General features: G+C 62.7%; 46 protein-coding genes (1 of these 46 only partly in view). 28 read left to right on the top strand and 18 right to left on the bottom strand.

The annotated features are described in order from the left end of the window. Window positions 1–102: 102 nt before the first annotated feature. The 5 genes from paaN (at window position 103) to paaK (ending at window position 5,958) form a co-directional block, all read left to right on the top strand. Window positions 103–1,797, top strand: coding sequence for a phenylacetic acid degradation protein PaaN (gene paaN, locus PBR20603_RS20585; RefSeq protein ID WP_150561304.1), 1,695 nt, complete (start codon window positions 103–105; stop codon window positions 1,795–1,797). Window positions 1,798–1,942: 145 nt separating this feature from the next. After that, window positions 1,943–3,145: a 3-oxoadipyl-CoA thiolase gene (gene pcaF / locus PBR20603_RS20580; protein ID WP_150561303.1), complete on the top strand. Its 1,203-nt coding sequence runs from the start codon at window positions 1,943–1,945 to the stop codon at window positions 3,143–3,145. Window positions 3,146–3,196: 51 nt separating this feature from the next. Further along, window positions 3,197–3,979, top strand: coding sequence for a 2-(1,2-epoxy-1,2-dihydrophenyl)acetyl-CoA isomerase PaaG (paaG, locus tag PBR20603_RS20575; protein WP_150561302.1), 783 nt, complete (start codon window positions 3,197–3,199; stop codon window positions 3,977–3,979). 138 nt (window positions 3,980–4,117) lie between these two features. Further along, on the top strand, window positions 4,118–4,576 hold the full coding sequence (gene paaI, locus PBR20603_RS20570; RefSeq protein WP_246174886.1) for a hydroxyphenylacetyl-CoA thioesterase PaaI: 459 nt from the start codon (window positions 4,118–4,120) through the stop codon (window positions 4,574–4,576). A gap of 86 nt (window positions 4,577–4,662) precedes the next feature. Then, entirely contained in the window at window positions 4,663–5,958 is a 1,296-nt protein-coding gene (paaK, locus tag PBR20603_RS20565; RefSeq protein ID WP_150561301.1) for a phenylacetate--CoA ligase PaaK, read from the top strand. A 113-nt stretch (window positions 5,959–6,071) separates the two neighbouring features. On the opposite strand, the gene mltA is transcribed toward paaK, so the two are convergent. Beyond that, window positions 6,072–7,214 carry a murein transglycosylase A gene (mltA, locus tag PBR20603_RS20560; protein WP_150561300.1) on the bottom strand — a complete coding sequence of 381 codons (1,143 nt, stop codon included), beginning with the start codon at window positions 7,212–7,214 and terminating at the stop codon, window positions 6,072–6,074. Here mltA and PBR20603_RS20555 point away from each other — a divergent pair. Further along, window positions 7,213–7,464, top strand: coding sequence for a hypothetical protein (locus PBR20603_RS20555; protein ID WP_150561299.1), 252 nt, complete (start codon window positions 7,213–7,215; stop codon window positions 7,462–7,464). The genes mltA and PBR20603_RS20555 overlap by 2 nt on opposite strands. Window positions 7,465–7,491: 27 nt before the next feature. On the opposite strand, the gene apaG is transcribed toward PBR20603_RS20555, so the two are convergent. Further along, window positions 7,492–7,866, bottom strand: a complete 375-nt coding sequence (gene apaG, locus PBR20603_RS20550; RefSeq protein ID WP_010808648.1) for a Co2+/Mg2+ efflux protein ApaG — start codon at window positions 7,864–7,866, stop codon at window positions 7,492–7,494. A gap of 286 nt (window positions 7,867–8,152) precedes the next feature. On the opposite strand from apaG, the gene rpe reads away from it, so the two are divergent. From rpe to PBR20603_RS20510, 8 genes are all read left to right on the top strand, one after another. Continuing rightward, complete coding sequence (gene rpe, locus PBR20603_RS20545; RefSeq protein WP_150561298.1) at window positions 8,153–8,833, top strand: ribulose-phosphate 3-epimerase; 681 nt, start codon at window positions 8,153–8,155, stop codon at window positions 8,831–8,833. Continuing rightward, the gene (locus PBR20603_RS20540; protein WP_150561297.1) at window positions 8,830–9,546 is read left to right on the top strand and encodes a phosphoglycolate phosphatase; all 717 of its coding nucleotides are present in this window, start codon (window positions 8,830–8,832) and stop codon (window positions 9,544–9,546) included. The genes rpe and PBR20603_RS20540 overlap by 4 nt, the downstream gene beginning before the upstream one ends. Window positions 9,547–9,932: 386 nt before the next feature. Further along, window positions 9,933–11,438 carry an anthranilate synthase component I gene (gene trpE, locus PBR20603_RS20535; RefSeq protein WP_150561296.1) on the top strand — a complete coding sequence of 502 codons (1,506 nt, stop codon included), beginning with the start codon at window positions 9,933–9,935 and terminating at the stop codon, window positions 11,436–11,438. A 268-nt stretch (window positions 11,439–11,706) separates the two neighbouring features. Beyond that, a complete protein-coding gene (locus tag PBR20603_RS20530) occupies window positions 11,707–13,269 on the top strand; it encodes an efflux transporter outer membrane subunit (RefSeq protein WP_150561295.1) in 1,563 nt (520 codons plus the stop codon). A 19-nt stretch (window positions 13,270–13,288) separates the two neighbouring features. Then, the gene (locus PBR20603_RS20525) at window positions 13,289–14,362 is read left to right on the top strand and encodes an HlyD family secretion protein (RefSeq protein ID WP_150561294.1); all 1,074 of its coding nucleotides are present in this window, start codon (window positions 13,289–13,291) and stop codon (window positions 14,360–14,362) included. 10 nt (window positions 14,363–14,372) lie between these two features. Continuing rightward, window positions 14,373–17,150, top strand: a complete 2,778-nt coding sequence (rbbA, locus tag PBR20603_RS20520; protein ID WP_150561293.1) for a ribosome-associated ATPase/putative transporter RbbA — start codon at window positions 14,373–14,375, stop codon at window positions 17,148–17,150. Beyond that, window positions 17,150–18,364, top strand: a complete 1,215-nt coding sequence (locus tag PBR20603_RS20515; RefSeq protein WP_246174884.1) for an ABC transporter permease — start codon at window positions 17,150–17,152, stop codon at window positions 18,362–18,364. The genes rbbA and PBR20603_RS20515 overlap by 1 nt, the downstream gene beginning before the upstream one ends. Before the next feature lie 68 nt (window positions 18,365–18,432). Further along, window positions 18,433–20,862 (top strand): DUF3141 domain-containing protein, encoded by a 2,430-nt coding sequence (locus PBR20603_RS20510; protein ID WP_150561292.1) that lies wholly within the window; start codon window positions 18,433–18,435, stop codon window positions 20,860–20,862. A gap of 35 nt (window positions 20,863–20,897) precedes the next feature. On the opposite strand, the gene PBR20603_RS20505 is transcribed toward PBR20603_RS20510, so the two are convergent. Both PBR20603_RS20505 and PBR20603_RS20500 read right to left on the bottom strand, forming a co-directional pair. After that, window positions 20,898–22,310 carry an ATP-binding protein gene (locus tag PBR20603_RS20505; protein ID WP_150561291.1) on the bottom strand — a complete coding sequence of 471 codons (1,413 nt, stop codon included), beginning with the start codon at window positions 22,308–22,310 and terminating at the stop codon, window positions 20,898–20,900. Further along, window positions 22,307–22,972: a response regulator gene (locus PBR20603_RS20500; RefSeq protein ID WP_150561290.1), complete on the bottom strand. Its 666-nt coding sequence runs from the start codon at window positions 22,970–22,972 to the stop codon at window positions 22,307–22,309. Before PBR20603_RS20500 ends, PBR20603_RS20505 begins: the two co-directional genes overlap by 4 nt. A 172-nt stretch (window positions 22,973–23,144) precedes the next feature. Here PBR20603_RS20500 and dsbD point away from each other — a divergent pair, with 172 nt between their 5' ends. The 9 genes from dsbD to PBR20603_RS20455 all read left to right on the top strand — a co-directional run bounded on the left by dsbD (window position 23,145) and on the right by PBR20603_RS20455 (window position 34,011). Continuing rightward, on the top strand, window positions 23,145–24,953 hold the full coding sequence (dsbD, locus tag PBR20603_RS20495; RefSeq protein WP_281356078.1) for a protein-disulfide reductase DsbD: 1,809 nt from the start codon (window positions 23,145–23,147) through the stop codon (window positions 24,951–24,953). Continuing rightward, window positions 24,950–25,780, top strand: coding sequence for a TlpA disulfide reductase family protein (locus PBR20603_RS20490; RefSeq protein ID WP_150561289.1), 831 nt, complete (start codon window positions 24,950–24,952; stop codon window positions 25,778–25,780). The genes dsbD and PBR20603_RS20490 overlap by 4 nt, the downstream gene beginning before the upstream one ends. A gap of 9 nt (window positions 25,781–25,789) precedes the next feature. Further along, window positions 25,790–26,596, top strand: a complete 807-nt coding sequence (gene dsbG / locus PBR20603_RS20485) for a thiol:disulfide interchange protein DsbG (RefSeq protein ID WP_150561288.1) — start codon at window positions 25,790–25,792, stop codon at window positions 26,594–26,596. Window positions 26,597–26,989: 393 nt separating this feature from the next. Then, window positions 26,990–27,577 (top strand): anthranilate synthase component II, encoded by a 588-nt coding sequence (locus PBR20603_RS20480; RefSeq protein WP_150561287.1) that lies wholly within the window; start codon window positions 26,990–26,992, stop codon window positions 27,575–27,577. 36 nt (window positions 27,578–27,613) lie between these two features. Then, window positions 27,614–28,642 carry an anthranilate phosphoribosyltransferase gene (gene trpD / locus PBR20603_RS20475; protein ID WP_150561286.1) on the top strand — a complete coding sequence of 343 codons (1,029 nt, stop codon included), beginning with the start codon at window positions 27,614–27,616 and terminating at the stop codon, window positions 28,640–28,642. 111 nt (window positions 28,643–28,753) lie between these two features. Next, window positions 28,754–29,566 carry an indole-3-glycerol phosphate synthase TrpC gene (trpC, locus tag PBR20603_RS20470; protein ID WP_150561285.1) on the top strand — a complete coding sequence of 271 codons (813 nt, stop codon included), beginning with the start codon at window positions 28,754–28,756 and terminating at the stop codon, window positions 29,564–29,566. A gap of 141 nt (window positions 29,567–29,707) precedes the next feature. Beyond that, window positions 29,708–30,403 carry a CYTH domain-containing protein gene (locus tag PBR20603_RS20465; RefSeq protein WP_150561284.1) on the top strand — a complete coding sequence of 232 codons (696 nt, stop codon included), beginning with the start codon at window positions 29,708–29,710 and terminating at the stop codon, window positions 30,401–30,403. An 82-nt stretch (window positions 30,404–30,485) separates the two neighbouring features. Beyond that, window positions 30,486–31,454, top strand: coding sequence for a uracil-DNA glycosylase (locus PBR20603_RS20460; protein WP_150561283.1), 969 nt, complete (start codon window positions 30,486–30,488; stop codon window positions 31,452–31,454). Window positions 31,455–31,728: 274 nt separating this feature from the next. Next, a complete protein-coding gene (locus PBR20603_RS20455) occupies window positions 31,729–34,011 on the top strand; it encodes a TonB-dependent receptor (protein WP_150561282.1) in 2,283 nt (760 codons plus the stop codon). Between the two features lie 120 nt (window positions 34,012–34,131). Here PBR20603_RS20455 and PBR20603_RS20450 read toward each other — a convergent pair whose 3' ends face one another. Both PBR20603_RS20450 and PBR20603_RS20445 read right to left on the bottom strand, forming a co-directional pair. Further along, complete coding sequence (locus PBR20603_RS20450; RefSeq protein ID WP_150561281.1) at window positions 34,132–35,031, bottom strand: pirin-like C-terminal cupin domain-containing protein; 900 nt, start codon at window positions 35,029–35,031, stop codon at window positions 34,132–34,134. 56 nt (window positions 35,032–35,087) lie between these two features. Next, a complete protein-coding gene (locus PBR20603_RS20445) occupies window positions 35,088–35,687 on the bottom strand; it encodes an FMN-dependent NADH-azoreductase (RefSeq protein ID WP_150561280.1) in 600 nt (199 codons plus the stop codon). Window positions 35,688–35,918: 231 nt separating this feature from the next. On the opposite strand from PBR20603_RS20445, the gene PBR20603_RS20440 reads away from it, so the two are divergent. Then, the gene (locus PBR20603_RS20440; protein WP_150561279.1) at window positions 35,919–36,857 is read left to right on the top strand and encodes a LysR family transcriptional regulator; all 939 of its coding nucleotides are present in this window, start codon (window positions 35,919–35,921) and stop codon (window positions 36,855–36,857) included. Window positions 36,858–36,900: 43 nt separating this feature from the next. On the opposite strand, the gene PBR20603_RS20435 is transcribed toward PBR20603_RS20440, so the two are convergent. The 3 genes from PBR20603_RS20435 to PBR20603_RS20425 all read right to left on the bottom strand — a co-directional run bounded on the left by PBR20603_RS20435 (window position 36,901) and on the right by PBR20603_RS20425 (window position 40,803). Next, window positions 36,901–38,697: a M61 family metallopeptidase gene (locus PBR20603_RS20435; protein ID WP_150561320.1), complete on the bottom strand. Its 1,797-nt coding sequence runs from the start codon at window positions 38,695–38,697 to the stop codon at window positions 36,901–36,903. Between the two features lie 66 nt (window positions 38,698–38,763). Beyond that, window positions 38,764–39,528, bottom strand: coding sequence for a DsbC family protein (locus PBR20603_RS20430; RefSeq protein ID WP_150561278.1), 765 nt, complete (start codon window positions 39,526–39,528; stop codon window positions 38,764–38,766). 87 nt (window positions 39,529–39,615) lie between these two features. After that, on the bottom strand, window positions 39,616–40,803 hold the full coding sequence (locus PBR20603_RS20425; RefSeq protein ID WP_150561277.1) for a UbiH/UbiF family hydroxylase: 1,188 nt from the start codon (window positions 40,801–40,803) through the stop codon (window positions 39,616–39,618). A 187-nt stretch (window positions 40,804–40,990) separates the two neighbouring features. On the opposite strand from PBR20603_RS20425, the gene ypfJ reads away from it, so the two are divergent. From ypfJ to PBR20603_RS24405, 4 genes are all read left to right on the top strand, one after another. After that, on the top strand, window positions 40,991–41,860 hold the full coding sequence (ypfJ, locus tag PBR20603_RS20420) for a KPN_02809 family neutral zinc metallopeptidase (RefSeq protein WP_150561276.1): 870 nt from the start codon (window positions 40,991–40,993) through the stop codon (window positions 41,858–41,860). 144 nt (window positions 41,861–42,004) lie between these two features. Then, window positions 42,005–43,099: a redox-regulated ATPase YchF gene (gene ychF / locus PBR20603_RS20415; protein ID WP_150561275.1), complete on the top strand. Its 1,095-nt coding sequence runs from the start codon at window positions 42,005–42,007 to the stop codon at window positions 43,097–43,099. Window positions 43,100–43,317: 218 nt separating this feature from the next. Continuing rightward, window positions 43,318–43,806: a tyrosine-type recombinase/integrase gene (locus tag PBR20603_RS24410; protein ID WP_246174881.1), complete on the top strand. Its 489-nt coding sequence runs from the start codon at window positions 43,318–43,320 to the stop codon at window positions 43,804–43,806. 12 nt (window positions 43,807–43,818) lie between these two features. Continuing rightward, window positions 43,819–44,502 carry a tyrosine-type recombinase/integrase gene (locus PBR20603_RS24405; RefSeq protein WP_246174880.1) on the top strand — a complete coding sequence of 228 codons (684 nt, stop codon included), beginning with the start codon at window positions 43,819–43,821 and terminating at the stop codon, window positions 44,500–44,502. Window positions 44,503–44,527: 25 nt separating this feature from the next. Here the strand turns inward: PBR20603_RS24405 and PBR20603_RS20405 are convergent, their stop codons facing one another. From PBR20603_RS20405 to PBR20603_RS20365, 9 genes are all read right to left on the bottom strand, one after another. Continuing rightward, complete coding sequence (locus PBR20603_RS20405) at window positions 44,528–45,637, bottom strand: hypothetical protein (RefSeq protein ID WP_150561274.1); 1,110 nt, start codon at window positions 45,635–45,637, stop codon at window positions 44,528–44,530. Window positions 45,638–45,706: 69 nt separating this feature from the next. Then, a complete protein-coding gene (gene qatD / locus PBR20603_RS20400) occupies window positions 45,707–46,456 on the bottom strand; it encodes a Qat anti-phage system TatD family nuclease QatD (protein WP_150561273.1) in 750 nt (249 codons plus the stop codon). A 16-nt stretch (window positions 46,457–46,472) separates the two neighbouring features. Further along, window positions 46,473–47,840, bottom strand: a complete 1,368-nt coding sequence (gene qatC / locus PBR20603_RS20395) for a Qat anti-phage system QueC-like protein QatC (protein WP_150561272.1) — start codon at window positions 47,838–47,840, stop codon at window positions 46,473–46,475. After that, a complete protein-coding gene (qatB, locus tag PBR20603_RS24515; protein WP_150561319.1) occupies window positions 47,837–48,721 on the bottom strand; it encodes a Qat anti-phage system associated protein QatB in 885 nt (294 codons plus the stop codon). Before qatB ends, qatC begins: the two co-directional genes overlap by 4 nt. Further along, window positions 48,721–50,655, bottom strand: coding sequence for a Qat anti-phage system ATPase QatA (gene qatA, locus PBR20603_RS20385; protein ID WP_150561271.1), 1,935 nt, complete (start codon window positions 50,653–50,655; stop codon window positions 48,721–48,723). Before qatA ends, qatB begins: the two co-directional genes overlap by 1 nt. A gap of 45 nt (window positions 50,656–50,700) precedes the next feature. Then, window positions 50,701–53,904: a type I restriction endonuclease subunit R gene (locus PBR20603_RS20380; RefSeq protein WP_150561270.1), complete on the bottom strand. Its 3,204-nt coding sequence runs from the start codon at window positions 53,902–53,904 to the stop codon at window positions 50,701–50,703. A 34-nt stretch (window positions 53,905–53,938) separates the two neighbouring features. Beyond that, on the bottom strand, window positions 53,939–54,985 hold the full coding sequence (locus PBR20603_RS20375; protein WP_150561269.1) for a hypothetical protein: 1,047 nt from the start codon (window positions 54,983–54,985) through the stop codon (window positions 53,939–53,941). Between the two features lie 4 nt (window positions 54,986–54,989). Further along, complete coding sequence (locus PBR20603_RS20370; protein ID WP_150561268.1) at window positions 54,990–56,390, bottom strand: restriction endonuclease subunit S; 1,401 nt, start codon at window positions 56,388–56,390, stop codon at window positions 54,990–54,992. After that, window positions 56,380–57,671, bottom strand: partial view of a class I SAM-dependent DNA methyltransferase gene (locus PBR20603_RS20365; RefSeq protein WP_150561267.1) — the 3' portion only. Its footprint extends 277 nt past the window's final position; 1,292 of the gene's 1,569 nt are visible here — the last part of the coding sequence; its start codon lies beyond the right edge, outside the window; its stop codon occupies window positions 56,380–56,382. Before PBR20603_RS20365 ends, PBR20603_RS20370 begins: the two co-directional genes overlap by 11 nt.

The following is a 57,671-nucleotide window of genomic DNA, read 5'->3' as shown; positions in this document are numbered from 1 at the left end:
CCGGTGCCGTTCCCTGCGTCTTGCCGCGCGCCTTGCACGAACGTGCCTGCCGGCAGACAGCGAATCCGCCAGCCGCATCCCGACACGGACAGATCCACAACCATGACTCATCCCCTCTTCGCCAAACACCAAGAGACCCTCGAGCGCGCCCTTCAGGCCATCGCCACACGTGGTTACTGGAGCCCGTTCACGGAAATGCCGAGCCCGCGGGCTTATGGCGAGACGGCCGCCGCCGACGGCGAAGCCGCCTTCAAGCAATACCTGAATGCCGCATTCCCGCTGGAGCAACGTGGCAGCACGGGCAGCGCCGGTCAGGAGGTCTCGCCCTTCGGCTTCGCACTCGGCACCACCTATCCCGGTTTCGAGATCGACACCCTGCTCGCTCGCGTGAGTGACGCTCACAAATCGTGGCGCGCCGCGACCCCGGACGCCTGGGTCGGCGTGTCGCTGGAAATTCTCAAGCGCCTGAACGCGCGCAGCTTCGAAATGGCCAATGCCGTGATGCACACGACGGGGCAAGCGTTCATGATGGCCTTCCAAGCCGGCGGCCCGCACGCTCAGGATCGCGGCCTCGAAGCTGTGGCCTATGCCTGGGACGAACTGCGCCGCATCCCGGCGAACGCCTATTGGGAGAAGCCGCAAGGCAAGAACCCGCCGTTGGCGATGGAAAAGCGCTACACCGTCGTGCCGCGTGGCGTGGCACTGGTGCTCGGTTGCTGCACGTTCCCGACGTGGAACGGCTACCCGGGCCTGTTCGCCAGCCTGGCCACCGGCAATGCCGTGATCGTCAAGCCGCATCCGGGCGCGATCCTGCCGCTCGCCATCACCGTAAAGATCGCGCGCGACGTCCTCAAAGAAGCCGGTTTCGATCCCGATGTCGTGACGCTCGCGGCCACCAACCCGAACGACGGCGCCATCGTCCAGCAACTGGCCAAGCGCAATGAAGTGCGCGTGATCGACTTCACCGGCAGCACCGCCAACGGCGACTGGCTGGAGACCAACGCCCGTCAGGCGCAGGTCTACACCGAGAAGGCCGGCGTGAACCAGATCGTGATCGATTCGACCGACGACCTGAAGGGCATGGCCCGCAACATCGGCTTCTCGCTGGCGCTGTACTCGGGTCAGATGTGCACCGCACCGCAGAACATCTACATTCCGCGCGACGGCATCCAGACGCCGGACGGCAAAGTGTCGTTCGACGAAGTCGTCGCGGCCATCGCGGGCAGCGTGCAAAAGACGTGCAGCGACCCGGCCAAGGCCGTCGAACTGCTCGGCGCAATCCAGAACGAAGGCGTGCTCGCCCGCATCGACGAAGCCCGCAAGGTCGGCCGCGTCGTGCTCGACAGCCAGACGCTCCAGCACCCGGCCTTCGCCGATGCCCGCGTGCGCACGCCGCTGATCGTCGCGCTCGACGTGGCCGACGAAGCGATCTACACCCGCGAGTGGTTCGGCCCGATCGCCTTCGTGATCGCTGTCGACAACAGCGCACAAGCCTTCTCGCTGGCCGGCCGCACCGCCGCCGAACATGGTGCGCTCACGCTGTCGGCATACACGACGACCGCCGAAGGCGAAGCCCAGGCGCTCGACGCCGCTATCGAAGGCCGCGTTGCCCTGTCGCTCAACCTGACGGGTGGCGTGTTCGTGAACCAGTCCGCCGCCTACTCGGATTACCACGGCACGGGCGGCAACCCGGCCGCCAACGCGAGCCTCGCCGACGCCGCCTTCGTCGCGAATCGCTTCCGCGTCGTGCAGAGCCGCCGCCACGTGCCGGCCAAGTCCGACGCCGGCGCCGCCTGAGCACCACCCCATATCTATATAGAGAGAGGGGACGGCAAGCACCTCACGGCATAGGCCAGCGCGACGGTTAGCCACTACCATAGGCACTCACCGTCGCGCGGCCGACGCCGCGCCCCGCCCCACGAAAAGACAGGAACGAGACATCATGACCGAAGCCTTCATCTGCGACGCCATCCGTACGCCCATCGGCCGCTACGGCGGCGCCCTGAAGGATGTTCGCGCCGACAACCTCGGTGCGATTCCCCTCAAGGCGCTCATGGCGCGCAACCCGAACGTCGACTGGACGCTGATCGACGACGTCATCTACGGCTGCGCCAATCAGGCGGGCGAAGACAACCGCAACGTGGCCCGCATGGGCTCGCTGCTCGCCGAACTGCCGATCGACGTGCCGGGCGCCACGCTCAACCGCCTGTGCGGCTCGGGCATGGATGCCATCGGCAGCGCCGCGCGCGCCATCAAGGCAGGCGAAGCCGGGCTGATGATTGCAGGCGGCGTCGAGTCGATGACCCGCGCACCGTTCGTGATGGGCAAGGCCGATAGCGCGTTCGCCCGTCAGGCCGCCATTTTCGACACGACCATCGGCTGGCGCTTCATCAACCCGTTGATGAAGGCGCAATACGGCGTGGACTCGATGCCGGAGACGGCCGAGAACGTGGCCGACGACTTCAAGATCAACCGCGAAGATCAGGACCGCTTCGCGCTGCGCAGCCAGGAAAAGGCCGCGCGCGCTCAGGCCGACGGCACGCTCGCACAGGAAATCACTCCGGTCGCTATCGCACAGAAGAAGGGCGATCCGATCGTCGTCGACCGTGACGAACATCCGCGCGCAACGAGCCTCGAATCGCTGGCCAAGCTCAAGGGCGTGGTTCGCCCGGACGGCACCGTTACCGCAGGCAATGCCTCGGGAGTGAACGACGGCTCGTGTGCGCTGCTGCTCGCCAGCGAAAGCGCGGCCAAGCTGCATGGCCTCACGCCGCGTGCGCGCGTGCTCGGCATGGCCACCGCCGGTGTGGCGCCGCGCATCATGGGCATCGGCCCGGCCCCGGCCACGCTCAAGCTGCTCAAGCAATTGAACATGACGCTGGATCAGTTCGACGTGATCGAGCTGAACGAAGCCTTCGCGAGCCAGGGTCTGGCAGTGCTGCGCCAGCTCGGCATTGCCGACGACGACGCCCGCGTGAACCCGAACGGCGGCGCGATTGCGCTGGGCCATCCGCTGGGTGCCTCGGGCGCGCGGCTGGTGACTACCGCGATGTACCAGTTGCACCGGACCGGCGGACGCTACGCGCTGTGCACGATGTGCATTGGCGTGGGTCAGGGCATTGCGATCGCCATCGAGCGCGTCTGATCGCTCGCCTCGCCCCCCCGTAATCACAAGACACCCCGGAGGAAGACACCGATGACCGCCACGGTTCAACTGACGCTGCAAGCCAACGTCGCGACGATCACGCTCAACCGCCCCGAGAAGCTCAACAGCTTCACGCGGCAGATGCATGCGGAGTTGCGCGACGCCCTCGATACCGCGCAGGCACAGGGGGCGCGAGCCATTGTGCTGACCGGTGCAGGACGCGGCTTCTGCGCCGGTCAGGATCTGGCGGATCTGGACTTCACGCCGGGTGCCTCGACCGATCTCGGGGCGCTGATCGACGAGAACTTCAACCCGCTCGTGCGCAAGTTGCGCGCGATGCCGCTGCCGGTGATTGCGGCCGTAAACGGCATCGCCGCGGGGGCAGGCGCCAATCTGGCGCTCGCCTGCGACATCGTGCTCGCGGGGGCGTCGGTCAACTTCCTTCAGGCCTTCGTGAAGATCGGTCTGCTGCCCGATACCGGCGGCACCTGGTTTCTGCCCCAGCGCATTGGTATGGCCCGCGCGATGGGCCTTGCGATGCTCGGCGACAAGCTGTCGGCCGAACAAGCCGAACAGTGGGGACTGATCTGGCGCTGTGTCGACGACGACGCCCTCCAGTCCGAAGCGCAGAAGCTTGCTGCACAACTGGCGACGCAACCGACCAAGGCCCTCGCGACCATCAAGGAAGCGCTGTACGCGTCGGCCACCAACACGCTCGACCAGCAGCTCGATCTCGAGCGCGACGGACAGCGCGCGCTCGGAGCGTCATACGACTATGCCGAAGGCGTGAACGCGTTCCTCGAGAAGCGCGCGCCGAAGTTCGAAGGACGCTGATTTCCGACACTGCGCGCCCCCAGGAAAGACCGAGACAAGCACAGCAGCGACGCCGAAGCACGCCAGAACGCAAGAACCGCCAAAGCCCCACGCGCCGCGCGAGAGACCGACAGATAACAAGACAAGACGAGAGACACGATGAGCCTGACCTCCTCCGCCACCAAGGCAACCAGTGAGATGACACCGGAAGAACTCGCCCGCGCCACGGGTGAGGCCATGTACCGCAGCGACCGTGCGAGCCAATGGCTGGGTATGGAGTTGCAGGAAGTGCGCCCGGGCTACGCGCGCATGACGATGCGCATTCGCGACGAATTCCTCAACGGTCACGCCATCTGCCACGGCGGCCTGATGTTCACCCTGGCCGACTCGACCTTTGCGTTCGCGTGCAACAGCTACAACATCAACACGGTGGCGGCCGGGTGCAGCATCGAGTTCCTGAAGCCGGTCTCGGGCGGCGACACGCTCACGGCCGAGGCCCAGGAGCAACTGCTCTCGGGGCGTCATGGCATCTACGACATTCGCCTGACGAACTCGGCAGGCGACGTGGTCGCGATGTTTCGCGGCAAGTCCGCACAGATCAAGGGCAACGTCGTCTGACGCGACCCGGAAATACGCGAGTCCGGGCACCGGTTCGCGAGACACATGCGTAACAGTAAGCAGTAGCAAGTCCCAAGGAGACAGTCATGACCACCGCCCTGCCGCTCGAGCCGATCGAGAAAGCGAGCCTCGACGAACTGCGCAGCCTTCAGCTCGAACGTCTGAAGACGACGTTGCGGCATGCCTATGAGAATTCGCCGGTGTATCGCCGGAAATTCGATGAGGCCGGCGTCCATCCGGACGACCTGACCTCGCTGGCCGATCTGGCCAAGTTCCCGTTCACGACGAAGCAGGATCTGCGCGACAGCTATCCGTTCGGCATGTTCGCAGTGCCGATGGAACAGGTCTCGCGCGTGCATGCGTCGTCTGGCACGACAGGCAAGCCGACGGTCGTGGGCTACACGGCCAACGACATCAGCACGTGGGCCGATCTGGTCGCACGCTCGATCCGCGCTGCCGGTGCGCGTCGTGGCGACAAGGTGCACATCAGCTACGGCTACGGTCTGTTCACGGGCGGTCTGGGTGCTCACTACGGCGCCGAGCGCGCCGGTCTGACGGTGATCCCGTTCGGCGGCGGCCAGACCGAGAAGCAGGTGCAACTGATTCAGGACTTCAAGCCTGACATCATCATGGTCACGCCGAGCTACATGCTCGCGATTGCCGACGAACTCGAGCGTCAGGGCATGGTGGCGGCCGACGCGTCGCTGCGCATCGGTATCTTCGGCGCGGAGCCGTGGACGAACGACATGCGCTCGGCCATCGAGAAACGCATGGGCATCGATGCGGTCGACATCTACGGTCTGTCGGAAGTGATGGGGCCGGGCGTGGCTTGCGAATGTGCCGAGACGAAAGACGGCCCGACGATCTGGGAAGATCACTTCTTCCCGGAAATCATCGATCCGGAGACGGGCGAAGTGCTGCCCGACGGCGAGTTCGGCGAACTGGTGTTCACCTCGCTCACCAAGGAAGCGCTGCCGATCATCCGCTACCGCACGCGCGATCTCACGCGTCTGTTGCCGGGCACGGCGCGCACGATGCGCCGCATGGAGAAGATCACCGGCCGCTCGGACGACATGATGATCATTCGCGGCGTGAACGTCTTCCCGTCGCAAATCGAGGAGCTGCTGCTGCGTCAGCCGGTGCTCTCACCGCACTATCTGATCATTCTGGACAAGGAAGGTCCGATGGACACGATGGCGGTGGAAGTCGAAGCGGCTGTCGGCTGCCATGACGACGCTGCGCTGCAATCGGCCGGCGGCGAGCTCAAGCGCGACATCAAGACGCTCATCGGCGTGTCGTGCGCCGTGCGCGTGAAGCCGGTCGGCGGCATCGAGCGCTCGGTGGGCAAGGCACGCCGGGTACTGGACAAGCGTCCGCGTTGATTCCGCTTCGGTTTCGCTGCGGTTTCGCGTCAGTTTCGCGTTAAGCGCAGCCAGCGTCCGTCAGCATGAAAAAAGCCCGCGAAATTCGCGGGCTTTTTCATTGGCACCTGACCTTACTGATTGGGCAGGAACACCCACATCCGGCCACTCTGGCGCATGCGCCCCGCCAGATCGCCCGCGTCGTCGCCCAGCCCCCAGAAGAAGTCGGCACGCACCCCGCCCTTGATCGCGCTACCCGTGTCCTGCGCAAACATCAGCCGATTGATCGGGGCGTTCGCCTGTGCGCCGAAGGGCGGACGCGTCGTCGCGAGAAACACCGGGCTGCCCAGCGGAATCGATGCCGGATCGACGGCAATCGAGCGCTCGGCCGTGAGCGGCACGCCCAGCGCGCCAATCGGTCCTTCAATACCACCCACCCCGTGGTTCGGCATTTCGCGGAAGAAGACGAAGCGCGGGTTCACGTCGAGCAAGGCGTCGACACGCGACGGATTGGCGCGTGCCCAGGCGCGAATGCCCTGCATCGTCGCCTGCGCCGCCGTAATCTCGCCGCGATCGATCAGCCAGCGTCCAATCGACTTGTACGGTTGGTCGTTGTTGCCGCCGTAGCCCACGCGCATGATCGAGCCGTCGTCGAGCAACACCTGGCCGGAGCCTTGCACTTGCAGGAAGAACGCCTCGATGGGGTCGTCCACATACACCAGCTCGTAACCACGCAACATGCCGCTGCGCATGAGTTCGGCGCGCGCGGGCAGCGAGCCGGCCTTGCGACCGGCGGGCCATTTGTAGAGCGGCGTCTGATAAACGCCGCCACGCACGCGCGAGCCGTGCAGCAGCGGCTCGTAGTACCCCGTGATCAGGCCCGTCTGCGTGCCGTCGGAGTTCGCGATACGAAACGGCGTAAAGTACTGCTCGAAGAACTGCCGGACCGCAGCAGGGTCCAGATCGTCGAGATGCTCGGCCGCGCGGCAGGCGGGTTGCCAGGTGCTCTGACGCCCGAGTTTCACGCAGGTCTGAGCGAGCGCGAGACGCGTGCCGATGAGCGAATCGTCCTGCCAGCCCTCGACCTGCGACCACGACACGGGCTGCATGCGGCCCGCCCCTGAAGGCGGCGTCGCGACCGTCGAGGGCGGTGTGCCTGGACGATAGGTGCCGGAAGGAGGCACACTCGAGCAACCGTAGAGCAATGCGGCAAACGCGGCAAGCGCCAGGCCCCGGCCGGCGCGCCACCGCCCGAACATATTCAGGAAGAGCGTCATGGGTAATCTGTTCGATGAATATCCGGCCTTGCTGGTCTTGCCGGAGGTGTTGCTGGCGATCGTGATCGTCGCCGCTATTGTGGTGATGCGCCGCAAGCCGTCGCCCAAACGCAGGGTTCGCCAGACGCGCGCGATCCGGCCGATGCCAAGCGACACCGTAGACCCGATCGATCCGCTGAACCCTGACCCGGCCGCACGCGCTGCCGACGATCCGCTCAAGCGGGAAGACTGGTCCGACGACCGCCGCTGACGTCCGAACACCGCGCGCCTCCCCGGTTCAGTGCAGGGTGCGCGGCATGGTGAGCGCGAACTCGGCGATGGGCGCTTCGAAACGCGTGCCGTCTTCCGCCACGCAGAAGTACTCGCCGCGCATCGTGCCCACCGGCGTGGCGACCATCGCCCAGCTCGTGTACTCGAATTGTTCGCCGGGTTGCAGAAACGGCTGATGGCCGATCACGCCCAGACCGTTGACTTCCTGCACATGGTTGTCGCCATCGGTGATCACCCAATGGCGCGAGATCAATTGCGCCGGCACCTCTCCGCTGTTCCGAATCGTAATCGTGTAAGCGAAGGCGAATTGCCGACGATCCGGTTCCGATTGTTCCGGGAGATATTGCGGGCGCACCGTGACGGTAAATTCGTACTGGCTCATCGGGTGTTCCTGTTGCGCATGATGCTCTCTGATGGCGTTCTGGTCTGACAGCGCTCGCTGCCTGTGTGTGACGACTGCCGTTACCGGCATCGTGACGGACGTGCGGCACATGCGCCATCCCGTTTTGCAAGGCATTCTGCGGCAAGTCGTCGCGGGTCGCAACCGGCAAACACGCCGCCAAGGCGCCCGTTCGGGGCTCGTCCGCGCCCGTCCATTCGGTTCACTGCGGGCAGGTGTCATGCGAAAGCTTTAAAATACCGCTTTTGACGCTATTTCCGGTCCCGCCATGACGCAATTCTGTATCGCCCCCAGCATCCTGTCCGCCGACTTTGCCCGGCTGGGCGAAGAAGTCCGTAACGTCGTGGCGGCCGGCGCCGACTGGATTCACTTCGACGTGATGGACAACCATTACGTTCCCAACCTGACGATCGGGCCGATGGTGTGCGAGGCGATCCGCCCGCACGTGGACGTGCCCATCGACGTACACCTGATGGTACGCCCGGTGGATCGCATCGTGCCCGACTTCGCCAAGGCCGGCGCCAACCTCATCACTTTTCACCCGGAAGCCTCGGAACACATCGACCGCACGCTGGGCCTGATTCGCGACAACGGTTGCAAGGCCGGCCTCGTGTTCAACCCCGGCACACCGCTGAACTACCTCGATCACGTGATGGATCGTCTCGACATGGTGCTCATCATGTCGGTGAACCCCGGCTTCGGCGGCCAGTCGTTCATTCCCGAGGCGCTCAACAAGCTGCGCGCCGTGCGTGCGCGCATCGACGCCTATACGGCCGAGACCGGCCGTGAGATTCGTCTGGAAATCGACGGCGGCGTGAAGGTCGACAACATCGCGGAAATCGCCGCCGCCGGGGCCGACACGTTCGTCGCCGGCTCGGCCATCTTCGGCAAACCCGACTACAAGGCGGTAATCGAAGAGATGCGCGCTCAACTGGCGAGCGTGGCATGACCCTGAGCACCCATCTTCAACTGGACGGCATCCGCGCCGTGCTCATCGACCTCGACGGCACGCTCGTCGACACGGCCGGTGATTTCGGCGTGGCACTCAACGCCATGCTGGCCGACCTGGGCGCAGCCCCCGTGCCGACCGAGCGTCTGATGACGTTCGTGGGCAAGGGCACCGCCAATCTGGTGCGCAAGACCCTCGCCGAGCGCTTCCCCGAGTCCGAAGTCGACGGCCTCTTCGAGCGCGCTCAGGACAAGTACGAAGCTGTCTACACGTCGATCAATGGCGAGCACACGGCGCTCTACCCGGAAGTGCGCGAAGGGCTGGCGGCCTTGCGCGACGCGGGCCTGCCCCTGGCATGCATCACCAACAAGCAGCATCGTTTCGCGGTGGCGCTGCTGGAGCACTACGGTCTGGCCGATCAGTTCGACCTCGTGTACGGCGGCGATTCGTGGCCCAAGCGCAAGCCGGACCCGATGCCGCTCATCAAAGCCTGTGAAACGTTCGGTGTGTCGCCAGCGCAAGCCGTGCTGGTCGGCGACTCGGGCAACGACGCCCAGGCCGCCCGCGCGGCGGGCTGCCGTTCACTCACCGTACCGTATGGCTACAACCACGGCGAACCTATACAAACGATCGACACGGATGGTATAGTCGTCTCAATTCTGGGCGCCGCCCGGGCCATTCTGGCCACGGCAACGCCCTCTCTGGCGAGCTGAGTTCGCCATCTTCCTCACTGCATTCAAGCGCATGTTCCTGAACAAGAAACGGAGTCTTAGCGTGATCGACCGGGGGGCCTGGCCCTGGCGACGCTGGTCCTGCTGAACCCTTCCAAGGGGTGGCCGGGACCGCTGGAGTTCGTCTTCAGCAACCCGTTTCTTGCATCGTTGTTGTTCCCAAGAAGTCATACATCGGCGCGCTGTCTTGCACGGCGCGCGGGTTCACCGAGACACGGTCATCGCCGTCGCATCGCAGGTGCGCGCGCGTTCACCGTGACCCGGTGCGGGTCAGCACATCCACCCCGACACGACTCAGGTATTCTCAACGCCAATCCACGCCGATTCTGCGGGCCCCCCCGCCGGCAAACTTGCAGGCAGAGTGCAACATGACCGAACTCGAATTCAAATCGCTGGCCAACCAAGGCTTTAACCGCATTCCGCTGATCGCCGAAGCCTTCGCCGATCTCGACACCCCGCTCTCGCTGTATCTCAAGCTGGCGCTGGGCGACCGCCGTGGCGCGAACACCTTCCTGCTCGAATCGGTCGTCGGCGGCGAGCGCTTCGGCCGCTATTCGTTCATCGGCCTGTCCGCGCGCACGCTGCTGCGCAGCTTCGGCCCGAAGACCGAAGTCGTACGCGACGGCGCCGTCGTCGAGACGCATGACGGCGATCCGCTCGAATTCATCACCCAGTTCCAGGCGCGCTTCAAAGTCGCGCTGCGCCCAGGCATGCCGCGCTTTTGCGGTGGCCTCGCCGGATACTTCGGCTATGACGCCGTGCGCTACATCGAGAAGAAGCTCGCGCACACCACGCCGCGCGACGATCTGCACCTGCCCGACATTCAGTTGCTGCTCACGGAAGAACTGGCCGTGATCGACAATCTGACCGGCAAGCTCTACCTCATCATCTATGCCGACCCCACGCAGCCGGAAGCCTATTCGAAGGCACGCCTGCGGTTGCGCGAGTTGCGCGCCCGTCTGAAAGCGCCGGTCGATGCGCCGGTCACGTCCGGCAGCGTGCGCACCGAGACCTTCCGTGAATTCGCCAAGCCGGATTACCTCGCGGCCGTCGCGAAGGCCAAGCAGGCCATCGAGGCGGGCGAGCTGATGCAGGTGCAGGTCGGTCAGCGGCTCATCAAGCCGTATCGCGACGCACCGCTCTCGCTGTACCGCGCGCTACGCTCGCTCAACCCGTCGCCGTACATGTACTTCTACAACTTCGGCGATTTTCAGGTCGTGGGCGCGTCGCCCGAGATCCTCGTGCGTCAGGAGCGTCGCCAAACGCCCGACGGCGAGCACGAAATCGTGACGATCCGCCCGCTGGCCGGCACGCGCCCGCGCGGCGCCACGCCCGAGCGCGATGCGGAGCTGGCCACCGAGTTGCTTGGCGATCCGAAGGAAATTGCAGAACACGTCATGCTCATCGATCTGGCACGCAATGATGTGGGCCGTATCGCTCAGACGGGTACCGTTGAAGTCACCGACAAGATGGTCATCGAGAAGTACTCGCATGTGCAGCACATCGTGAGCTCCGTCGAGGGCCGTCTGCAACCGGGACTGTCGAACATCGACGTACTGCGCGCCACGTTCCCGGCCGGCACCCTCACCGGCGCGCCGAAGGTCCGCGCAATGGAGCTGATCGATGAACTCGAACCGGTCAAGCGCGGCCTGTACGGCGGTGCCGTAGGCTATCTGTCGTTCGGCGGCGAAATGGATGTCGCCATCGCGATTCGTACCGGCGTGATCAAGGACGGCAATCTGTATGTGCAAGCCGCTGCCGGTATTGTGGCCGACTCGGTGCCCGAATCCGAATGGCAAGAAACGGAAAATAAAGCCCGTGCGGTGCTGCGCGCCGCCGAACAGGTGCAGGACGGCCTCGACGCCGAATACTGATGCGCGGCGCATTTCCTCGCGCCGCCGCACCAAAGTGAAGCACACTGCCGCTGGAAACGCAGGTGCCTTACGTAGATTGCATACGCGTGACGTCTGAATCCGCAAGGCCCCGAATCGATCCTCTATTCGATTCGGGGCCTTTGTTGATTTAGCACAATCGTTCGCTTTTTTTCGATCTCTCTCGTATACGCCGTTTGACGTCACCACGCTATAGTTGGGCGTCCGTCGGGAGATCGAAGCTTCTATGGCGAAACCATGCAATTCACGTATGCGTTCCGGCGTCGCAAATACCACTGCGATTGCTGCAACAGCCGCACTTGTCACTACCCTGCTTAGCGGCTGTCTTTCGATGGCGCCGACTTACGAGCGCCCCGCTGCCCCGGTGGCCGATGTCTGGACGCCTGATGTCAGCACGTCTGCCGCCACGGCGGTGGCGCAACCGGCTTCCGCGCTCGATTGGCGCGAGTATTTCGCCGATCCGCAGTTGCGAACCCTCATCGACACCGCATTGGCTAACAACCGCGACCTACGCGTCGCGCTCGCCCGCGTCGAACAGGCGCGAGCGATGTATGGCATCCAACGCGCCGATCTGTTTCCATCACTGGGGGTGGGCGCCAGCGAGACACGTCAACGCGTGCCCGCCGATCTGAGCCTTATCGGCATCCCTTATATCAGCAGCCAATATCAGGTCGGACTCGGCCTGTCGACGTGGGAACTGGACTTCTGGGGCCGCATCCGCAATCTGAAAGACGCCGCGCTCGACGATTATTTGGCATCCGATGCATCTCGCCGCGCGCTTGAATTGAGCCTGATCTCGCAGGTCGCACAGACGTGGCTGAGTTTGCGCGAGCTCGACGAACGCATTGCCCTGGCGCAGCAGACCGTCGACAGCCGTGCCGAGTCGTTGCGTATCTTCACGCGTCGCGAGCAGGTCGGCTCGACCTCGAAGCTCGACCTCACTGAAGTCACCACGCTCTGGCAGCAGGCGCGTGCGCTCGTCACGCAACTCCAGCAACAGCGCGCCACACAGGCCCACGCGCTGCAAGTGCTTGTGGGTGCGCCGATCGACGCATCGCCGCAGGCGCTCGACCGCAAGGTCGACGACGCTCGTCTGATGCGAGACCTCGAACCCGGCCTGCCTTCGTCGTTGCTGGAAGACCGGCCCGATATCATCGCCGCCGAGTACCAATTGCGCGCCGCCCACGCGAACATCGGCGCAGCGCGCGCGGCCTTCTTCCCGCAGATCACGCTCACCGGCTCGGCCGGCACGGCGAGCAGCGCGCTCGACGGTCTGTTCAAGGCCGGGAGCGCCGTGTGGACGTTCACACCGAGCATCAATCTCCCGATCTTTCAGGGCGGACGCCTCGTGAACAATCTCGATCTCGCCGAAGCGCGGCGCGTGGAGTCGGTCGCGAATTACGAGAAAACAGTTCAGGGGGCGTTCCGCGACGTGGCCGACGCCCTGAGCGCACGCCGCTGGCTGGCCGATCAGGTCACGATCCTGCAAGCGACGCAGGACGCCCAGTCCGAGCGCGCGCGGCTCGCCAAGCTGCGTTACGACCATGGTGCCGCCGCATTCCTCGAAGTGCTCGACGCCCAGCGCGATCTCCTCGCCATCGAACAACAAACGGTGCAGACGCGCCGCGCGCTATTGTCCGCTCGCGTGTCGCTCTACACGGCGCTCGGTGGCGGCAGCCGCCTCATGCCCGCGGCCGACGCCCCCGGCGGGCCGTTCGCACGCACGCCGCGCGTCGTCGCACCGTCGCCGCTTGGCGCAGTGGGTGCAGTGGGCTCGGCGGTACCGACAAAAGCCGCACCGGCCGTTCAATAAATTCAAGAGATCAAAAGACATGACGCTTCCCAACGCCAAGAAGCTGGTTCCCGTGCTGATCGTGCTCGCCGTGGCCGGTCTGGGTTGGTACGGCTGGAAGACCTACAGCCACACCGGTCCCGGCGCAGGTTTCGCCAGCGGGAATGGCCGCATCGAAGCCACCGAAGTCGACGTCGCGACAAAGCTCCCGGGCCGTGTCGAAGCCATTTACGTTCGGGAAGGCGATTTCGTCAAGGCGGGTCAGGTGCTCGCCAAGATGCAGATCGACACACTCAACGCACAACGCGACGAAGCGCGTGCGCAGTATCAGCAGGCGATCACCAATGTCGCCGCGAGTCAGGCGCAGGCGGCAGCGCGGGTGTCCGACAAGGCGACGGCCGAAGCCAACGTCGCGGCGCGCGAAGCCGAACTCGATGCGGCCCAACGGCGTTTGTCGCGCTCGGAGACGTTGTCCAAGGAAGGCGCTTCGTCAGCGCAGGAACTGGACGACGACCGTGCCCGGGTTCGCAGCACCCGAGCCGCCGTCACCGCCGCCCGCGCGCAGGTCGCCGCCGCGCAATCCGCAGTGGAGGCTGCCAACGCGCAGGTCACCGGGGCGAAGTCGACGGTCCTGGCCGCGCAGGCCACCGTCAACCGCATCGAGGCCGACATCACGGACAGCGACCTCAAGGCGCCGCGCGATGGCCGCGTGCAATATCGCGTGGCGCAGCCGGGCGAAGTGCTCGCGGCAGGTGGCAAGGTGCTCAACCTCGTCGACCTGTCGGATGTGTACATGACGTTCTTCCTGCCCGAAGCGGTGGCCGGACGTCTCGCCATCGGCGCCGAAGCCCGCATCATTCTCGACGCGGCGCCGCAGTACGTCATTCCCGCGAGCATCTCCTTCGTCTCCAGCACGGCCCAGTTCACGCCGAAGACGGTCGAGACCGAGAGCGAACGTCAGAAGCTGATGTTCCGCGTGCGCGCCCAGATCGCACCGGCATTGCTGCAGCAGCATCTGTCTCTGGTGAAGACCGGGCTGCCCGGCGTGGCCTGGGTGAAGTCCGACAGCCAGGCGGCGTGGCCCGCCCAGTTGCAGACGACACTGCCGCAGTGAACCGCGCATCATGACGGCGCCCCCCTCGCTTTCATCGTCGCCCGGTCAAGGCGTGCCGCCGGTAGTGCACGTGGCCGACGTCACGCTGCGTTACGGCCGCAAGACCGTTGCGCTGGATAACGTCAGCATCGACATGCCGGCCAACTGCATGGTCGGCCTGATCGGCCCGGATGGCGTCGGCAAATCCACACTGCTGTCGCTCATCGCGGGCGCCCGCGCGTTACAGACAGGCACCGTCGAAGCGCTCGGGGGCGACATGGCGAGCAAGGCGCACCGTGACCTCGTGTGCCCGCGCATCGCTTACATGCCGCAGGGGCTCGGCAGGAATCTCTACCCCACGCTCTCCGTCGAAGAGAACCTGCAATTCTTCGCGCGCCTGTTCGGCCACGACGCCGCCGAACGCCGCCGCCGCATCGACGACCTCACGCGCAGCACCGGCCTGCGTCCGTTTCTCGAGCGGCCGGCGGGCAAGCTCTCCGGCGGCATGAAGCAGAAGCTCGGCCTGTGCTGCGCGCTGATTCACGACCCCGATCTGCTGATTCTCGACGAGCCGACCACTGGCGTCGATCCGCTCGCCCGCGCGCAGTTCTGGGATCTGATCGCGCGCATTCGCCGGGAACGTCCGGCGATGAGCGTGATCGTTGCCACCGCTTACATGGACGAGGCGCAACGCTTCGACTGGCTTGTGGCGATGGACGCGGGCAAGGTGCTCGCCACCGGCACGCCTGCCGAGTTGCTTGCGCGCACCCACCGCGACAACCTCGAAGGCGCTTTCATCGACCTGCTGCCGGAGGACAAGAAGCTCGGCTACGAGCCGGTCGCGATTCCACCGCTGCACGTCGACGACCCCACCCAAATCGCTATCGAGGCCAAAGGGCTGACGATGCGTTTCGGCGATTTCGTCGCGGTCGATCACGTGGATTTTCGTATCCGTCGCGGCGAGATCTTCGGCTTCCTCGGCTCGAACGGTTGCGGCAAGTCGACCACGATGAAGATGCTCACCGGCCTGCTGCAAGCGAGCGAAGGTCAGGCATGGCTTTTCGGTCACGAAGTCGATCCGAAAGACATCGATACCCGCCGCCGCGTGGGCTACATGTCGCAGGCGTTCTCGCTCTACACCGAGTTGACGGTGCATCAGAACCTCGTGCTGCACGCGCGGCTGTTTCATGTGCCCGAGGCCGAGGTCGGCGCCCGCGTCGCGGAGATGGTGCAACGCTTCGACCTGGCCGATGTGCTCGATGCGCTTCCCGACAGCATTCCGCTGGGCATGCGCCAGCGTCTGTCGCTCGCTGTGGCGATGGTACACAAGCCCGAGCTGCTGATTCTCGACGAACCGACGTCGGGTGTCGATCCGGTAGCGCGCGACAACTTCTGGCGTCTGCTGGTGGAATTGTCGCGCCGGGACCGCGTGACGATCTTCATCTCCACGCACTTCATGAACGAGGCCGAGCGCTGCGACCGCATTTCGCTGATGCACGCGGGCAAGGTACTTGTGTCCGATCCGCCTGCGAAGATCACGCAAGATAAGGGCGCGGCCACGCTCGAGCAGGCTTTCATCGAATACCTTGTCGAAGCGGGCGGCGGCAAGACTGAAACGCCCGAGACGCCCACGCCGGCAGTGCCCGGCCCCGTGCCTGCCGAAGCGACGCACGCGCAACACAAGGCGTTCTCGCTCAACCGCATGATCAGCTATCTCTGGCGCGAAACGCTTGAGCTGCAACGCGATCCGGTGCGCGCCACACTCGCGCTGGTTGGCTCGCTCGTGTTGATGCTCGTGATGGGCTACGGCATCAGTCTGGATGTGGAAGACTTGCGCTACGCGGTACTCGACCGCGATCAGACCACGCTGAGTCAGAACTACGCGCTCAATATCTCGGGGTCGCGCTACTTCATCGAACAACCTCCGATCACCGACTACGAGGACATGGACAGGCGGCTGCGCAGCGGCGAACTGTCGCTGGCTATCGAGATTCCGCCGGGGTTCGCCCGTGACGTGTCGCACGGCAGATCCGTACAGATCGGCGCGTGGATCGACGGCGCGATGCCGTTGCGCGCGGAGACGGTGCAGGGCTACGTGCAGGGCATGCACCAGAACTGGCTGGCCGATGAGGCCCTGCGCCGGCTCGGTATGCGCGTGACGGCATCGCTCGATATCGTGACACGCTATCGTTACAACCCCGACGTGAAGAGTCTGCCGGCGATGGTGCCTGCGGTGATTCCGCTGCTCTTGCTGATGCTGCCTGCGATGCTCACGGCGTTGTCCGTAGTGCGGGAGAAGGAACTCGGCTCGATTCTGAATCTGTACGTGACCCCGGTAACGCGAACGGAATTCCTGATCGGCAAGCAGATCCCGTATGTCGCGCTGGCGATGTTGAATTTCCTGCTCATGGCATTGATCGCCGTGACGCTGTTCGGCGTGCCGATCAAGGGCAGCTTTCTCACGCTGACGACCGCCATCTTTATTTTCAACGTCGTCGCCACCGGCATTGGCCTGCTCGCGTCGACGTTTACCCGCAGTCAGATCGCGGCTTTGTTCTTCACGATGATCGGCACAATGATTCCGGCGATCCAGTTCTGTGGAATGCTCACGCCGGTGCCGTCGATGGAGGGCTCGGGCCGGCTTATCGGCGAGATCTATCCGGCGACTTACATGCTCATCATCAGCCGCGGCGTCTTCAACAAGGCGCTCGGGTTTGCCGATCTCGGCAGCGCCTTCTGGCCGATGCTCGTCGCCGTGCCGGTCATTCTGGGCGTCACGATCCTGATGCTCAAGAAACAGGACAAGTGATGACGAGCCCGAGCGCACCACAAGCCTCTCCCCCGCCAACGCCTGCGGCAAAGCCCAGCGTCGCGACGCCGCGCCACGCACATCCGTGGCGGCGGCATCTGGCGAACATCTACCGGCTCGGAGTGAAGGAGCTTTGGAGTCTCGCACGCGATCCGATGATGCTGGTGCTGATCGTCTATACGTTCACGGCGTCGGTGTATTCGGCGGCTACAGCCCAGCCCGATACGCTGCACCTCGCGCCTATCGCCATCGTGGACGAAGACGCCTCACCGCTCTCGCAACGCATCGTCTCGGCGTTCTATCCGCCGCAATTCACGATACCGCGCATGATCACGGCCGACGCCGTCGACCGGGGCATGGATGAGGGTGCCTACACGTTCGCGCTGAACATTCCACCGAACTTTCAACAGGACATTCTGGCGGGACGGGTGGCGGAGGTGCAGCTCAACGTCGACGCCACGCGCATGAGTCAGGCGTTCTCTGGCAGTGGTTATGTGCAACAGATCGTGTCGGCGGAGGTGAGCGAATTCCTTCAGCGATACCGGTCGACGCCGCAATTGCCGGTGGATCTGGCGTTGCGGGTGCGCTTTAACCCGACGCTGGAACGCGCGTGGTTCGGTGCGTTGATGGAAATCATCAACAACATCACAATGCTCTCGATCATTCTCACGGGTGCCGCGCTCATTCGCGAGCGTGAGCACGGCACGATCGAGCATTTGCTCGTCATGCCGGTGACACCGGCCGAGATCATGCTGGCGAAGGTCTGGTCGATGGGGCTGGTGGTGCTGATCGCGGCAGGCATGTCGCTCTGGCTGATCGTGAGCGGCGCGCTGCATGTGCCAATTGGCGGTTCGGTGGCGCTGTTCATGCTGGGCGCGACGCTGCATCTGTTCGCCACCACGTCGATGGGCATCTATCTGGCGACGCTCGCCCGCTCGATGCCGCAGTTCGGTATGTTGATGATTCTGGTACTGCTGCCGCTGCAAATGCTCTCCGGCGGGATCACCCCGCGCGAGAGCATGCCGAAGGCGGTGCAAGACATCATGCTCGCCGCACCCACGACGCATTTCGTGGAGTTGGGTCAGGCGATTCTGTTCCGTGGCGCCGGCATCGGCGTCGTGTGGGTGCAGTTCGTGGCGCTGACCGTCATCGGCGCCGTGTTCTTCGCCTTCTCGCTGCGGCGTTTTCGCCGCACGCTCAGTTCGATGGCTTAACGTCGTGCTGCCTGCGCTGCTTCGGCGTTCGCCAGCCCCTGTCATGCCTGATTTGCGAGGTCATTGCCATGCCTGCCAAGTCGTCTGCCGCACTTGAACGCCGACCCTCCCGCGCCAGTGCATCTGCCACCGCGGCCAACGCTGCCGATGCCCCGTGGCTCGCCGCGAACCCGTGGCTGTCGAACCTGCCTTGGATGGCGGCTGCCGCCGAGTACGCCGTGGACGCGTGGCAACGCAGCGTGCTGTTCGGCGATGTGATGCGTCAGCGCGGCAACCAGTATCAGGCGCACCTTGCCGAGTCGGCACCGAACGTGCTCGACTTTCCGGCGGAGGTGATCCTCGACGGGCACGATCTGCCGCGTCCGTGCAATTACTGTCTGATGCGCATTGTGCCGTCGGATGAGATGCCCACGCAGCCGACTGCGCGCCCCTTCGTGGTCGTCGATCCGCGCGCGGGTCACGGCCCGGGCATCGGCGGCTTCAAGCCCGACAGCGAGATCGGCGCGGCCCTGCGGGCGGGACATCCGTGTTATTTCGTGGGCTTTCTGCCCGACCCGGTCCCCGGTCAGACGGTTGAGGACGTGATGCACGCCGAGGCCGCCTTTCTGGAGAAGGTGATTTCGCTGCATCCCGAGAGCGCGGGCAAGCCAGCGGTCATCGGCAATTGTCAGGCAGGCTGGCAGGTGCTGATGACGGCAGCGATGCGTCCCGAACTGTTCGGGCCAATCATCGTGGCCGGAGCACCGCTGTCCTATTGGGCGGGTTGGCGCGGGCGCAATCCGATGCGATATTCGGGCGGTCTGCTCGGCGGCAGTTGGTTGACGGCGCTCACCAGCGATCTGGGCGACGGACGCTTCGACGGCGCCTGGCTGGTGCAGAACTTCGAGAATCTCGACCCGGCCAACACGCTGTGGCGCAAGAAGTATCACCTTTACGCCAATGTCGACACGGAAGCGCCGCGTTATCTGAGCTTCGAGAAGTACTGGGGCGGACACGTGTTCCTGAACGCGCAGGAGATGCAGTACATCGTCGACAATCTCTTCATCGGCAACCGGCTGACGAGTGCGGAGTTGATCACGAGCGACGGCATCCGGATCGATCTGCGCAACATCCGCTCGCCCATCGTGGTGTTCTGCTCATATGGCGACAACATCACGCCGCCGCCGCAGGCGCTGGGCTTCGTGACGGACATGTATCGCGACGACGCGGAAGTGCTCAGTCACGATCAGACGATTGTGTACGCGACGCACGACAGCATCGGCCATCTCGGCATCTTCGTGTCGGGCAGCACCGGGCGTAAGGAGCATCGCAAGTTCGTCAACAATATCGATCTGATCGATGTGTTGCCCGCTGGCATCTATCAGGCGCAGATCGCCGACAAAACGGAAGACACGCCGCACCAGGAATTGATCGACGGCGATTACGTGATGTCGATTCAGCGGCGCAGCGTCGAGGATGTGCGTGCCATTGTGCAACCGGATGGCGAGAGCGATCGCCGCTTCGCGGCCGTGGCGCACCTGTCGGACATCCATCTCGGTTTGTATCGCAGCCTCGTGCAACCATGGGTGCGGGCAATGGTCACGCCGACCTCGGCATACTGGATGCGTCTGCTGCATCCGCTGCGGGTGAGTTACGAGCTTTGGTCGGATCGCAATCCGTTTGCCGTGCCGTTCGCCGCAAAGGCGGAGCATGTGCGAGAGACGCGGCATCCGGTGTCGCCTGACAATCCATTCCTTGCGATGGAATCGGCGGTGTCGAACACCATCGAGCAATCGCTCAACTTCTATCGCGATGTGCGCGACGACGGGTATGAAAAGACCTTCGAACTGATTTACGGGCTACCTTGGGTACAGGCGCTCGCCGGGTTGCATGGCAGCGACGGCGCTACGGTGCATGTGCACCCCGGCACGTCTCCGGAGCATGTCGCCTTTGTCGCAAAGACGCTGGCGCAGCGTCACCACGAACTGCAAGAAGGCGGGCTGCTGGAAGCAGGCCTTCGCGCGCTGCTTTGGGTGCATCGCCTGCACGGTGAAGCCGACGAGCGTCAGTTCAACCTCGCACGTTCATTGCCACGGGGCGACAGCAATATTTCGATTGAGCACTTCCGCGAAATGATCCGCCGTCAGGCCGGGCTGCTGCGCATGGCGCCCGACGCAGCGATGGAAGCGATTCCGGGCATGCTCGCCCATGCGACACCGGCGAATATCCGACGGGTGGCGAAAGCTGTGAAGGATCTCAGCCTCGCCGTGCCACTCGATGGCGGCGAGCAACGCGATCTGGAACAGGTGCTGGCTGTCTTCGAAGACGCAGCTTCGCAGCAGGAGACCGCAGCGGGACACGCCGCCAAACCTCGCCCGGCGCGAGCGGTCACCGCGCCGCGCAAGACCACGACGCCCGCCGCCACACCTCGCAAGCGCGCCACCGCCGCCCCAAAAACCTCCGCCGCCACGAAGACGCCCCGAACGGCCAGCGCCCAGAAAGCGAATAAAACTCGCTGAACCCGGTCGCGGGCGATGCGCCGGACCTCCTCCGGTCATCGCCCAATCGGCACGTATATCCGCGCCAGCAAACCCCCGCCGTCGCGCGGCGTGAACGCCACAGCAGCACCAAAGCGCAACGCGATAGCCCGCACGATCGATATCCCCAATCCCGCCCCCTCGCCCCGCCGCCGGCCCTGATCGCCTCGCCAGAAACGCTGCCCCATTTGCGCCGCCTGCTCCGGCGCAAGACCCGGGCCCCGGTCTCCCACCTCAATGCAATACCGCTGCCGCTGCTCGTCCATTTCCACCGTCAGATCCACACGACTCCCCTGCGGCGAGTAGCGCAACGCATTGTCCACAAGGTTCCTTACCGCCGTGCCCAGCATCGAACGAGGTATCGCAACGCCCCCGTCTTCGCATCTCATGCTAAAGACCACCCGTGCCCCACCACGACAGATCGGGGCCCCATTCCGCCACTCAGACAGTGACCCAACTCGCAGCGGAACGGGGCCCCGATCCGTCTCCTCCCATTCGCTCAATACGCCCTCTATCGCACCACGCACCGACTCGCACACGTCCTGCTCATGAGCCGGTGCCTCCGCCCGCACCAAGGTCATCATCTGATCCAATGTGTGCCGCAATCGGCGCACACCGATGCCCGCACTGTGCAACGCCCGTCGGGCCGGCTCCCCATGAGTGATCTCCGCTACCTGCAAATGCGTGTCGATCGCCGTGAGCGGCGTGCGCAGTTCATGCGCAGCAGCATCTGTAAATGCTTTCTGGTTGGCCAATGCCTGCGTCAATCGATCCAACAATCCGTTTAACGCCGATACCACCGGGCGTAACTCGGCCGGCGCACGTCCCAGATCAATCGGCGTGGTGTCGTCTTCACGCCGGCGCCTTAACGTCGAACGCAACACCTTCAACGGCGACAGCCCCTTTCCTATGCCTATCCACAACGCTATCAATCCACCCACGACCGCAATCAGGAACGGCACGCCCGCAGCACTCAGCAACGCGTTCGTCAGGCCCGCTCGCTTTTCAAGCCAATCCGCCGTCATGACCTGATACCCACGGTCATCCTGCAACACATAGATTCGCCAACGCTTGCCGTCAACCTCCATCGTGCTAAAACCCAACGGCAACGCCTTCTCCGCGGAACGCGGTCCGCCTTCCGTGCGCGCCAACACCGCCCCCCGCACCGAACGAATCTCGCACGCAATCCCGTCGTTGGTGCCGACGCGAATCACATCGCCCCAATCCGACTGCCCCACACCCGGCCCGAGTGGCGCCAGCGCAACCCGCGCCAACAATCCCGATACCATCCGCGCCGACATCGCCAAACGCTCATCCAAGGCCCTGTCGAGGTTCGCCTGAACCCCCCGCATCATCCATCCCGCCGCTGCCACCCAAAGCACAATCAACGCGATGCCAGTAATCAATACCGCTCTCAGCCGAAGACTCATGACAACGCCCACCCCAATCGATAACCCAAGCCGCGCGCCGTTTGAATAACGCCCCAACCCAACTTGCGACGCACGTTGTGAATGTGAACGTTCAACGCATTGCTGTTGACGCGCTCAGTCAACCCATACAACCGCTCGTGCAACATGTCCGGCGTCAACCATCGACCCCGCGTGCTCGCCAGATGCGCCAACAAGTCGACCTCCTTGCGCGAAAGCTCGACCGGCTCGTCATCGAGCCACGCCAATCCGCTCGCCGGCTCCAATCGAAGCGGCCCGGCTTCAATGATCTGCGCAGCCCGTCCCTGCGTGCGACGCATCAATGCATGCAATCGCGCCGCCAACTCTCGCAAGTCGAACGGCTTGACCATGTAGTCATCCGCCCCGCCATTCAACCCCGCGATCCGATGCTCGATGGCATCGCGCGCCGTCAGAATGAGTACGGGCACCTCAGGCTCCACCGCCCGGATTTTCGCAAGCACCTGCAGGCCATCTCCATCAGGCAAGCCCAGGTCGAGTACCAACGCGTCGAACGTGTTCTCCGCATGCGCACACACCGCCGTCGATCCGCTCGCCACATGCTCCACCGCAATGGTCAACGCCTCCAGTCCCGCAACAATGCCGCTCGCGATCAACGCGTCGTCTTCCACCAACAGCACTCGCATGAATCCGCACCTCCTTTGATTACCGCGTCATGTTACGCAATATGCGTAATCCATTGAACGCGGGGGACGTGCGCGTTGATGCGGAACCAACATCGTCAACCCGCGTTAACTCTCGGTTAATCGGCACAGGGCATGCTCTTGCCTGCTTTGGCACTCCCTCAGGAGGACAGATTTGTTACGCCGCTTCTTTTTCATCTTTGTGATTTTGCTCGGCGCACTCGGCGGGATGCGCGCCGCCGACGCGTTTCCCTGGCAAAGCGAGCCGACGTTTCTCGACGCTTCGCAGGTGCTGACACTCTCCCCCGCCAATCCGGTGGATGGTCGTCTCGAAGTCGCCGGACATATTGCGAAGGACTACTACGTTTATCAGCATTCTCTGCGCGCGGAAGATGTCTCCGGAAAACCAATCCATCTGACACTCTCCGAAGGCGCGCGACACACCGACGAGTTCTTCGGCAAGACGCAGATCTATACACTTGACGCACTGCGCATGCACCTGAGCGCCGCAACGTCAGGCCCCGTGACACTGCACTGGCAAGGCTGTGCGGAAGCAGGCATCTGCTATGCACCGCAGACGATGCAAATCACGTTGCCCGCTGACCCGGCACCGACGGCCGATGCGCCCACGGCCTCCATGACGCCGGCGCCCTCCGCGGTCGATACCGCACCGCTCGCGGAAGATCAGGCCGCGGCACAGCGGCTCGCCACGCTCGGCCCCGTCGCCGCCACGCTGCTGTTTTTCGGTTTCGGCTTACTGCTGGCCTTCACACCATGCACGCTGCCGATGATTCCCATCGTCTCGACGATGATCGTGGGCAATCGTCCCGCAACGTTGCGCGCGCTGTCACTGTCACTGTCGTACGTACTGGCGATGGCGCTCACGTACGCCTCGGTCGGCGTCGCAGCCGGGCTGGCCGGCGCCAATTTGCAGGCCACGTTGCAATCGCCTTGGCTGCTCGGCGCCTTTGCAGGACTCTTCCTCGTGCTGGCCGCTTCGTTGTTCGGTCTGTTCGAGCTGCGTCTGCCCGCATTCGTGACGAATCGGCTCGATGCCGCCGGGCACTCACGCACGGGGGGCAGCCTCGCAGGGGCTGCCGCGCTCGGCTTGCTCTCGGCGCTGCTCGTCGGCCCTTGCATGACCGCGCCGTTAGCCGGCACATTGCTCTACATCGGCCAGACCGGCAACGCCTGGATGGGCGGCATCGCGCTGTTTGCGTTGGGGCTCGGCATGGGGCTGCCTTTGCTCGCCATCGCCCTGTTCGGCTCGCGAGTTCTGCCGCGCCCGGGCGCGTGGATGGTGCGTGTTCGAATGGCATTCGCCTACATGATGACGGGCATGGCCATTCTGATGCTGACCCGCTTTCTCCCCGGCAGTGTCAGTCTCCTGCTCTGGGGTGCCCTCGGCCTCGGACTCGCTACCGGATTCGCCGCCTGGGCATGGACGATGCGCGCAACGCCGGCCGGCTGGACACTCGTGTTCGCGTCGTCATTGGCCGGTGTCTGGTCGGTGTTCATGCTTGTGGGCGCAGCATCCGGCAGCGATTCTGTCTTGCGGCCGCTGGCACGGGCGAGCGCCGCCGTTGCGGGTGGCGCGGACGAACGCCGCAGCAAGGCGTTCGACTATGTGGGTGTCAAGTCTGCGGAGGATGTGGACGCGCGCATCGCGCAAGCCGCCGCGAAAGGGCAATGGACGTTGATCGATTTCTACGCCGACTGGTGCGTGAGCTGCCATGTCATCGAACGCAATGTGTTCGGCGATCCGGCGGTCGCCGCACGGCTCGCGCGCATGCAGGTGCTGCGCCCCGACGTGACGAAGAACGACGCGATCGATCGGGCCCTGATGAAGCGGTGGGGCGTGCTAGGCCCGCCAACACTCATTCTCATCGACGCGAACGGCAAGGAGGTGCGCGCCCAACGCATGGTCGGCGAACTCGATGCACGTAGCTTCCTGCACCGCCTCGACGCCGCGGGGGTCGTATGACCGGTATCGGCCCGTTTTCGGTGCAGACGGTCGCCGTGGCGGCGGCGATGCTGGTCGCATGGCTCGCCGCACGCTACCTGCTGCGCAGCACTGACGCCGCTTCGCGGCGCGCAGGCGCCAGCGTGCTCCTCGACGCGCTGTTCGTCGGCCTGCTCGTCGCCCGGTTCGTTTACGTGCTGCGGTGGTGGCCGGAATACGTCGCGGCGCCACTTTCCGTCGTCGCGATTGGCGATGGCGGGTTCGATAGCTGGGCGGGTCTTCCCGTTGCCCTCGGCTGGGCGCTATGGCGTGTGAGACGTCATTCGTCGCAACGTCGACCGATGCTGTGCGGCTTCCTCGCGGGCGTGGCGATCTGGGCCGTCGCACAGGCCGGCTTGAACGTCATGCAGCGCACCGCGCCGCCGCTGCCGTCGTTGGTGCTTTCCAGAGCGGACGGTCAACCTGTCTCACTCGACGCCTATCGCGGCCGTCCCGTCGTCATGAATCTCTGGGCAAGTTGGTGCCCGCCGTGCCGTCGCGAAATGCCGGTGCTCGCCAAGGCACAGGCCGACTATCCCGACGTGCGATTCCTGATGATCAATCAGGGCGAGAGCGCGCATACGGTCGAAGCGTTCGTGCAGTCTCAGGGCCTGCGCTTCGACGATCTGCTGCTCGATCCCGCCTCACTGGCCATGCAGGCAGCCGGCGCTCGCGGCCTGCCCACCACGTTGTTCTTCGATACGAACGGCCGTCTGGTCGATACCCATCTGGGCGAGCTGACAGCGGCGCGTCTGCGCGACACGCTGCAAGGCCGTCTTCAGCAACCCCCGGCACGTCGTACACCATAGGAGTCCCCCATGTCTGCTCGCAAGTTCATTATTCCCGCCCTGATCGCCGTGCCGGTTATCGCAGTCGCTGTCTATGCGATTACGTCAGGCACTTCCGGCGCCTCGGGCAATCCGGCTGACGGCCAGGACACACCGGCCGTCATTGAGGCGCTGACACGCGAAGGTGTGCAGGATCTGCAACCGTTCGACACCGGCGTCGAGATCCGCGGCTTCGCCGGCACCGCAGGTCAGGAACCGGTCGCTGTCTACGTGCTGCGCGACGGCACGGCGATCGTCGGCACACGCCTCGACGCCGAGGGCAAGCCGCTGGATGTCGAGCGCGTGAGCAAGCGCCTCGCCAAGCCAATGAGCGAAGCCGTATGGTCGAAACTCGCCGCCTCCGCCTGGGTGCAAGACGGCAAGGCCGATGCCCCGCGTGTGGTGTACACGTTCAGCGACCCGAATTGCCCCTACTGCAATCGCTTCTGGGCAGCGGCTCGCCCGTGGGTCGATTCGGGCAAGGTTCAGTTGCGCCACGTGATGGTCGGTGTCATCAGGGCCGACAGCAGCACGAAGGCGGCGGCCATCCTCGGCGCCGCCGACCGCACCGCAGCGCTCCTGCAGAATGAACGGCAGTTCGCCAGTGGCGGCATTTCGCCAGCGCCGGACGTGTCACCCGACATTGCCCGCACGCTCGACGCCCATCGGCAACTGTTGGCGGAGCTGGGCTTTCGCGGCACCCCCGGCATCGTCTATCGCGACGACGCCGGCATGATTCAGCGCGTGAACGGCATGCCGCGCCCCGACGCGATGGCGACGGTCATGGGTCCGCTTTGAGTTCCCCGGCAGACGGCGTCGAAGCGCGGGGCCGTCTGCGCCTGCGGTTGCAGAATCGGCGAACGACAGCCGCTGCGGTGCGCACATTCTTGCGAGAAAGACCCCGTTCGCGCGTGAAACCCGCCGATTGACCGCTTTTTGCGACGCCCCGCCCACGCCCCCCGGCAGATGCTGCTACAATCGACGTCACTATGAAGTCGCATCAGTCTTCCTCCCTCCTCTGGTCGCCTCTGACCGCTGCCCTGCGCTGGTGGCGGTAACCCGCCACGTCTATCTCATCCCCATAGCGCCCTCCCCCGCGGATCGCGAACTCAATGTGGGGGCACGCTCAGGGGGAATTCGCAAATCTCATGCGTTCGACAATCCTTTGTCACCAGACGAACAGGGACCATCATGCTGCTGATGATCGACAACTACGACTCGTTTACCTACAACATCGTCCAGTACCTCGGTGAATTGGGCGAAGACGTGCGGGTCTTTCGCAACGACGAAATCACCCTCGACACGATCGCCGAACTCGCCCCCGAGCGCATCTGCCTCTCGCCCGGCCCAAGCTGCCCGGCCAACGCAGGCATCACGCTCGACGTGCTCAAGCGCTTCTCCGGCGAGATTCCGATTCTCGGCGTCTGCCTCGGCCATCAGGCGATCGGCGAAGCCTTCGGCGGCAAGGTCGTGCGCGCCCAGCAAATCATGCACGGCAAGGTGAGCGAGATCGAAACCACCCAGCAAGGCGTGTTCGCGAATCTGCCCAAGCGATTTACCGTCACGCGCTATCACTCGCTGGCCATCGAGCGCGCATCGCTGCCCGAGTGCCTCGAAATCACCGCGTGGACGGACGACGGCGAAATCATGGGCGTGCGTCACAAGACGCTCGACGTCGAAGGCGTGCAGTTCCACCCCGAGTCGATTCTGTCGGAGCATGGCCACGCCGTGCTGCGCAACTTCCTGCAAGCTGCCCCGCGCGTGGCGCAAGCCGCCTGAGCCACCCGAGACGATCCGCCAGAAGAGAGAGAAACGATGATTACCCCGCAAGAAGCCCTGCAGCGCACCATCGAACACCGTGAAATCTTCCACGACGAGATGCTGCACCTGATGCGTCTCATCATGAAAGGCGAGATTTCGCCGGTCATGTCCGCCGCCATCATCACCGGCCTGCGCGTGAAGAAGGAAACCATCGGCGAGATCGCCGCCGCCGCACAGGTGATGCGCGAGTTCGCGAATCACGTCGATGCCCCGGCCGATGAGCATTTCGTCGATATCGTAGGCACGGGCGGCGACGTGTCGCATACGTTCAATATTTCGACCGCCTCGATGTTCGTCGCCGCCGGCGCAGGCGCGAAGGTTGCCAAGCACGGCAACCGTGGCGTGAGTTCCAAGTCGGGCAGCGCCGACGTGCTCGAAGCGCTCGGCGTGAACATCATGCTCTCGCCCGAACAGGTGGCCGAGTGCCTGCGCGACGTTGGCATCGGCTTCATGTTTGCGCCGAATCATCACCCCGCCATGAAGAACGTCGCCGCGATCCGCAAGGAAATGGGCGTGCGCACGATCTTCAACATTCTCGGCCCGCTCACGAACCCTGCCGGTGCGCCGAACCAGTTGATGGGCGTGTTCCACCCCGATCTGGTCGGCATTCAGGTGCGCGTGATGCAGCGTCTGGGCGCCGAACACGTGCTCGTGGTCTACGGTAAAGACGGCATGGACGAAGTGTCGCTCGGCGCCGCCACGCTGGTGGGCGAGCTCAAGGACGGCAAGGTCACCGAATACGAAATTCATCCGGAAGACTTCGGTCTGCAGATGGTGAGCAATCGCAGCCTGAAAGTCGGCAGCGCCGAGGAATCGAAGACGATGCTGATCGAAGCGCTCGAGAACAAGGCAGGCACCGCCCGCGAGATCGTGACGCTCAACGCCGGTACCGCCCTGTATGCTGCCAACCGCGCGGCATCGATCGGCGACGGCATCGAGATGGCACGCGAATCGATCGCCAGCGGCGCGGCGCGCGGCAAGCTCAATGAATTCGTTGCTTTTACGCAGCGATTCAAGGCCTAACGTTCGACACGCTCACGGCGGGCCGGTTTTCGGCCGCGTTTGCGCCTTCCTTTCGGCGCGATTTCCCGAGAAAGCCCGCCCCTTTCAGTTGCCCCGGAATCATCTATCGATATGTCTACCGTTCTCGACAAGATCCTGGCCGTGAAGGCCGAAGAAGTCGCCGCCGCGAAGCGCGTGCGTGACCTGGCGAGCCTGCGCCGCGATGCCGAAGCCACCGTCGGCGACAGCGCATTGCGCACGCGCGATTTCGTAGGCGCGATGCGCACGAAGATCGACAACGGTCTGCCCGGCGTGATCGCCGAAATCAAGAAGGCCAGCCCGTCGAAGGGCGTGATTCGCGAGAACTTCGTCCCCCCGCAAATCGCCGAGTCGTATCAGCAAGGCGGCGCCGCCTGTCTGTCGGTACTGACCGACGTGCAATTTTTTCAAGGCTCGCCCGAGTATCTGAAGGCGGCGCGTGCCGCCTGCGATCTGCCCGTGCTGCGCAAGGATTTCATGATCGACGCCTATCAGGTCTACGAGGCGCGTGAAATGGGCGCCGACTGCATCCTGCTCATCGCCGCTGCTCTGGAACTGGCCCATATGCGCGAACTCGAGGCCCAAGCCCACGAACTGGGCATGGCTGTGCTCGTCGAAGTCCACAACGGCCGCGAGCTGGACGCCGGGCTCGAACTGAGCACGCCGCTGCTGGGCATCAACAATCGCAACCTGCACAACTTCGAAGTGTCGCTCGACACGACGCTGGGCCTGCTCAAACACATTCCGGACGATCGTCTGGTCGTCACGGAGTCGGGTATCCTGTCGCGTGATGACGTGACGCGCATGCGCGCGGCCAACGTCAATGCCTTTCTCGTCGGCGAAGCCTTCATGCGCGCGCCCGAGCCGGGCGATGCACTCGCCACGCTGTTCGACATGCCGCGCTGACGCGCTATCGCACGTCACAGAAGCCATCGATGGCACGGCGGCCCGCCCCGGGACGCCGCCTGATGTCTGGCGAGGCGCATCGTACCTGCACGGTGCTGGGACGCACGGCGCGCACGGCATCCCCCTCACAGGAGCGGCCCGATGGCCATCGAACGCGAACTCAAACTTGCCCTTCCCGGCGACCTGCCCGCCGCACGTGCCGACGCGCTGATTTCCCACCTCGACCGCTTGCCCGGTGCCGATGCCCGCGGCGAACGCCATCTCGTCAATCGCTATTTCGACACGCCCTCGCTCGCCCTCGCTAACGCCAAGGCAGCTTTGCGACTACGCTTCGTGGCACGCGACGGCCACGCCGGACAATGGCTGCAAACGCTCAAGTCGGTCGGCGAAGCACACGACGGACTGCATGTGCGTCACGAGTGGGAGCAGGCCGTGCAAGGCGAAGCCCTCGAACTCCCGAAGTTGATCGCGGCTTGCGACGTGCCCGCCACCGCTGATCTGCTGCGTGCCGAAGGTGCGAATGTCGTCGCACAGTTCGAGACGAATTTCGTGCGACGCCTATGGCGCTATATCGCGGGTGACGGCACGGCAGTGGAGATTGCTTTCGACCGCGGCGAAGTCGCCGTCGAGGCCGGCGGCAAGCGTCACACGGCACCGCTCGTCGAAGTCGAACTGGAATTGCTCGATGCGCCAGACGACGACCGCGAAGGCCAGGGGGAGCGCGTTCTCCACGCACTCGCGCAGGACTTGCGCCAGTGGCTGCCCGAACTGCACAGCGACAACGTGAGCAAGGCGCAGCGCGGCTATCGTCTGCGGCAAAAGGTGCTCGGTCTCTGATCGCTTCACCTGGATACCCGGCGTCACTGCGTTTCCAGCGCACGCCCCTTCGCCCCTTCGCCCCATTCGACAGACTTATCGCATGACATCACGCTCACGCGCCGCATCCCCGGCGAAAACCGATGAACGGCAAGGTTCGCTGTTCGACGAGCCAGCGCCGACGGCCAACGCGCCCGACACGATCGTGCCGCCGCAAACCCCTTCTGCGGCGGCAGCGCCGCCCGCGCGCCGACGCGGTCGTCCACCGAAGTCGGCCACGCCTTCGACGCCCGTATCGAAGCCTTTGCCTGCCGCCGCCGAACCCGGCCCGGACAACGCCAATGTCGCGGGCCCGCTCAAAGGCCGCATCGAAGATCAGTTCGACGCCTTGCCCAACGACTGGAAGGCACTGGTTTCGCCGTTCGTCGAGAGCGCGGCTTACCCGGCGCTGTGCCGTTTCGTCGACGCCGAAGTCGCTGCCGGCAAGACCGTCTATCCGGCGGACATCTTCCACGCGCTTCGCATGACGTCACCCGAGGACGTCAAGGTCGTCATCCTCGGGCAAGATCCCTATCACGGCGACGACCACGGCATCGCGCAGGCACACGGCTTGGCGTTTTCCGTACAACGGGGCGTGCGCGTGCCGCCGTCGCTGCGCAACATCTACAAGGAAATCGAGCGCGATCTCGGGTTCCCCCCACCGTCGCATGGCAATCTCGACGCCTGGGCGAAACAGGGTGTGCTGCTGCTCAACACCACGCTGACCGTGGAAGCCGCCAACGCGGCAAGTCATGCGAAGCCGTTCAAGACAGGCGGATGGCAAGCCTGCACCGACACGCTGCTCTCTGGTCTCGCCGCGCAGCCAGGGCCGCTGGTCTTTCTGCTGTGGGGAAGCCACGCGCAGGCGAAAGCGCCACTGCTCGCCGGTCACGGCCATCGGCTTCTCGAAGCCCCACACCCATCGCCGCTCTCGGCACATCGCGGTTTTCTCGGCTGCGGCCACTTCAGCGCCGCCAACGCCTTCCTCGAGCAACACGGCAAGACGCCCATCAACTGGCGATTGCCGGACTGAGCCGGCGCGGGAGCCGCCCCGCGTCTTGCCTCCCCCCTTTCCTGCCCGCACTCGACGTGACGAACGCGATCGTTCCAGCGATCACGTTTGCCACGTGTCATTTTTCACATGACGAGATTGACGGCGCGATATACGTGATTAGCGTTTACAGAAATGTTCCGAAATATTACACTTCCGGCCCGTAATGAGAATCCGTCTCATTATCAAAAACGATAACCGTGCGTTGCCCGGCCTGCGAAGTGTCCGACGGTGACGCCACTGCCGGAACACACGTATGTCCACCGCTTTCCAGACGCGCCAGCGTCTGCTCGCCTCCGCCTGCGCCCTTGTCGTCGCCGGCAGCGTCACCACCCTGAGCGCTCACGCACAAACGGCACAGCCGGTCCCGGCCGCGTCGCCGGATTCGTCAAATTCGCCGGCCAACGGGCAGACGTCTGCCACGTCCGCCACGTCCGCCGTCACCCTGCCGACCACGCAGGTCAACGACAATGCGGTGCCATCGCCTATGCAGACGAAGACGCTGCCGTCTTACAAGTTCGTCGCCCCACTGCGTGACACGCCGCGTTCGATCACGGTCATTCCGGAAGAACTGATCAAGCAGACGAACGCCACGACGTTCGCCGACGCGCTCAAGATCGTGCCCGGCATCACCTTCATCGGTGGCGACGCCGCCGCGAACCCGTCGGCAGACCGTCCGGTCATTCGTGGCTTCGAATCGCGCAACTCGATCTTCGTCGACGGCATGCGCGATTCCGGCGTGCAGAATCGCGAGACGTTCGACATCGAGAACATCAGCGTCATCAAGGGCCCGGATTCGGTCTATGCCGGACGCGGCGCCGTCGGTGGCAGCATCGACATCACGACCAAGACCCCGCGTCTGGAAGACTTCACCAACGCGAGCCTCGGCCTCGGCACCAACAGCTACAAACGTCTGACGATGGACGTGAACCGTCAGGTCAACGATCAGACGGCCGTGCGCCTGAACGTAATGGGCCACGACGCCGATCAGGCCGGCCGCAGCAACGTCTACAGCAAGCGCTGGGGCGTGGCGCCGTCGGTGGCGTTCGGCCTGAACAGCCCGACCACCGTGACGGTGAGCTACTACCACCTGAACTCGTACGACATGCCGGACTTCAGCGCGCCGTTCCGCTCGGCAGGCGGCACGCCGGACGGGGGCTTCCAGCGCAATCAGTTCTACGGCCTGAATACTCGCGACTATCGCCGTGGCCAGACCGACACCGGCGAAATCAAGGTCGAACACCGGATCAACGATACGTGGAAGATCAAGAACACCACGATGGTCGGCCGCTCCACGCTCGATTACGTCGCCACGAACCCGCAGTTCCAGTCGGCCGCATCGAACATCATTTCGCTGCAAGCCAAGAGCGGGAAGTACGCGACCAACAGTATCGCCAACCAGACCGAACTCACGGGCAAGGCCACGCTGTTTGGCTTCGAGCACACGCTCACCGGTGGCGTCGAATTCAGTAACGAGCAAACCCGCTACGAGGGCTATCTCGTTGCCGACAGCGCGGGCAACAACATCCGCTCGGGCGGTCCGTGCTCGGTGGCTTACAACTGCACGACCATCGGCAACTGGAATCCGGACAACCCCTGGACCGGCAGCCTCGTGCTCAACGGCGACAAGAGCTTCCCGGGCGCTGCGACCAACACGCGCACCGACGTCGCGTCAGCCTACCTGTTCGACAGCGTAAAGCTCTCGGATCGCTGGCTGATCAACGCCGGCGCACGCTTCGATCGCTTCGACGTACACGCCGTGCAAGCGGGTGCGCCCGACCTGAAGAACATCTCGAATCTGTTCAGCTTCCAGTTGGGCGTGATCTACAAGGTGCTGCCGTCGCTAAGCCTGTATGCGTCGTACGGCACGTCGGCCAACCCGCCGGGGGCGAACAGCGGCCTGGGTGGCGGTACCGACCAGCTCACCACGACGAACAAGAACCTTGCGCCAGAACGCAGCCGCAACATCGAAGTCGGTGCGAAGTGGGATGTCATCGATCAGCGCCTGTCACTCACCGCCGCGCTGTTCCAGACGGACAAGACGAATGCGCGCGTCTCGGATGGCCTCGGCGGCACGATCAACGCGGGCAGCCAGCGCGTGCGCGGTGCCGAACTCGGCTGGGCTGGCAGCCTGACGAACCACTGGCGCGTGTTCGGCGGCTATTCCTATCTGAACGCGATCACGACCGACGCCGGCCCGGGCGCCGCCCCGGGCTCGAATGGTCTGCCGATGGTGATGGTGCCCAAGCACAACCTCACGCTGTGGACCGACTACGAAGTGATGCCGAAATTCACGCTCGGCGCGGGCATGACGCTCTCGAGCCTCACCTACGCGTCGGTATCGTCCACCACGCGCAAGTGGACCCCCGGTTATGCACGCTTCGATGCCATGGCGACGTACCGCGTATCGCGCGCCGTCGATCTGCAACTGAACGTGCAGAACATCTTCGACAAGAAGTATTACTCGAGCGCCTACCCGATCTACGCCACGTGGGCCCCGGGCCGCACCGCCATGCTGACGCTGAACTTCCATCAGTGATCGCCCTTCGGTAAACCGGAAACGGGGATACGGGCACCATGCCCGGATCCCCGTTTTGCTTTCCCTCTCTCGCAGCGACCAAGGTCGGCCGCATTCGCAATCGGCTTGCGAACGACGGCGTTACTCCGTGATGGGTGACAGTGTGCCCATCGAGCCCTGCTGATAACGACGCGTGAGTGTGACGAGATCGCTTTCGTCACGCGCAGCGAAGTTGCCGCGATAGACCACAGGTTCGCCGAGCGGCTCGCCACCCGCGAGCATCAGGCGGGCACCGCTGCGCCCGGCCAGTTGCCATACGCCGGGCGGCAGAAGCAAGGCCTGCGCCCCGCCCCCCTCCGCGCGCAACGCGTGACCGGCAAGCGCCGCCTCGCCCTGCGCAATCAGCGCCATCCAACGACGGCCATCGCACGGAATGTTCAGCGTGCGCAATTCATCGTCGCGCCAATCGAGCTGCAACAACGTGGTGCGCTCACCTTCCGCACGCGCCACCACACGCTCGCCCCATTGGCCGCAGACCAGCGTCAGATCGACAGCGCCTTCGCACCAGCGTGGCATGGCGTCCGCACGGACCACGGTCTGCCCGGGGGCACCGTGTGCGTGACGCCCCGCACGATTGACGATCATCCGTACGCCGCGCACCGTGGCGCGAGCGTCATCGGGAACATCTTCATGCACCGTGCCGCAGTTGGCTTCCAGCCAGAGCAAATCGCCGGGACGCACCGCATCGTCGCCGCCATGGGCGTGACGGCAGCGCAACGAGGTCGCCGATTCAGGGAACAGGTAGGTTGCCACCCCACATCCCGCATGCGGATGCGGCGGTATGCAAGCGCCGTGGCGGCGGAAGATGTCGATCGACAGAAACGGGTCCGTCTCGTCGACCTGATCGAAAACACCCGCCCCCGCTGCGGCCGCACATCGGCCGGGACGGGAGACGGGAAGCACGCGCGGCGTGGCGCTCGCGTCGGCATGGGCGGCCTGACGCTTTGTCTGACGCGGATGCAAGGGCGCCGGATTTGCCATTGAGAAGACCTGCGCGTGCGGGGGACAGCGGTAAGTGACGGCGTCGGCCCGAAGGCTCAGAGCGCAGCGATGGCTTCGCGAGCGTTCGCGAAGCCGGCCGCGGCCGACTCCGGACCACGTGCCAGCCCTTCGGCGAAGATGAACGTCACGTCCGTCATGCCGAGGAAGCCAAGAATCGTCTTGAGGTACGGCGTCTGGCTGTCAGCCGGCGTGTCCTTGTAGTTGCCGCCGCGTGCAAACGCCACGATCACCTTCTTGCCCTGAATCAGGCCTTCCACGCTGCCGTCTTCACGGTAACGGAAGGTCACGCGGGCACGAGCGATCCAGTCGAAGTACGCCTTGAGTTGCGTCGGCACCTGGAAGTTGTACAGCGGCACACCGAACACCACATAGTCGGCGGCCTGAATTTCGGCGATCAGCTCGTCGCTGCGCGCGATGATGGCCTTCTGTTCGGCCGAGCGCTGATCTTCCGGCGTGAAAAATGCGCCGATCACGGCTTCGTCCAGATGCGGCACGCCGTCAGTCAGCAGGTCACGCACAACGACCTTGGCACCGGGGTGCTTCGCGACCAGTTGCGCCACCGATTCGTTAGCGAGCGTGGTCGAGTTAGCGCCTTGCGAGCGGGCGGCGGAATTGATTTGCAGAATCGTGGTCATTTCAGTGGCTCCTGAGCCTGGGGTTCGATAATCCGTGCGCACCGGCCCCGATCTCGGGAATGCCGTGAATGGTGCGCCGGCTTGAGATGAATTCTAGTTACCCCCAAAAATGAAACAAGCCGGTAAAATCGAATTGTTTGTTCCCTTTTTGGAACAATCCCTGTCGATCCATTTTCCTTGCCGGATGGCCCGCCAGATGACCGCATTCACCAGGAGCGAGGAGCGCGCGCGATGATTGACGATCTGAATGACATGCTGATCTTCGCGGAGGTCGTGCGTTCGGGCAGCATCACACGTGCTGGCGAGCGGCTCGATCTGCCCAAGGCGACGGTGAGCCGGCGCCTGTCGCGGCTCGAGGCACGTCTTGGCACGAAGCTGCTGCACAAGACCACGCGCCGCCTTGAACTGACCGAGGTGGGCGAGGCGTACTACGAGCGTTGCCTGCCGATTCTCGAAGAGGTGGAAGAGACGCGAGACTTCGCCTCGCAGCTCTCGAGCAAGCCGCGCGGACGTCTGCGAATTACCGCGCCAGGCGACTTCGCCGCGCAGTGGCTGGCGGTTCCGCTCGCGACCTTCTGCGCCGCCTATCCCGAGATCACCGTGGATGTCGATCTGAGTTCACGTCAGGTCGATCTGATTGCCGAGCGTATCGACGTCGCCATTCGTGCCGGGCAACTCTCCGATTCCACACTCGTGGCGCGGCCACTGCTCATGCTCACGCGCAGTCTGTATGCGAGCCCGCTATACCTGAGCGCTACGGGCCTGCCTGCCTCGCCCGACGAACTGGCGGGACATCGTTTCGTGATCCTGCAAGGCGCACGCCGTCTGTTCAACTCGGACACCCTGCACAGGGGCCGCCAACGCGCGGACATCACCATGCACGGCGCGATTCAGGTCAACAGCATGGGGATGGTCAAGGAGATGGCGCTGGCCGGCAGCGGCATCGCAGCGCTCACGGACATTCTGGCCGAGGACGCATTGCGCACGGGCCGTCTCGTGAAAGTACTGCCGGAGTGGTCGTTACCGGCAAGCCCGGTGCATCTGGTCACGCCGTCGCGACGCTTTCTCCCGCGCAAGACGCAGGTTTTCATCGAGCATATGCTCGCGGTCGCGAGATCGTGTCCGGAAGAGAACCGCGACCCGGCAGTGCCGGGCCCGGTAGAAGGTTAAACCTCGCGCACGCGGCGCGGCACACACGAAGTGATCGTACGCGTCAGGCCGACAGCCATTTCTCGCGGCGCTGTGCGGCGGCGCGGTCCCGCGTCTCGGCGATGCGGTACTGCGAGATCTCCGGCGTGTCGAGTGTGAGCGCAGTCTCGCGCAGTTCATCGCGCCGGAAGGCGTGAACCGTCACCCGGTCGCCCGGGCGATACCGTTCCAGCAGCTTGTCGATGTTGCCCGGCGTCACGCGAAGCCCGTCGATGGCGACGAGCGCATCGCCCGCCGACAGCCCTGCGGCTTGCGCTGCCCCGCCGTCGAGCACCTGAGCGAGCGTGAGATCGTCACCGCGCTTGGCGGTCTTCGCGCCCAGTGCAGGACGGCCATCCTCCGGCGTCACCGGTGCCAGCGTGAGGCCAACGCGCTCGAGCAGTGCGGCGAGCGGCAAGTCACGCGTGCCGTTGATCGCCGTGGCGAAGAATTCCGATAAATCGAGTCCCGAAATCTCTTCAAAGAGCGGCTGCACCGCGTCTTCGTCGATGCCCACGGGCGAGCCGCGATAGAAATCGCGGCCATAACGTTGCCACAACGCACGCATGATGTCGTCGAGCGACTTCTGTGCACGGGTTTGCGAACGGATCGTCAAATCGAGAGCGAGCGCGACCAGCGAACCTTTCGTGTAATAGCTGACGATCGCGTTCGGTGCGTTTTCATCCTGACGGTAGTACTTCGTCCAAGCATCGAACGAACTTTCTGCCACGGTCTGCTTGAGACGGCCGCTGCCGCGCAGCACGCTGGCCACTGTCTTGGCGACAAGCTCGTAATACGCCGCCGCGTCAATCACACCACTGCGCACCAGCATCAGATCGTCGTAATACGACGTGAAGCCCTCGAACAGCCACAGCAGACGCGTGTAGCTCTCCTGATCGAGTTTGTACGGTGCGAACACTGCCGGCTTGATGCGCTTGACGTTCCACGTATGGAAATACTCGTGGCTCACCAGACCGAGGAAGCCGCGATAAGCGTCGCTCATGCGCGCCTGGCCCTGCACCGGCAGGTCGTTGCGGCTGGCGAGCAATGCCGTGGACGCACGGTGCTCCAGACCACCGTAGCCGTCACCGGCCGTCATCACCAAGAAGACGTAACGCGACATCGGCACACGCGAGCGTGAACTGGCGCCCGGCTCGAACAACCGGATCTGCGCTTCGCAGATCTTCTTCATGTCGCGCAACAGACGATCCAGATCGAGATTCGGCACCGGTCCGGTGATGGCGACTTCATGCGTCACGCCGCAGGCCTTGAACGTGCCATGCACGAACGTACCCATCTCGACCGGCGAGTCGATCAACTCGTCATAGTCGAGCGCCAGATAGCGGCCGAAGTCGAGCGCGGCCGTTCCCTGCGCCGGTTCAAGTGCAGTCGCGACACGCCACGCCTTGAACGCCGCGCCGCGCGGACGCAGCACGTCCACCTCGCACGGCGCCTGCGCCTGACCTTCCACACGCAGGAACACGCTCGTGCCGTTGAAGAAGCCGTGCGTGTCGTCGAGATGCGCAGCACGCACCGACAGATCCCACGCATATACCTCATAGGTCACGATCAGCGTGCCCTTGCACGGCGCCGCCTGCCACGTATGCTTGTCGAGCTTGTCGAGCGCGACCTTGCGGCCACGGCAAGTCGCCCCGATCGTCACGATATTGCGAGCGAACTCGCGCACCATGTAGCTGCCCGGAATCCACGCGGGCAGCGTGAAACGCTGCCCTTCGGGCGCGGGATTCGAGACCGTGACAGTCACTTCGAACAGATGGGCGGCGGGCGACTTCGGAACGATCGCATACCGGATGGCGGGCAAGACAGACGTGGCTTTCATGACGTGGCGGCTTCTTGTTGTCGGGAAGATCGGGCGCTGGGCAGGCGGTTACTTGACCGTGGCGAGCGCCTTCTCCAGTTCTTCGGCAGGCACGGCGCCCGGCAGACGGCGGCCGTCGGACAGGATGATCGTCGGCGTGCCCGTCACGTTGTACTGGTGGCCGAACGCCACGTTCTGCTTGACGGCCCCGTCGTCGCACTTGGCGGTGGGCGCCGGGGGCGCCTTCTTGTCGAGCATCCAGTCGTGCCACGCCTTGAGCGGGTCGGAGGCACACCAGATCGCCTTCGATTTGGCGTCCGAGTCCGGGCCGAGTACCGGGTAAAGGAAGGTGTAGACGGTGACGTTGTCGAGCTTCGAGTTCTTGATCGTGTCTTCGAAGCGTTTGCAGTACGGGCAGTTCGGGTCGGAGAACACGGCGACCTTGCGGCTGCCGTTGCCCTTCACGTATTTGATGGCGCGATCGAGCGGCAGCTTGGCGAAGTCGACCTTGTTGAGCTCCGACTGACGCGCTTCGGTCAGGTTCTGACGTGTCTTCGTATCGACGAGGTTGCCGCCAAGAATCACGTATTGGGCTTTCTCGTCGGCATACATGATCTCGCCGCCGATCGACACTTCGTAGAGTCCCGGAATGGGCGTGCGCGCCACCGACTTGATCGGCGCATCCGCGCCGAGCGTTTTCTGCACGGCCGCCTTCACCCGGTCGAGCGAAGCGTCAGCCTTGTTCTGCGCAACGGCGGACGCCGTAAAAGTGGCGGCGCAGACTGCCGCCAGACCGAACGCTGCGAGCGCCGCGGCGCGATATCGTTGCAACATCGAATGTCTCCAGAAGTGTGTCGAGGCAGCAGCGCGGCGGTCAGATCCGGTGTTCACCGGAATTGCCGGCACTGCCGCCCAAAGGGGTCAGCCCAGGGCACGGCCGATCAGGAATTTCTTGACGAAAGGCAGCATGTTCACGCTGTCGAGCCCCGCGTTGCGGACGAATTTTGCGAGCGGGCTGCTCGTCGAGAACAGCTTGTGCAAGCCGTCCGTGGTGAGCGCCATGCTGCCGATATCTTCCTTGCGGGCACGCTCGTAGCGACGCAATACCGCCGCATCGCCACAGTCGCGGAACGATTCGCGGCCGGCGAGCGCATCGCCAAGCGCCGCCACATCGCGCAGCCCGAGGTTCATGCCCTGACCGGCGAGCGGATGCACCACGTGCGCCGCATCGCCGACCAGCGCCACGCGCGGCGCGATCAGGCGCTTGGCCTGAGCGAGCACGAGCGGAAAGCCCTGGGCCCGCGCTGAGACTGGTGTGAGACGGCCAAGTTCACCGTTCGAGAACGTGCCGACGCGATCGGCCAGCGCTTGAGGCTCGAGGGCAAGCAAGTGTTTGGCGTGATCGACGGCGGCCGACCAGACCAGCGAGACGTGCTGATCGGGCAGCGGCAGCAGTGCGATGATTTCGCCGTCGTGGAACCACTGGAAAGCGGTGTCGCGGTGCGCACGCTCCGCACGGAAGTTGCACACCACGCCGAGTTGTTCGTAGGGGCGCACGGTGCCGTCCAGCCCGGCAGTGCTGCGCACCCACGAGTGAGCGCCGTCGGCACCGACCACGAGAGACGCTCGCAGCGTCTTGCCGTCCGACAGGCGCACCGAAGCGGCGGCGGCATCGACTTCGAGCGCATCGGCGCGGGCGTCGAGCCATTGCACTTGCGGCGAGAACCGAAGCGCGGCGTCGAGCGCGCGCTCAAGATTCGACGATTCGGCAATCCAGGCGAGTTGCGGCACTGCAGCCTGATACGCAGAGAAGTGAAGGCTGCCGCGTTCGTCCCCGAAGACTTCCATGTCGTAGACGGGATTCACGCGCGCGGGGTCGACCGCCTGCCATACGCGCATGCGCTCGAACAGCGCTTGCGAGCTGGAAGACAGCGAGTAGATGCGAGCGTCCCACATGTCGCCGCCGCCCGGCGAGGCGACGGCCGGCTGGGCGAGCAGTGCGACGGACAGGCGAGCCTGCGAGAGCAGCAGGGCGGCAGCCTTGCCGACCAGACCGCCACCGACGACGACGACATCGTGGGTTTGGCTGGAGGTTTGCGTTTGAGACATGCGGCGAATGCAGCGCCAGCGCCTGAATCGCGCGAGCCGGCTGGTTCAGAAAACGAGATGGCGTATTGTCGCACGCCTGCCGCGCCTGCGACGTCCGGCCGCCGGGGGCCCGCTGCGACGCAGCGTCGCGTGTCATGTCCCAGCGCTATACTTCCGCGCATATCGATTACCGACACGGAGCCCTCTTATGCGTCTCGACAATGAATCCGAAAGCCAGAACGTCGAAGATCGCCGGGGCGGCGGTTTCGGCGGACGCACCACCGTCGGCATCGGCACGATCGTGGTGGCGCTGGCCGCTTCGTACTTCTTCGGGATCGACCCGCGCGTCATCATTCAGGGCTCGCAGATGATTCAGGGACAGACGCAGTCGCAGCCCCAGTCCTCACCGAACGCCGCGCCAGCCAACGATCCGAAGACGGTCTTCACCCGCAAGGTGCTCGGCAACATCGAGCGCACCTGGGAAACCGTGTTTCCGCAGCAACTGAACCGTCAGTACGTGCCGCCGAAACTGGTGCTGTTCTCGGGAGCGACGCCCACGGCCTGCGGCACCGGACAAACGGCGATGGGGCCGTTCTACTGCCCGGGCGACAGCAAGGTCTACATCGATCTGGCGTTCTATGACGAATTGCAGCAGCGCTTCGGCGCCGGTGGCGACTTCGCGCAAGCCTATGTCATCGCGCACGAAGTGGGTCATCACATCCAGAATCTGCTGGGCATTTCGGAGAAGTTCGACGAAGTTCGCCGTCGTGCCAGCGAAGCGCAAGCCAATGCACTGTCGGTGCGTCTGGAGTTGCAAGCCGATTGCTTCGCCGGGGTCTGGGCGAACAATGCCGCGAAGGCAAATCAGCAGTTGCTGGAGCCGGGCGACGTCGAACAGGGTCTGAAGGCGGCCGCAGCCATTGGTGACGACCGGTTGCAACAGCAGTCGCAGGGCCGCGTGGTGCCGGAGTCGTTCACGCACGGCACGAGCGCCCAGCGGGTGTACTGGCTGCGTCAGGGGCTGCAGTACGGTGACGTGCGCAAGTGCGACACGTTCTCGGCCAAGCAATTGAGTTGAGTTCGGCGCCGGGGCGGGGACACGGGGGGTTAAGGGCGTCGTTGGAGGCAGAACGGGTACAATAGCGGACTTTCCGCGACGCAATCACCGACGCAACGACCGGCGAATGCAACGGCGCATATATCGGATTAGACAGGATTTAGCATGAGCCTCAAATGCGGCATCGTCGGCTTGCCCAACGTCGGCAAGTCGACCCTTTTCAACGCACTGACCAAAGCGGGCATCGCCGCCGAGAACTATCCGTTCTGCACCATCGAGCCGAACGTCGGCGTGGTGGAAGTGCCGGACCCGCGTCTGGGCAAGCTGGCCGAGATCGTCAAACCCGAGCGCATCATGCCGGCGACGGTGGAATTCGTGGACATCGCCGGTCTGGTGGCTGGCGCATCGAAGGGCGAAGGGTTGGGCAACCAGTTCCTCGCCAACATTCGCGAAACGGACGCCATCACGCACGTCGTGCGCTGCTTCGAGGATGAGAACGTCATCCACGTGGCGGGCAAGGTGAACCCGATCTCGGATATCGAAGTCATCAACACCGAACTGGCGCTGGCCGATCTGGGCACCGTCGAAAAAGCGCTGCAACGCTATTCGAAGGCCGCCAAGTCGGGCAACGACAAGGAAGCCGCCAAGCTCGTGGCCGTGCTCGAGAAGGTCGTGCCGGTGCTCAACGAAGCGCGTCCGGTGCGCTCGCTCAAGCTCTCGGACGACGAGCAGGCGCTCATCAAACCATTCTGCCTGATCACGGCCAAGCCGACGATGTACGTCGCGAACGTGAAGGACGACGGCTTCGAGCACAACCCGCATCTGGACGCCGTGCGCAATTACGCCGAAGCGGAAAATGCGCCGGTGGTGGCCGTGTGCGCGGCCATCGAAGCGGAAATTGCCGATATGGAAGACGCCGACAAGGCGGAATTCCTGGCCGATATGGGCATGGAAGAACCGGGCCTGGATCGCGTGATTCGCGCGGGGTTCAAGCTGCTGGGCCTGCAAACGTACTTCACCGCTGGCGTGAAGGAAGTGCGCGCGTGGACGATCCATGTGGGCGACACCGCCCCGCAGGCCGCCGGCGTGATCCACACCGATTTCGAGCGCGGCTTCATCCGCGCGCAGACCATCGCCTTCGACGACTACATCCAGTACAAGGGTGAACAGGGCGCGAAGGAAGCCGGCAAGATGCGCGCCGAAGGCAAGGAATACGTCGTGCACGACGGCGACGTGATGAACTTCCTGTTTAACGTCTGATTGGATCAAGCCATTTCACGCGATTGCATCTGCTTGCAGGCGCATCACTGAAATCCACGCAGAGCCCCGTGAATATGGGGCTTTTTCATTTCAACTCGTTGCATGCAACGACACTTGATAGCGCTACGTAAGTGAGCACGGGCGTGTATACGGATCTTGCACCGGACCAATGAAGGTGTATACGACGAAGCCCTGAGGACGAACAGGAGAGCTTCACGATGCTGACAGACGCCCAGTGCCGAGCCGCCAAGCCCAGAGAAGGCATCTACCGCCTCAATGACTACAAGGGGCTCTACCTAGAAATCAAACCCAACGGCATCAAGGACTGGCGCTATCGGTTCAAGCTCAATGAAAAGTCTTCGTGGTTCGCACTTGGCGACTGCCCCAACGTGACGCTCGGCGAGGCCAGAGAGAAGTGTGAAGCGGCACGGAAGCTGGTCAGGGAGGGCATCAGTCCCGTCCAGACCCGCCAGATCGAACGCATCAAGCGCGAGCAAGACTCAGCGAACACGTTCGAGGCCGTCGCCAGTGAGTGGCAGGCTCTGAAGGACTGGGAGGAAGTGACCAAGAAGCGCCGGCGCGACACGCTGGAGCGCGTGGTCTTCCCGTCGATTGGCAAGCTGCCGGTACGTCGGATCACTCCGACCCACGTCCTCGACATTCTCAACAAGACGGTCAAGCGCGGTGCACCAACGGTGGCAGCTTAAGCCAAGCGGACCATGTCTGGCGTGTTTGAGCATGCGGTCGCAACCCTGCGGGCTGACACTGACCCAGTTTGGCCGGTTCGCAAAGCGCTGCCACCCAACAAGACGCAACACAAACGAGCCCTCAGCGCGGAGGAGGTCGGCCAGCTACTGAACGACTTCGATGGACATGGCGGCAACTTCCAGACCATCAAGGCCTTCCGGCTGATGTGGCTGGCGCTCAGCCGCCCGAACGAATCCGTCCAAGCAGAGTGGGTCGAGTTCGACCTGGACAAGGCGCTCTGGACCATTCCTGCACGCCGGATGAAGGCGCGGCGAGAGCACATCGTTCCGCTACCGACTCAGGCGGTCGAACTTCTCAAGGCCATGCATCCGATCACGGGGCACACGAAGTTCGTTTTCCCGAACCGCGATGACCGCCAGCGCCCAATGGCTGACGCGGCGTTGCGGCAGGCGCTCAAGAAGCTCGGCTGGGCGACCAAATACAGCCCGCATGGCACGCGCACCACGGGCAGCACTCGGCTCAGTGAGATGGGCTACCGGCCTGACGCCATCGAAGCCCAGCTTGCGCATGCGGAGCCGAATAGTGTCCGGCGCACATACAACCACGCCACCTACCTGGACGAGCGGCGGGTAATGATGCAAGACTGGGGGGGAAAACTGGAAATTTGGAAAGCAGCCGCACAGGCAGGGAATTAATTTCGAATATCCTCAAGCCCAGTGCTCAGATGAATTTACGCCGTTCGGTTTCGCCGTTCCAGATGGTTCCATGAAGGAAGGTATCCCGCTCTTCTGGCGTAGTTAATGGGAAGCTGGCATATTGGGTATGAGCCATTAGTTTCAGATCCTCTGCCCATTGCTGACGCATTTCTTCCGATTCCAGCCTTTCGCCACTTAGCGCCTCCGGCGGGAACAAATCAGTAAGCTCACGTGGCGGGGCGTTTACAGTGCGAAGGCGAGAGCGGATATTAGCCGAGGCTACTTCTACCATCACTCCCGAAATGTCTTTCTGCAGCAATTGCTCCAAGACCTTAATACGCTTCCTGGCCGCGAAGTTGGTTTCCTTCAACTGCTCGTTGTAGTGCGGCTGGAAATGCCGGATCAAGGCTGCTTCAGCTAAAGCAACTTGTGCATGCCTGGAAAGCGTTAAAGCCCGCATGTTGTCCAGATGCGTTCTTTCCTCCTCCACACTTGATCGCGGCTCGGCTTGAAGATCTCCTCCTGTGCTCATGAAAACTCGGCGATGTTCAAAGCGGTAGAGCAACAGCAACACTTCTGAGGCAGGCCGGTATGTCGTCGCCTCGGCGAGGATTCTCTGCAATGTAGAGTGGTTGAGGAGTCGATCCAGCGCAGTTCGCCGCTGCGATCTTCCAATACCTTGGCCGACATAGACTACTTCAAGATCACAGTCTTCGTAGCTCAGGGGCGAATCGGCATTGGCGATCACAGCATGCGCTGGCACCTGCATCGAACCTCGATGTGTCTCGACAATGAGGTGTGTACCAGATGGCAAGACCCCAACGCCTCTCACAGAGTCTCCGCTACGCTGTAATGTCTTCACCAAGTCCCAGCAGAAGGGAATTTGCACCCAGCCGTTTTCTCGTCTGACTATAAAATCGCCATGAAGAATATTGTCGACAAACGATACTCGTTCCGACTGAATTAGTATTCGCTCTCGAGTTGCAATGACATAGAGATTACAGTCAGCGATGGCGTCTCTGAAATTCTGATTGTTCCTTCCGTCGTACAAATCTGCCGGGGTAAGGGCGATGGGCAGGCTCGAATAGAGGTGTACGCTGCCTTCTGTAACGAATAGGCGCTGCGTCTCCGGCATAATGTTAAAAGCTCCTATACCAATTTCCCTCCAGCCAATCGGCTTCGGGACGCTATGCCGCTGAACTTATTACAAAAGAATTGTTCGCAAGTTATCCCGAATAACCTTAGCTGTTTCCTCTGAGGACATGCAGCGCAACTGGCTGAGAAGTTTCACGACAAGCGCTACATCAACTGGCTGAGAAGGTCTCTCGCCCGTGCGGGTAAAAGGTCCATCCGTTTCGGTCAGCATGCGCTCTAATGGGATGCACTCCACCATTGACGCATGTCTCTCATTTCCGAGCATTGCTGCATTGATGGAGAAATAGCAGCCTAAATCCAGCGCGCGTTTCGCTTCGCTTTTCGTTCCGGTGAACCAGTGGAGGACGATCTTCCCTCGCTCTGACGGTAGATGCGCTTCCACAAGATCGAGAACCATCTTGGCCGATCTGATGCTGTGGACCGTAATGATCTTGTCGCCAGCCTGCGCGCAACGCTGCAACACGTGCTGGAACACACGCTTTTGCGCATCGAGCGATTTGAAGAACCGGGGGCCGGCGTCCAATCCGACTTCACCGACATAGCGTGTCTCCGCCAGGTACCGATCCCACAGCTCGATCTCGTTTTCACGCTCAGCGACCAGTTGGGGGTGCAAGCCCAGTGCTGCTCGAACATGCTTTGTGCGCTGCGCTAGTTCGTGATTGCGGGGCCACGCACGGGGTGTCGTCGTTACGGCCAGCGTGAACACGCCGGACGCCTCAGCATCCTGGACCGCCGCCGCATGGTCCGGATAAAGATCAAGATGGCAATGGAAGTCCACAAGGCCTGCAGTAGCGATCATGCGCGCCCCTCACCCATCAACTTGGTCTCGCCTCAGCACCGTCAATAAGCCGTGCGACTTCGCCCAGGCCGCGCCGATAGACGTCGGCAAGCTGGTCCAAGTGCGCGCCTTCATCTGCAAGCGAGCCGGGTTTGTGGATCAAAAGGTTCGCGATCTGTGGCTTGCCCTTCAAGCGCTCAATCGCGTACTGGAACGACCTGACCTGTACTCCCATCGCCTGGCGTGTGTCTAACGGCTGCGCGTGAAGATCGGGAACCGTGTATGTTGTAGGGTCGTTCCCAGTACCCCATGCTGCCGTCAACGCTGCGCGACGGATCAGACATGGTAGGCAATAGCCACATTGTTCGATGCCATGTCCTAGCCATCGGGCCTTGGCGGGGGACGAGCACGATAGCGAATCTGTTGCCAGTTTCTTCAAGAGATTCGGGTTGCGGCAGGCTGCCGCCATCTCGCCTTTCGTCCTATCCCAGTATGGATTCCGAATTTCTCCGTCTATGCCGAGCGCGACAAGCAGATCGTTCCACCTCGCCATGTAATACGGATGCGTGGTGCGCGTGCTGTTTGATCCCAATCTCAGAGGGTCCAAAGGCACATTCAGAGCGATCAGCCCATTCTCGGGGACGCGCAGAACGAAACGCCGTCCGAGCCCAGTGCCTGCGAATACCCCGAGAGCGAAGAACAGGAACGACCTGCCTCGTGTGCTGTTCTCTGAGCCGACGCCTTCTACAAGACCATCCACGAAGGTCATGCCGACCCGCAACCGCTCGAAAGATGACTTGATGTAGTGCTTCTTCAAACCTGCAAACAGCTTGCCTTGAGCATCGCTCGTCGCTCCTTCCCCGAAGTGGCTGACCAGCAGGGGAGTGGAGCCGTCCTCCAGCAAGTCGATGGCGCCAATCAAGCTGTCCAGTCCGCCCGAGAACAAGCTGACAGAATCGAAGGGAGGAGCAATCAGGCTCGGAGGTTCGGCTTGAGCGATCGCCGCGAATCGAGCTGGGCGTGCTCTGAAACTGATCGTCCAGCGATCTCCAGTCAGGAAATCTAAAGATCTCCTGAGCGTAAGTGCTGCAGCATCCCAGCGAGCCGGATCGCTGACCGGAACGACGAGACGTATCTCGCGTGTCCATGAATCTTGAGACTGCTCAGTGCGAGAGATGCGCGTGTCGGCGGCATGCACGTGGGCGGCCAGCACCAGTAAGTCGATGCCGATTTCTGAAGGAAATACGCCGATCTTTTTCAGGCTTGTCAGCGCGCTACCGATACCGTGATCCAAAGATTTCTCTCCGGCGACGAGTTGCAGGTAGGTCGTTTGTTCATCGGTACCCGGCGTCACATCGAAGCGGTCGTCCGGGCCAAAGCGGCCCACCAGGAGTTGTCGCTTCATTGGTTGGCCTCCGCATCGCCAAGGGTATGCAAGATTGCAAAGGCGGATTCGTACACAGCGTCAACGAAGCCTTGAATTCGTTCAGGGGTGAGATTGGGGGTTTCCGCCCGCGCTCGTGTCAGCGCGTCGCTCACTCCTCCCCGGATGAAGTCGCGCAACTGCTGTTCGACGCGATGTGCAGCTTGTACATCTGGTGGCATGGTCACAGCCTTGGTACCGATGTCATTGCAGATGCGTGCCTCGATCGCATGAGTGGCATATAGCTCGAAAACCGTCTGCATTTGATCGGGAGTGAACGTGGTTAGATCGGTGAGCCCTTCGCTCGCCAGTTCAACGATGGTTTCGATATATGCCTGGCGGGCAATGCCTTCATCAACCGTACCCGCACCTGGGCAGATGTAATCGGCCAGCCCCACGAAAATTTCAGTGATTGGGCGCCCCGCCAACGATTCCAGGTTCAGGGCTCGCAGTGCTTCGCGTACACCTCGCGTTTGCGCGTCGGCGAGGAAGCCGAGGAGCCGCGCTCCGGCGCCGCGCGAGGCACCCATGCGTTGGGCAGCTTGGCGCGAACCACCAGCGGATGTTGAGACGTACTTTGAGACGGCACGGCCCAGGCTGGCTCGATCGCTGCCACCAGAGCCAGCGAATCGCGTGAAGCTATTGCGGGCGCCAGAGAAGCGTTGAGGGTCAGCTGTCCTGGGAATAGGCGGGCGGTTCGGCGGCGCCGGCGGGGTAGCACCATCAGCGGGCGGCTGGCCGTCTGGTCCTGCACCATCCCCCGGAGGGGTTCCAGGCGGGCTACCGCTGTCCGTATCACCTAACCATGACGGAATAAGTGGTGTCCCGCCGCCTGGGCCGCCATAAGCTGTTGAGGTTCCCATCAACGTCCTACCTTCAGATCTTTGAGCGCTGCTTCGGCGCTGGCCTTGAGGCCAAGATTTCCGGTGACTTTGCTCCAGTCTCCCAGTAGCTTTGTGAGGCGAGTAGCGCATTCGGTGTCTTTGATGACGCTTTGCCAGCCACTGACGGTCCAAGGCCCGCACTTACCACTTGGCAGCGCCTCCAGGAAGTCCATTAACCGGCTCTGGAGGCCGGGCTGTGCCTTCACAAGGATGGTGAGGCCATCTACACCTGCAGGTCTGGTCTCGAAAGCGCCGGAGCCCATAATCTTGCTGCGCACGGCCTCGAATACCTTCTCGGCTTCGGGTTGCACGAGTTGCTTTAACTCGGCTTCGTAGCTTTGGACGGTCATCTTGCCGCCGAACAGTTTCTCGACCACAGCAGCCAGGTGACCCAACACCGACACCGGGCCGAAGTAGTCCTTCTTGTCCTTTGTCACGAACAGGTAAGGGCGCAAATCGAGTCCTGATAGCTTCGGCAGGAGGCGCGCCCAGTCGCGCACAGCCTCGGACGACTTCCACTCGGTCAACACAGCGTTGTCAGACACAGAGGTGGGCTCAGTGGCCTTCTGCTCCTTCAGCTCGCTAGCCTTGCCGTCAGCCAGTGCAAGGCTCTTTTCCAGCGTTTCGAGGTCTTCACACAGCCCTTGCGGATGGACTGCCGCGACAAATGCGATCTGCTCGAACAACCTTGGGAGGAAGCGTTCCGCAAGCATGAGCTTCGCTAGCACGGGTAGCTTGATGTCGTCACCGAACCCGCGCGCGGTCGCAGTGCGCTCGCGCAGCAGCAACGTGTTGAGAAACCGCTTGATCTGGCGCGGGTTGCCCTTTGTACCGCTCGCCAAAATGGGACCGATCTGGTCGCTAAGTGCAAGTGCGTTCTTCGCCTTGTCGGCTTGCTTGCCGAGGGCCGTCTTGACCGCTGCGGCATCAAGACCGCCGTTGGTCCAAGGACGTTTCAGCTTCTCTCTTGCTACGGTGATTAGCTTTCCATAGTCCGCGTCGTCCTCCCCGACCTCGGCGCCGGCCAGCAACAACGTCACGTAGATCCGGGTCTCGGTCTCCCCCAGGGCCGGGATGCGGAACGGAACCTGGATGAGCTTTTCGAGGTAATTGCGGGCGTAATCGCGTGGTCCAGTGCTGTCGGGTAGATCAGGAAAGTGCTTACGCACCGCGTATTCGATCATCGCCTCGTCTGCTGCAACGACGAACGCCGTCTGGGCCGTGAAGACAAACAACCGGATCGCTTCGAGCGTTTCAATGGCCGTATCGGGCAGGCAGCGGTCGAGATCGTCGATCAGGACAACAAGCTGCTTGATGCCAGCATCTTTCAGGAGTTGGTCGAACGCTTTGCGGAAGGCCTCCACTTCTTCCGGCACATTCTTGGACTCGCCTGGTTTGAGTAGGTCTTTCGCTTCGTCGATGGCGGTCGAGAGGTTTTCTTTCGTAACAAACTTTGCAGGGTCTGCCACTAACGCTTCGAGTGAGCCGACAATAGTCCCGATTTGTTCGGGTGTCGGGATACCGGTGAATGCGGTCACGGCCAGACCGCCGGCTCGCTTGGCGACCTTCAACCAGTCGATGCGACGAAAGACATCCTTGACGGCCACTGCCGCCGTCTTCAATGCCGGACGCTTCTCGACCAAGCCCGAGACGATCCCTTCGATCAAGGCGATCTTCGCGTCCTCGAAGCCTTGAAAGCGCCATCCATTGAACTTGAGGCACAGGACATCGCCCTGATCGGAAAAACCAGCTTCGATCATTTCGAGCACGCTGGACTTTCCTGCCCCCCAGTCGCCGTGCACACCGATAGTCACCGGGTGGTCTGGCTTCGCGCGAAGTAGCCCAATGATCGTGGAGGCAATTGCCTCGTTGTTGAGTAGATCGACCTTGGTCTCGTTATCGGTCAGGATCATCTGTCTCTCCCTGAAGTCTTCTCAATCCCCTACCGCCAGGTGCAATCAGGTTGTTCCGCGATGCGACACCGACCACCCCGACGACAACGCCTCAGCCTGCTGCAACACCGTTTGCACCGCCGTGTCCTGAAGGTCTGGCGGGTAGCCGTACTTCCGCAGAATGCGCTTCACCAGCACACGCATCCGGGCACGGGCAGAGTCTCTGTGCGCCCAGTCAACCGATACGTTCTCGCGCAGGCTCGTCAGCAATTCGTGGGCGATCAGCTTGAGCTTGTCGTCGCCCATCATCTGCACGGCGCTTTCGTTCTCAGCCAGGGCGTCGTAGAAGGCAATCTCCTCGTCTGACAAGCCGGACTCTTCGCCACGCTGGCGTGCCGCACGGATGTCCTTGGCCAACTGGATCAGCTCCTGCAGCACCTCTGCGGTCGTGATCGCATTGGCGTGGTAGCGCGCCACAGCGTCTTCCAGGCGTTCCGAGAAGGCCTTGGTCTGCACCACGTTGGCCTTGCTGCGCGAGCGAATCCCATCGTTCAGCAACTTGCGCAGTGCTTCCAGAGCAAGATTCCTCTTCTCCATCTGTTGCACTTCGGCAAGGAACTCGTCGGAGAGGATGGAGATGTCCGGGCTCTTGACTCCCGCAGCCGCCAGGATGTCTACGATCTCGGTCGAGACCACAGCACGGCTAACGATTTGCTGGATAGCCAACTCGCGCTCCTGCTGGGCCATGCCAGACCCTGTGCTGCTCTTGACCAATGCAGCGCGAATCGCCTGGAAGAAGCCAACCTCCTCTCGAATTTCTCGCGCCTCGTCAGAGGCAGAGGCCAGAGCGTAAGCCTTGGACAATGCGAGCACGGCATCCTGGTATCGGCGGTGAGCGTTCTTCTTACCCTCCGCCGTTTTTTCCTTCTCAGCCAGCTTCTGCTGCAGATCGAGAATCCACTCGATGGCGCCAGCCATCATTACCAAGCGCTCTTGGGGCGTACCACCCATCGCCGACGCATAGTCGTAGCCGTGGTACATGTCCCGCACGACCTCGTACTTCTCCATCATCACTGCGATGGCCTGCGCTTCGTCGACACCGGTGTTTTCTTGGTCCTTCTTGGAGTACTGCTGCAGAGCGGACTTCAGGCTTTGCGCAATGCCGATGTAGTCCACGATCAGCCCTGCGGGCTTGTCGCGGAACACGCGGTTCACACGTGCAATCGCCTGCATTAGGCCATGCCCCTTCATCGGCTTATCCACGTACATCGTGTGCATGCACGGTGCGTCAAAGCCGGTGAGCCACATGTCCCGAACGATCACGAGCTTGAGCGGGTCTTTGGGATCGCGGGCGCGCTTGGCCAGCAGATCGCGCCGGGCCTTGTTGCCAATGTGCTGCTGCCACTCCTGCGGGTCGCTCGCCGCGCCAGTCATCACGACCTTGACTGCACCGGCATTGTCATCGGCGCTGTGCCAGTCGGGTCGCAGCTTGATGATCTCGTCGTAGAGCTTCACGCAAATGCGACGGCTCATACACACCACCATCGCCTTCCCATCAAGGGCTGCCACGCGGTCCTCGAAGTGGGCGACCATGTCCTTTGCCACCAGAGCAAGGCGCTTGTCGCTGCCAACCAGGGCTTCGACCGTTGACCACTTCTTCTTGAAACGCTCCTGGTCGGCCTCGGAGTCCTCCTCGGTCAGATCATCAACCTCGGCATCGATCTTCGGTTTCTCGCCCTCGTCGAGTTCGATGCGCGCCAGCCGCGACTCGTAGTAGATCGGCACGGTCGCGCCATCCTCGACAGCACGACTGATGTCGTAGACATCGATGTAGTTGCCGAACACCGCCGTGGTATTGACGTCGTCCGCTTCGATGGGCGTACCGGTAAAGCCGATGAAGGATGCGTTCGGCAGAGCGTCGCGCATGTACTTGGCAAAGCCATAAGAGATTTCGCCGGTCTTCGCGTCCACCTTGGCCTTAAAGCCGTATTGGCTGCGGTGCGCTTCATCTGCGATGACGACCACGTTGCGGCGTGTGGTGAGCGGCTCCGCAACCTCGCCGAACTTCTGCAAGGTCGTGAAAATCACGCCGCCCGATGCCCGGCTCAAAACCTTCTGCAGGTCTTCTCGGCCCTCGGCCTGCACCGGCGTCTGCCGGATCAGGTCGCGGCACATCGAGAAGGTAGAGAAGAGCTGATCGTCGAGGTCGTTGCGGTCAGTCAGCACCACCAACGTCGGGTTGGCCATTGCCGGGTGTTTGACCAGCTGCCCGGCGTAGAACGCCATCAGCAGGCTTTTACCAGAGCCTTGGGTATGCCAAATCACGCCCGCGCGTTTATCACCTGGACGTTGAGTTCTCACGCTAGGCAAACCGTAGTCAGCTGGGTCTTCTGACACACCCTGCAATGCCATCGAAGCACGAACAGTCGATGCCACCGCGTGTCGCACTGCGTGAAACTGGTGGTAGCCCGCGATGATCTTGGCCAGCCCAGAACCGGTTTCACCGAACACTGTGAAATGACGGAGCAGATCGAGCAGGCGGCGATGCTCAAACACGCCTTCAATCAGTGTCAAAAGTTCCGGCGCACCTTTCGGGGCAACGTCCGTGCCGTCGGTGGTGCGCCACGGCATGAAGCGCTCAAGGTCTGCCGAGAGTGAACCCACTCGGGCTGCAATGCCATCCGAGGTGACCAGCAGCGCGTTGGTGTTGAACAGCGCTGGGATTTGCTTCTTGTAGGTCTGCAGCTGGTTGAATGCACCCAGCAGATGCGCCCCCGCACTGCCCGGCGCTTTCAGCTCGATCACGCCCAACGGCAAGCCGTTTACGAACACCACCACATCGGGCCGCCGATTGTTCTGGCCGTTGATCACCACGAACTGACTCACAGCCAACCAGTCATTCTGCTCTGGGTGCTCGAAGTCGATCAGCGCGACTTTGCCCGCAGTCAGCGTGCCGTCGTCCGCGTAGTACTCGACGTCTACGCCTTCCGTCATCAGCTTGTGGAGGCGGCGGTTTTCTTCGAGCAATGAGGGCAGCTCGGACTGCGTCACCTTCCGAGTCGCATCCTGACGTGCCTCCAATGGCAGGCCTGGATTCAGACGCGCTACGGCGTCTTCGAACCGCTTCTTGAGCACAACCTCATCGTGGCTCTCACGTTCCGGACGGTGTCCATCGGGGCCGATCTCCTCCTCGCGTTCGACGATGTAATCGAGAGCTCGCAGCTGATCCAGTAACGCCTGCTCGACGGCGGCCTCAGATAGAAAAGCCATTATTGTTCTCCTGCGAATCTGGATTCACACATTTCTACTCAGCCCCCAAACCGAAAATTCCCCGCAACTCATTTATTTCTGTTGCAAAAATTTTCCGACTTTCTTCGTGGCGCACGGCCTCACCAATAACTTCGTACTCAAGCCGCCGATCCGGGTCTTCTCCTCGCGTCTTTCTAAATATGCAAAGACGAGTCGTGTGACCCACGCCGTCCTCGCGAAAATGAACCATCGGGCGAAGTCCGAAAATTAACCCGTCGGCAATCACCAGCATCTGCCCTTGCTGAAAATATTTTGCAGATTCAAGCATTTGTTGATGACTAATTTTTATATTCTGAATTGTCCTGGTGGAGCTATGCCCTTTGAATATTTCGCATCTCAGTGTTGTTCCATCAACTTGACTCAAATACCGAACGATTTGAATGTCCTCTAGGCCATCCAGCTCTGCAAGAACCTCCACGACGTCTACATAACACTCGCTAATCCAGCTTCGTGCCTGTGCCTCAGACTGCGCTGCGCTGTGAGAGAAGGCATTTCGAGACTGGTTGAGCTCCTTCATCGCCGCGAGTGTCGCCGCCGGTGATATTTTTGCGACGGCTGGCAATATTCCTGCGGCGCTCAACTGGGTAGTTATCCCCTCTATGTTCTCGAGTCTCTTTGCAACGCTGTCGGTGAAAAAGTCTTTAAACTTCAGCGGATCTACGACCTGGATATTTCGATGACGGCATTCCGCCACGGCGAGCGCGTGCAGGATGTCGATCACCGACTCCCATGTATCTCGGAGAAGGTGAAGGCGCTGCAGATCACTTTCGTACCCATTTTCGAATCGGTAGAAATAGTAGGCAATCGGTGATGGAAATTGATTGCATACGGATTCTTTTATTCCCTCTTCGCGCTGCTGCGTGAAGTCCGAAAATGTAGCCTCATAAGTATCCGGACTCATTGTGAAAAGAACAAAACTTGGCCTTGGCTGATAACCCAGAATGTCGAGTGTTCCGCCCGACTGTTCTGAGTACCGCTCATCCAACCATTCGTTGTATGGTGGACAGGCCTCATAATTGTTGGCGTCGAGCTGAAGCTTCATCTGATCAAGCTCCGAGAATCCGCTCGGCATCCTGAACACGCAGTTCGCCGGAGACTAGCTTGGGCAACAGCGTGTCGCGCAATTTGACCAATGCGAGATTTTCATTGGTCGACATCTTGTCGAGTAATGAGTGCGCCTGTGCCGCGAACGCTTCCAATAGTACCGCCGATGGCATGGCAACCATCTCAGACTCTAGAAAGCGCGTGGTCTGAAAATTTGCGATTCCCGTACTTTGATTTTGGTATTCCCAAGTTCCTCCTGCGGCATAAAGATGCTGCAGATGCATGAAGGCAAGCGCGCCCATGCCTCTGTTCTTGGGCCGGAGGCGCCTACAAAAGCTAGCGCAAACAACAGCATTACTAAATCTATCAAGGGTGGCCTCCGAAATAAAAATAGAACGACCAGTTGGTTGCGTTGGGCTGCCTCCAGAAATTTCCAAAACTATATCGCCGGCTTGCAACTGACGAGATGCGAGTTTTTTTTCAGTCGTATACCGAGTAGGCACTTTCCCAATGCCGCCCGAAGAGATATCGGGGAAGTCGGTTCCGCGAATTACGGAGACGACTTGATTGTGGTCACCCTCTGAAATTTCTTTTCCCCAGTCCCCGCCGATTGTGCTCTCTAATAGCGAGCCAAACTGGGTGTGTTCCCACCCCTCTGGAATCTCGCCGTGCGCCGACTCGACGAAGCGGTCGGGGAAGTGGTCGTAAAGGTGTGCGGGCAAACCAGGTATCGACTGGTCACGGTGCCAGCGGCCTTCTTGCTTGGCTCGAACCGGCTCGAAGTCCACAAACCACGCTTTGTACAAGGCTCGGGCCATCGCCTCCAGCGTTTCGTTCTGCTTACGGTTGAGCTCAATCTTGTTGTCCAACGTGCCGAGGATGTGGGCGATGGCGGCTTGAGACCGCAAGTCACCGATGCACGGGAATGTCTCTTGAGCAAATCTTGAGAATTGAAAGTTGGCGATGCCCGTGGATTGATTTTCAAAATCAGCGATCTCGCCTGTCAGGTGCAGCGCATCAATCTGATAGACGATGAAGTTAGGGTTGACTCGCTGCGCATCCAAGCGGAGAAGCCGACAAAAACTAGCTGGAATCACATTATCCCCGAGTGAATCAAGCATTTTTTGCGTGACAAACAACGCCCGCCCAGTGTGCTGACCACTGGCAGCACTTCCCCCTGACACCTCAATAACGATATCGCCAGGCCTCAGTCGACGATTTTTGACCTTCGTACTTGATTCATACCTTACTGGAACAGATGAGAACTCGCCGACTCTAAGGCGCGGGATATCAGTGCCTCGAATGACAGAGACACGAGTATTGTTAGTAGCATCCTCAGTTTCAGCGCCCCATCCACCACCAATTGTGTGAAGCGCAAGTTGTTCTAAAGACTCATTCGCCATACCCAAGCTCCTTCAGGTTGGCTTCAATCGCCGCATCGAGCTTGGCCGCTTGCTCCCGCTGTCCCCGCCAGAGTGCAGAAAGCCGTGCCATTTTTTCCTCGAAAGCTTCCCCATCGTCTTCCACATCCGCCGCACCCACGTAGCGCCCGGGGTTGAGCACATAGCCGTGTGTGCGAATGTGGTCAATTGACGCCGACTTGCAAAAGCCCGCCACGTCGGCGTACTCCACAGCACCGTCCTCACCGCGCCAAGCGTGGTAGGTATCGGTGATTCTTTGGACTTCTTCGTCGGTGAGTTCGCGCCGGGTGCGATCCACCAGCACGCCCAACTTACGGGCGTCGATGAACAGCACTTGCCCTCGCCGGTCACGCAGCCCCCCCGCTTTCCCGTTCGCGGGATTCTTGTTTCGGGCCAGGAACCAAAGGCAAGCGGGGATCTGCGTGGAGTAGAACAGTTGTCCGGGCAGCGCTACCATACAGTCCACCGCGTCGGCCTCGATCATCGCCTTGCGAATGTCGCCTTCGCCAGACTGGTTGGTGCTCATCGAGCCGTTGGCCAGCACCACGCCCGCCGTGCCGTTGGGCGCAAGGTGGTGGTAGATGTGCTGGAGCCACGCGTAGTTGGCGTTGCCCATGGGCGGCGCGCCGAACTTCCAGCGCACGTCTTCCCGCAGGCGGTCGCCGCCCCAGTCGGACACATTGAAAGGCGGATTGGCTAGGACGAAGTCTGCCTTTAGGTCACGTAGTTCGTCCTTGTGGAAGCTGCCCTCGTTGTTCCAGCGGATGTCCGAGTCGATGCCCCGCACAGCCAAGTTCATCTTGGCCAGTCGCCACGTGGTGTAGTTCGACTCCTGCCCGTAAATCGCAATGTCGCCAATGCGGCCACCATGCTCCTGCACGAACTTCTCCGACTGCACGAACATCCCGCCCGAGCCGCAGCACGGGTCGTAGACGCGGCCTGAGTACGGCTCCAGCATTTCGACCAGCACGCGCACCACGGAGCGCGGCGTGTAGAACTCGCCGCCGCGCTTGCCTTCGGCTCCGGCGAACTGGCCCAGGAAATACTCGTACACGCGCCCGAGGATGTCCTTAGAGCGGTCGCCTTCCTCGTTGAGCGCAATGCCGGAAATCAGGTCGATCAGCTCACCTAGCATCACCTTGTTGAGCGCGGGCCGAGCGTAGTCCTTGGGCAGCACGCCCTTGAGCGACTCGTTGTCCTTTTCGATGGCGCGCATCGCGTCATCGATCAAGGTGCCGATGGTGGGCAGCTTGGCGTTGGCCT

It is taken from the genome of Pandoraea bronchicola, assembly GCF_902459805.1.
GTDB lineage: Bacteria > Pseudomonadota > Gammaproteobacteria > Burkholderiales > Burkholderiaceae > Pandoraea > Pandoraea bronchicola.
The sequence above is the reverse complement of the archived record's forward strand: the minus strand, read 5'-3'. Positions and strand labels throughout refer to the sequence as shown.

Coding starts and splice junctions, on each gene's coding strand:
- paaN (WP_150561304.1), top strand. CDS start 103: ATGACTCATCCCCTCTTCGCCAAACACCAAGAGACCCTCGAGCGCGCC.
- pcaF (WP_150561303.1), top strand. CDS start 1,943: ATGACCGAAGCCTTCATCTGCGACGCCATCCGTACGCCCATCGGCCGC.
- paaG (WP_150561302.1), top strand. CDS start 3,197: ATGACCGCCACGGTTCAACTGACGCTGCAAGCCAACGTCGCGACGATC.
- paaI (WP_246174886.1), top strand. CDS start 4,118: ATGAGCCTGACCTCCTCCGCCACCAAGGCAACCAGTGAGATGACACCG.
- paaK (WP_150561301.1), top strand. CDS start 4,663: ATGACCACCGCCCTGCCGCTCGAGCCGATCGAGAAAGCGAGCCTCGAC.
- PBR20603_RS20555 (WP_150561299.1), top strand. CDS start 7,213: ATGGGTAATCTGTTCGATGAATATCCGGCCTTGCTGGTCTTGCCGGAG.
- mltA (WP_150561300.1), bottom strand. CDS start 7,214: ATGACGCTCTTCCTGAATATGTTCGGGCGGTGGCGCGCCGGCCGGGGC.
- apaG (WP_010808648.1), bottom strand. CDS start 7,866: ATGAGCCAGTACGAATTTACCGTCACGGTGCGCCCGCAATATCTCCCG.
- rpe (WP_150561298.1), top strand. CDS start 8,153: ATGACGCAATTCTGTATCGCCCCCAGCATCCTGTCCGCCGACTTTGCC.
- PBR20603_RS20540 (WP_150561297.1), top strand. CDS start 8,830: ATGACCCTGAGCACCCATCTTCAACTGGACGGCATCCGCGCCGTGCTC.
- trpE (WP_150561296.1), top strand. CDS start 9,933: ATGACCGAACTCGAATTCAAATCGCTGGCCAACCAAGGCTTTAACCGC.
- PBR20603_RS20530 (WP_150561295.1), top strand. CDS start 11,707: ATGCGTTCCGGCGTCGCAAATACCACTGCGATTGCTGCAACAGCCGCA.
- PBR20603_RS20525 (WP_150561294.1), top strand. CDS start 13,289: ATGACGCTTCCCAACGCCAAGAAGCTGGTTCCCGTGCTGATCGTGCTC.
- rbbA (WP_150561293.1), top strand. CDS start 14,373: ATGACGGCGCCCCCCTCGCTTTCATCGTCGCCCGGTCAAGGCGTGCCG.
- PBR20603_RS20515 (WP_246174884.1), top strand. CDS start 17,150: ATGACGAGCCCGAGCGCACCACAAGCCTCTCCCCCGCCAACGCCTGCG.
- PBR20603_RS20510 (WP_150561292.1), top strand. CDS start 18,433: ATGCCTGCCAAGTCGTCTGCCGCACTTGAACGCCGACCCTCCCGCGCC.
- PBR20603_RS20505 (WP_150561291.1), bottom strand. CDS start 22,310: ATGAGTCTTCGGCTGAGAGCGGTATTGATTACTGGCATCGCGTTGATT.
- PBR20603_RS20500 (WP_150561290.1), bottom strand. CDS start 22,972: ATGCGAGTGCTGTTGGTGGAAGACGACGCGTTGATCGCGAGCGGCATT.
- PBR20603_RS20490 (WP_150561289.1), top strand. CDS start 24,950: ATGACCGGTATCGGCCCGTTTTCGGTGCAGACGGTCGCCGTGGCGGCG.
- dsbG (WP_150561288.1), top strand. CDS start 25,790: ATGTCTGCTCGCAAGTTCATTATTCCCGCCCTGATCGCCGTGCCGGTT.
- PBR20603_RS20480 (WP_150561287.1), top strand. CDS start 26,990: ATGCTGCTGATGATCGACAACTACGACTCGTTTACCTACAACATCGTC.
- trpD (WP_150561286.1), top strand. CDS start 27,614: ATGATTACCCCGCAAGAAGCCCTGCAGCGCACCATCGAACACCGTGAA.
- trpC (WP_150561285.1), top strand. CDS start 28,754: ATGTCTACCGTTCTCGACAAGATCCTGGCCGTGAAGGCCGAAGAAGTC.
- PBR20603_RS20465 (WP_150561284.1), top strand. CDS start 29,708: ATGGCCATCGAACGCGAACTCAAACTTGCCCTTCCCGGCGACCTGCCC.
- PBR20603_RS20460 (WP_150561283.1), top strand. CDS start 30,486: ATGACATCACGCTCACGCGCCGCATCCCCGGCGAAAACCGATGAACGG.
- PBR20603_RS20455 (WP_150561282.1), top strand. CDS start 31,729: ATGTCCACCGCTTTCCAGACGCGCCAGCGTCTGCTCGCCTCCGCCTGC.
- PBR20603_RS20450 (WP_150561281.1), bottom strand. CDS start 35,031: ATGGCAAATCCGGCGCCCTTGCATCCGCGTCAGACAAAGCGTCAGGCC.
- PBR20603_RS20445 (WP_150561280.1), bottom strand. CDS start 35,687: ATGACCACGATTCTGCAAATCAATTCCGCCGCCCGCTCGCAAGGCGCT.
- PBR20603_RS20440 (WP_150561279.1), top strand. CDS start 35,919: ATGATTGACGATCTGAATGACATGCTGATCTTCGCGGAGGTCGTGCGT.
- PBR20603_RS20430 (WP_150561278.1), bottom strand. CDS start 39,528: ATGTTGCAACGATATCGCGCCGCGGCGCTCGCAGCGTTCGGTCTGGCG.
- PBR20603_RS20425 (WP_150561277.1), bottom strand. CDS start 40,803: ATGTCTCAAACGCAAACCTCCAGCCAAACCCACGATGTCGTCGTCGTC.
- ypfJ (WP_150561276.1), top strand. CDS start 40,991: ATGCGTCTCGACAATGAATCCGAAAGCCAGAACGTCGAAGATCGCCGG.
- ychF (WP_150561275.1), top strand. CDS start 42,005: ATGAGCCTCAAATGCGGCATCGTCGGCTTGCCCAACGTCGGCAAGTCG.
- PBR20603_RS24410 (WP_246174881.1), top strand. CDS start 43,318: ATGCTGACAGACGCCCAGTGCCGAGCCGCCAAGCCCAGAGAAGGCATC.
- PBR20603_RS24405 (WP_246174880.1), top strand. CDS start 43,819: ATGTCTGGCGTGTTTGAGCATGCGGTCGCAACCCTGCGGGCTGACACT.
- PBR20603_RS20405 (WP_150561274.1), bottom strand. CDS start 45,637: ATGCCGGAGACGCAGCGCCTATTCGTTACAGAAGGCAGCGTACACCTC.
- qatD (WP_150561273.1), bottom strand. CDS start 46,456: ATGATCGCTACTGCAGGCCTTGTGGACTTCCATTGCCATCTTGATCTT.
- qatC (WP_150561272.1), bottom strand. CDS start 47,840: ATGAAGCGACAACTCCTGGTGGGCCGCTTTGGCCCGGACGACCGCTTC.
- qatB (WP_150561319.1), bottom strand. CDS start 48,721: ATGGGAACCTCAACAGCTTATGGCGGCCCAGGCGGCGGGACACCACTT.
- qatA (WP_150561271.1), bottom strand. CDS start 50,655: ATGATCCTGACCGATAACGAGACCAAGGTCGATCTACTCAACAACGAG.
- PBR20603_RS20380 (WP_150561270.1), bottom strand. CDS start 53,904: ATGGCTTTTCTATCTGAGGCCGCCGTCGAGCAGGCGTTACTGGATCAG.
- PBR20603_RS20375 (WP_150561269.1), bottom strand. CDS start 54,985: ATGAAGCTTCAGCTCGACGCCAACAATTATGAGGCCTGTCCACCATAC.
- PBR20603_RS20370 (WP_150561268.1), bottom strand. CDS start 56,390: ATGGCGAATGAGTCTTTAGAACAACTTGCGCTTCACACAATTGGTGGT.